This window comes from Pseudomonas sp. G5001 (genome assembly GCF_013385475.1).
In the GTDB taxonomy this organism is placed as follows: Bacteria; Pseudomonadota; Gammaproteobacteria; order Pseudomonadales; family Pseudomonadaceae; genus Aquipseudomonas.
Map to the genome: position 1 here is coordinate 1 of NZ_JACAPZ010000039.1, position 55,185 is coordinate 55,185.

At 61.9% G+C, this 55,185-nt stretch carries 46 protein-coding genes and 2 pseudogenes; 22 read left to right on the plus strand and 26 right to left on the minus strand.

The window, feature by feature from the left end; translation table 11 throughout:
• Positions 1–597: 597 nt before the first annotated feature.
• From HX805_RS27170 to HX805_RS27180, 3 genes are all read right to left on the minus strand, one after another.
• Positions 598–1,497, minus strand: a complete 900-nt coding sequence (locus HX805_RS27170; protein WP_177009129.1) for a hydroxymethylglutaryl-CoA lyase — start codon at positions 1,495–1,497, stop codon at positions 598–600.
• Positions 1,498–1,509: 12 nt separating this feature from the next.
• A complete protein-coding gene (locus tag HX805_RS27175) occupies positions 1,510–1,908 on the minus strand; it encodes a MerR family DNA-binding transcriptional regulator (RefSeq protein WP_102369517.1) in 399 nt (132 codons plus the stop codon).
• A 67-nt stretch (positions 1,909–1,975) separates the two neighbouring features.
• Positions 1,976–2,905, minus strand: a complete 930-nt coding sequence (locus tag HX805_RS27180) for a LysR family transcriptional regulator (RefSeq protein WP_003211805.1) — start codon at positions 2,903–2,905, stop codon at positions 1,976–1,978.
• A gap of 150 nt (positions 2,906–3,055) precedes the next feature.
• On the opposite strand from HX805_RS27180, the gene HX805_RS27185 reads away from it, so the two are divergent.
• Positions 3,056–4,285 (plus strand): acyl-CoA dehydrogenase, encoded by a 1,230-nt coding sequence (locus HX805_RS27185; RefSeq protein ID WP_177080525.1) that lies wholly within the window; start codon positions 3,056–3,058, stop codon positions 4,283–4,285.
• A 139-nt stretch (positions 4,286–4,424) separates the two neighbouring features.
• Here HX805_RS27185 and HX805_RS27190 read toward each other — a convergent pair whose 3' ends face one another.
• Both HX805_RS27190 and xthA read right to left on the minus strand, forming a co-directional pair.
• Positions 4,425–5,765 carry a substrate-binding domain-containing protein gene (locus HX805_RS27190; protein ID WP_177080524.1) on the minus strand — a complete coding sequence of 447 codons (1,341 nt, stop codon included), beginning with the start codon at positions 5,763–5,765 and terminating at the stop codon, positions 4,425–4,427.
• 201 nt (positions 5,766–5,966) lie between these two features.
• Entirely contained in the window at positions 5,967–6,779 is an 813-nt protein-coding gene (xthA, locus tag HX805_RS27195) for an exodeoxyribonuclease III (RefSeq protein ID WP_003211800.1), read from the minus strand.
• Positions 6,780–6,981: 202 nt separating this feature from the next.
• On the opposite strand from xthA, the gene HX805_RS27200 reads away from it, so the two are divergent.
• The 7 genes from HX805_RS27200 (at position 6,982) to HX805_RS27230 (ending at position 18,016) form a co-directional block, all read left to right on the plus strand.
• Positions 6,982–7,632, plus strand: a complete 651-nt coding sequence (locus tag HX805_RS27200; protein WP_177117465.1) for an N-acetyltransferase — start codon at positions 6,982–6,984, stop codon at positions 7,630–7,632.
• Between the two features lie 64 nt (positions 7,633–7,696).
• On the plus strand, positions 7,697–9,424 hold the full coding sequence (locus tag HX805_RS27205) for an autotransporter assembly complex family protein (protein ID WP_102605509.1): 1,728 nt from the start codon (positions 7,697–7,699) through the stop codon (positions 9,422–9,424).
• Positions 9,424–13,107 carry a translocation/assembly module TamB domain-containing protein gene (locus HX805_RS27210; protein WP_177080522.1) on the plus strand — a complete coding sequence of 1,228 codons (3,684 nt, stop codon included), beginning with the start codon at positions 9,424–9,426 and terminating at the stop codon, positions 13,105–13,107. The genes HX805_RS27205 and HX805_RS27210 overlap by 1 nt, the downstream gene beginning before the upstream one ends.
• 145 nt (positions 13,108–13,252) lie before the next feature.
• The gene (locus HX805_RS27215; protein WP_003211792.1) at positions 13,253–13,726 is read left to right on the plus strand and encodes a MarR family winged helix-turn-helix transcriptional regulator; all 474 of its coding nucleotides are present in this window, start codon (positions 13,253–13,255) and stop codon (positions 13,724–13,726) included.
• A complete protein-coding gene (locus tag HX805_RS27220; protein WP_102605511.1) occupies positions 13,723–15,186 on the plus strand; it encodes an efflux transporter outer membrane subunit in 1,464 nt (487 codons plus the stop codon). Before HX805_RS27215 ends, HX805_RS27220 begins: the two co-directional genes overlap by 4 nt.
• 15 nt (positions 15,187–15,201) lie before the next feature.
• Complete coding sequence (locus HX805_RS27225; RefSeq protein ID WP_003211788.1) at positions 15,202–16,419, plus strand: efflux RND transporter periplasmic adaptor subunit; 1,218 nt, start codon at positions 15,202–15,204, stop codon at positions 16,417–16,419.
• A 64-nt stretch (positions 16,420–16,483) separates the two neighbouring features.
• Complete coding sequence (locus HX805_RS27230) at positions 16,484–18,016, plus strand: DHA2 family efflux MFS transporter permease subunit (RefSeq protein ID WP_003211786.1); 1,533 nt, start codon at positions 16,484–16,486, stop codon at positions 18,014–18,016.
• 133 nt (positions 18,017–18,149) lie between these two features.
• Here HX805_RS27230 and lpxH read toward each other — a convergent pair whose 3' ends face one another.
• Complete coding sequence (lpxH, locus tag HX805_RS27235) at positions 18,150–18,899, minus strand: UDP-2,3-diacylglucosamine diphosphatase (RefSeq protein WP_177028448.1); 750 nt, start codon at positions 18,897–18,899, stop codon at positions 18,150–18,152.
• Complete coding sequence (locus HX805_RS27240) at positions 18,896–19,399, minus strand: peptidylprolyl isomerase (protein ID WP_003211783.1); 504 nt, start codon at positions 19,397–19,399, stop codon at positions 18,896–18,898. Before HX805_RS27240 ends, lpxH begins: the two co-directional genes overlap by 4 nt.
• 246 nt (positions 19,400–19,645) lie before the next feature.
• Here HX805_RS27240 and HX805_RS27245 point away from each other — a divergent pair, with 246 nt between their 5' ends.
• Together HX805_RS27245 and cysS are read left to right on the plus strand one after the other, a co-directional pair.
• A complete protein-coding gene (locus tag HX805_RS27245; protein ID WP_177117466.1) occupies positions 19,646–21,346 on the plus strand; it encodes a glutamine--tRNA ligase/YqeY domain fusion protein in 1,701 nt (566 codons plus the stop codon).
• Between the two features lie 20 nt (positions 21,347–21,366).
• The gene (gene cysS, locus HX805_RS27250) at positions 21,367–22,755 is read left to right on the plus strand and encodes a cysteine--tRNA ligase (RefSeq protein WP_177117467.1); all 1,389 of its coding nucleotides are present in this window, start codon (positions 21,367–21,369) and stop codon (positions 22,753–22,755) included.
• A gap of 256 nt (positions 22,756–23,011) precedes the next feature.
• Here the strand turns inward: cysS and HX805_RS27255 are convergent, their stop codons facing one another.
• A complete protein-coding gene (locus HX805_RS27255) occupies positions 23,012–23,563 on the minus strand; it encodes a dihydrofolate reductase family protein (protein ID WP_177117468.1) in 552 nt (183 codons plus the stop codon).
• Positions 23,564–23,723: 160 nt separating this feature from the next.
• On the opposite strand from HX805_RS27255, the gene lepB reads away from it, so the two are divergent.
• Positions 23,724–24,392 carry a signal peptidase I gene (gene lepB, locus HX805_RS27260; protein WP_008432435.1) on the plus strand — a complete coding sequence of 223 codons (669 nt, stop codon included), beginning with the start codon at positions 23,724–23,726 and terminating at the stop codon, positions 24,390–24,392.
• Positions 24,393–24,400: 8 nt separating this feature from the next.
• On the opposite strand, the gene HX805_RS27265 is transcribed toward lepB, so the two are convergent.
• The 10 genes from HX805_RS27265 to HX805_RS27310 all read right to left on the minus strand — a co-directional run bounded on the left by HX805_RS27265 (position 24,401) and on the right by HX805_RS27310 (position 34,063).
• Positions 24,401–24,988, minus strand: a complete 588-nt coding sequence (locus tag HX805_RS27265) for a TetR/AcrR family transcriptional regulator (RefSeq protein WP_177117469.1) — start codon at positions 24,986–24,988, stop codon at positions 24,401–24,403.
• Positions 24,989–25,019: 31 nt separating this feature from the next.
• Entirely contained in the window at positions 25,020–25,772 is a 753-nt protein-coding gene (locus HX805_RS27270) for a 3-oxoacyl-ACP reductase family protein (protein ID WP_008432437.1), read from the minus strand.
• Between the two features lie 134 nt (positions 25,773–25,906).
• Positions 25,907–26,836 (minus strand): sel1 repeat family protein, encoded by a 930-nt coding sequence (locus tag HX805_RS27275; protein ID WP_177117470.1) that lies wholly within the window; start codon positions 26,834–26,836, stop codon positions 25,907–25,909.
• Positions 26,837–26,951: 115 nt separating this feature from the next.
• Positions 26,952–27,887 (minus strand): alpha/beta hydrolase, encoded by a 936-nt coding sequence (locus tag HX805_RS27280; protein WP_177028454.1) that lies wholly within the window; start codon positions 27,885–27,887, stop codon positions 26,952–26,954.
• A 106-nt stretch (positions 27,888–27,993) separates the two neighbouring features.
• Positions 27,994–28,362: a Na+/H+ antiporter subunit G gene (locus HX805_RS27285; protein ID WP_003211753.1), complete on the minus strand. Its 369-nt coding sequence runs from the start codon at positions 28,360–28,362 to the stop codon at positions 27,994–27,996.
• Positions 28,359–28,637 carry a K+/H+ antiporter subunit F gene (locus HX805_RS27290; RefSeq protein ID WP_003211751.1) on the minus strand — a complete coding sequence of 93 codons (279 nt, stop codon included), beginning with the start codon at positions 28,635–28,637 and terminating at the stop codon, positions 28,359–28,361. The genes HX805_RS27285 and HX805_RS27290 overlap by 4 nt, the downstream gene beginning before the upstream one ends.
• On the minus strand, positions 28,634–29,122 hold the full coding sequence (locus tag HX805_RS27295) for a Na+/H+ antiporter subunit E (RefSeq protein WP_003211750.1): 489 nt from the start codon (positions 29,120–29,122) through the stop codon (positions 28,634–28,636). Before HX805_RS27295 ends, HX805_RS27290 begins: the two co-directional genes overlap by 4 nt.
• Positions 29,119–30,801, minus strand: a complete 1,683-nt coding sequence (locus HX805_RS27300; RefSeq protein ID WP_003211748.1) for a monovalent cation/H+ antiporter subunit D — start codon at positions 30,799–30,801, stop codon at positions 29,119–29,121. Before HX805_RS27300 ends, HX805_RS27295 begins: the two co-directional genes overlap by 4 nt.
• Positions 30,798–31,142, minus strand: coding sequence for a Na+/H+ antiporter subunit C (locus tag HX805_RS27305; protein ID WP_003192163.1), 345 nt, complete (start codon positions 31,140–31,142; stop codon positions 30,798–30,800). The genes HX805_RS27300 and HX805_RS27305 overlap by 4 nt, the downstream gene beginning before the upstream one ends.
• On the minus strand, positions 31,142–34,063 hold the full coding sequence (locus tag HX805_RS27310) for a monovalent cation/H+ antiporter subunit A (protein ID WP_003211746.1): 2,922 nt from the start codon (positions 34,061–34,063) through the stop codon (positions 31,142–31,144). The genes HX805_RS27305 and HX805_RS27310 overlap by 1 nt, the downstream gene beginning before the upstream one ends.
• Before the next feature lie 186 nt (positions 34,064–34,249).
• Here HX805_RS27310 and HX805_RS27315 point away from each other — a divergent pair.
• A pseudogene (locus HX805_RS27315) lies at positions 34,250–35,820 on the plus strand (ATP-binding cassette domain-containing protein).
• 6 nt (positions 35,821–35,826) lie between these two features.
• On the opposite strand, the gene HX805_RS27320 reads toward HX805_RS27315, so the two are convergent.
• A complete protein-coding gene (locus HX805_RS27320) occupies positions 35,827–36,747 on the minus strand; it encodes a DMT family transporter (RefSeq protein WP_177117471.1) in 921 nt (306 codons plus the stop codon).
• Positions 36,748–36,839: 92 nt separating this feature from the next.
• Between HX805_RS27320 and HX805_RS27325 the strand changes: the two genes are divergently transcribed.
• The 7 genes and pseudogenes from HX805_RS27325 (at position 36,840) to HX805_RS27355 (ending at position 43,341) form a co-directional block, all read left to right on the plus strand.
• On the plus strand, positions 36,840–37,403 hold the full coding sequence (locus HX805_RS27325) for a helix-turn-helix domain-containing protein (protein WP_003211741.1): 564 nt from the start codon (positions 36,840–36,842) through the stop codon (positions 37,401–37,403).
• A gap of 152 nt (positions 37,404–37,555) precedes the next feature.
• Positions 37,556–37,921 carry a hypothetical protein gene (locus HX805_RS27330; RefSeq protein ID WP_134326982.1) on the plus strand — a complete coding sequence of 122 codons (366 nt, stop codon included), beginning with the start codon at positions 37,556–37,558 and terminating at the stop codon, positions 37,919–37,921.
• A 237-nt stretch (positions 37,922–38,158) separates the two neighbouring features.
• On the plus strand, positions 38,159–39,355 hold the full coding sequence (locus tag HX805_RS27335; protein WP_177041926.1) for an SfnB family sulfur acquisition oxidoreductase: 1,197 nt from the start codon (positions 38,159–38,161) through the stop codon (positions 39,353–39,355).
• 12 nt (positions 39,356–39,367) lie between these two features.
• Complete coding sequence (locus HX805_RS27340; protein ID WP_003211737.1) at positions 39,368–39,709, plus strand: hypothetical protein; 342 nt, start codon at positions 39,368–39,370, stop codon at positions 39,707–39,709.
• Positions 39,709–41,124, plus strand: a complete 1,416-nt coding sequence (locus HX805_RS27345; RefSeq protein ID WP_003211735.1) for an LLM class flavin-dependent oxidoreductase — start codon at positions 39,709–39,711, stop codon at positions 41,122–41,124. The genes HX805_RS27340 and HX805_RS27345 overlap by 1 nt, the downstream gene beginning before the upstream one ends.
• Positions 41,125–41,248: 124 nt before the next feature.
• A pseudogene (locus HX805_RS27350) lies at positions 41,249–41,830 on the plus strand (AMP-binding protein); the annotation flags it as partial.
• 92 nt (positions 41,831–41,922) lie between these two features.
• Positions 41,923–43,341, plus strand: coding sequence for an FAD/NAD(P)-binding protein (locus tag HX805_RS27355; protein ID WP_177117472.1), 1,419 nt, complete (start codon positions 41,923–41,925; stop codon positions 43,339–43,341).
• A gap of 42 nt (positions 43,342–43,383) precedes the next feature.
• Here the strand turns inward: HX805_RS27355 and HX805_RS27360 are convergent, their stop codons facing one another.
• From HX805_RS27360 to HX805_RS27375, 4 genes are read right to left on the minus strand one after another with little or no spacing between them, the layout of a single operon-like run.
• Positions 43,384–44,649, minus strand: coding sequence for an efflux RND transporter periplasmic adaptor subunit (locus HX805_RS27360; RefSeq protein ID WP_177117473.1), 1,266 nt, complete (start codon positions 44,647–44,649; stop codon positions 43,384–43,386).
• Positions 44,639–46,120 (minus strand): TolC family protein, encoded by a 1,482-nt coding sequence (locus HX805_RS27365; RefSeq protein ID WP_008432459.1) that lies wholly within the window; start codon positions 46,118–46,120, stop codon positions 44,639–44,641. Before HX805_RS27365 ends, HX805_RS27360 begins: the two co-directional genes overlap by 11 nt.
• Entirely contained in the window at positions 46,113–47,312 is a 1,200-nt protein-coding gene (locus tag HX805_RS27370) for an ABC transporter permease (RefSeq protein ID WP_003211725.1), read from the minus strand. Before HX805_RS27370 ends, HX805_RS27365 begins: the two co-directional genes overlap by 8 nt.
• Complete coding sequence (locus HX805_RS27375; protein ID WP_023658970.1) at positions 47,309–48,016, minus strand: ABC transporter ATP-binding protein; 708 nt, start codon at positions 48,014–48,016, stop codon at positions 47,309–47,311. The genes HX805_RS27370 and HX805_RS27375 overlap by 4 nt, the downstream gene beginning before the upstream one ends.
• 363 nt (positions 48,017–48,379) lie before the next feature.
• Here HX805_RS27375 and HX805_RS27380 point away from each other — a divergent pair, with 363 nt between their 5' ends.
• A complete protein-coding gene (locus HX805_RS27380) occupies positions 48,380–49,132 on the plus strand; it encodes a TetR/AcrR family transcriptional regulator (protein WP_003211721.1) in 753 nt (250 codons plus the stop codon).
• Between the two features lie 230 nt (positions 49,133–49,362).
• Here the strand turns inward: HX805_RS27380 and HX805_RS27385 are convergent, their stop codons facing one another.
• Positions 49,363–50,208 (minus strand): alpha/beta fold hydrolase, encoded by an 846-nt coding sequence (locus HX805_RS27385; protein WP_177117474.1) that lies wholly within the window; start codon positions 50,206–50,208, stop codon positions 49,363–49,365.
• A gap of 105 nt (positions 50,209–50,313) precedes the next feature.
• Between HX805_RS27385 and HX805_RS27390 the strand changes: the two genes are divergently transcribed.
• Complete coding sequence (locus tag HX805_RS27390) at positions 50,314–51,177, plus strand: LysR family transcriptional regulator (protein WP_087694807.1); 864 nt, start codon at positions 50,314–50,316, stop codon at positions 51,175–51,177.
• Here the strand turns inward: HX805_RS27390 and HX805_RS27395 are convergent, their stop codons facing one another.
• Positions 51,178–52,239 carry an FUSC family protein gene (locus HX805_RS27395; protein WP_003211716.1) on the minus strand — a complete coding sequence of 354 codons (1,062 nt, stop codon included), beginning with the start codon at positions 52,237–52,239 and terminating at the stop codon, positions 51,178–51,180.
• 154 nt (positions 52,240–52,393) lie between these two features.
• Positions 52,394–54,019 carry an NADP-dependent glyceraldehyde-3-phosphate dehydrogenase gene (locus tag HX805_RS27400; RefSeq protein WP_102369501.1) on the minus strand — a complete coding sequence of 542 codons (1,626 nt, stop codon included), beginning with the start codon at positions 54,017–54,019 and terminating at the stop codon, positions 52,394–52,396.
• A 159-nt stretch (positions 54,020–54,178) separates the two neighbouring features.
• Between HX805_RS27400 and HX805_RS27405 the strand changes: the two genes are divergently transcribed.
• The gene (locus HX805_RS27405) at positions 54,179–55,039 is read left to right on the plus strand and encodes a Dyp-type peroxidase (RefSeq protein WP_177054849.1); all 861 of its coding nucleotides are present in this window, start codon (positions 54,179–54,181) and stop codon (positions 55,037–55,039) included.
• The last annotated feature ends 146 nt before the right edge of the window (positions 55,040–55,185 follow it).

Genomic DNA, 55,185 nt, shown 5'->3' on the forward strand with positions numbered 1-55,185 from the left:
GGAACCAATCTCAGCCATCACCCAAAAAACGGATATACACGCAAATCACCTTCCCCGAGAAAGCACAAAGGGGACCCGAAGGTCCCCTTTAATTTGTCGTTGCGTGCTCTTTTTTTATTATTGAGGGGCGGTCTATTGTTGTTTTTGGCAACCGTGGCCCTTTACCGCTGTTTTTGGCGACCCCCATCCGGGGTCAAGAGCAAACGTATTTTTTTGAGCGCTGATCTGCTTCTTCGCACGCGATCCAACCAGTGGGTAGCTACCTTGAGGTAGTTTTTTGTTCTTCTCTATCCGGTTGCGGGTTTCGGCAAGCCGTACCCTGCGAAGCACATCTTCTCCAAAAAAATCTGTTAGCTGCGTCTCTGCCGTGTTGTTTTTGTTATGTCAGAGTCGTTACGTCTTATTTTTATTAGGTTTGGTGCTTTTTATTCTTGTTATGCAATAGAGATAGCAGAAGCCGTGCCAACTTTATAAAGTCCTTTAAAATCAATGGCTTGATTTTTGGGCGAGAAATTTCCTTCAGGAAATGCGACAAAATATGTTCCCGTGTTACCCGATGTGTAGCCGCGAGGTAACACATCGTCACAAGCGCACTACTCAACCGGCACTGCGAGCCTTCGCCACGCGCGAACCGGTGGGGCGGCCGAGTACCGTACAAATCTGCTGACCCGCCAGAATCAGCTTGTCCATGTCGATACCCGTCTCGATGCCCAAGCCATTGAGCAGGTACAACACATCTTCAGTGGCAACGTTACCGCTGGCCCCCTTGGCATAGGGGCACCCGCCGAGGCCCGCAATAGAGCTGTCGAACACCTGGATACCTTCCTCAAGGCTGGCGTAGATATTGGCGATGGCCTGGCCATAGGTGTCATGGAAGTGCCCGGCCAGCTTGTCCCGTGGCACCTGCGCGCCGACCACCTCGAACATCCGGCGTGTTGCGCCTGCAGTGCCGGTGCCAATCGTGTCGCCCAGGGACACCTCATAGCAGCCCATGGCGAACAGCTCGCGAGCGACTGCCGCGACCTGTTCCGGCGCGACCTGACCTTCATAAGGGCAACCCAACACACACGACACATAACCCCGCACACTCACACCATGCTGCCTGGCCGCGGCCATGATCGGCACGAAGCGTTCCAGGCTTTCGCTGACGGAGCAGTTGATATTGCGCTGGGAAAACGCCTCGGAAGCCGCCGCAAATACGGCCACTTCTTTAACGCCCGCCGCCAGTGCATCTTCAAAACCCCGCAGGTTTGGCGCCAGCGCGCCATAGGTCACGCCCGGCTTGCGCTGGATCTGCGCAAACACCTCGGCCGACCCGGCCATCTGCGGTACCCATTTGGGCGACACAAAACTGCCGACTTCGATGTAACCCAGGCCGGCGGCACTCAGGGCGTCCACCAATTGCACCTTGTCGGCGACGCTGATGGGTTGCGCTTCATTCTGCAGGCCGTCGCGGGGGCCCACTTCCACCAGGCGCACATGAGAGGGGAGGGACATGGCAGCTACCTTTTATGAATGGCCAACCTGGCCCTGAATGGTCTGTTCCAGCGCCTGGATGCAACGCTCTTCGGCGGTGTCCAGTTCGAGCTTCATCTGTTCGATGTCGAGCAACTGTTGTTCCAGCTGCTCGCGGCGCTCGGCGATTTTCGCCAGCATGCTGTGCAGCTGTTTCTGGTTGCCGCTGGTAGGGTCGTAGAGTTCGATCAGTTCCCGGCACTCGGCCAGGGAAAAACCGATGCGCTTGCCCCGCAGGATCAGCTTCAGGCTGACCTTGTCGCGGGGCGAATAAATGCGCTCCTGGCCCCGGCGTTCCGGGGACAGCAGGCCTTGTTCTTCATAGAAGCGAATGGCGCGGGTGGTGATGTCGAGCTCGCGGGCGAGGTCGGAGATGCTGTAGGTCGTGCTCATGAGGGCGCTCAAGGAGTGTCTTGAGCGTTAAGCTAATGGCTGGTTGACGTTAACGTCAAGCTCGCTCCTACAGTTTGTCCAGCTTCTTCTCATGGGCCGTCACCTGCTGGCACAACTCGATCATCTGCTCGCGCATCCAGCGGTTGGCCGGATCCTGGTCGGTGCTTTCATGCCAGTACAGATGGGTTTCCACCATCGGCACATCATTCACCGGCAGGTTGAACCAGTGCAGTTCATGGCGCCGTGCGAAGCGCTCCGGCACGGTCATTACCATGTCGGTTTGCTGCAGCACCTGCGAGGCCATCAGGTAGTGCTGGGAGCGCAGGGCGATCTTGCGTTGCAGGCCCATCTTGCCCAGCGCCAGGTCGACATGGCCCAGGCCGTTGCGCCGGCTGGAGATATGAATGTGGGTCAGCGACAGGTAGTCATCCAGCGTCAGTTTGTCCTTGCCCGCCATCGGATGGCCCTTGCGCATGGCGCACACGTAGCGGTCTTCCATCAGCTTGACGTGGCGCACTTGCGGGTCGGTGTTGAGCGGCGCATCCACGGCGAAGTCCAGGCGACCGGCCGCCAGTTCCTTGGTGGTTTCCCGGCGCTTGGACAGGAAGCTCTCGATTACCACCGTCGGTGCCAGGCGGCGCAGGCGCTGGAACAGCGGCGGCAGAATCACCGCTTCGGTGAGGTCGGTCATGCTGATGCGGTAGGTCTTGGCCGCCTGTTGCGGGTTGAAGATCCGGCTTTCCTGTACCGACACCCGCAGCAGCGACAGCGCGTTACGCACCGGGCCAATGATGTTCTGGGCCATGGGCGTGGGCACCATGCCTTGGGCTGTGCGCACGAACAGCGGGTCGTTGAAGGTCTCCCGCAGGCGGGCCAGAGCGTTCGACACCGCAGGTTGAGTAATCCCGACAATCTGCCCGGCGCGGGTCAGGTTGGCTTCGGTGTAGATCGCGTCAAAGACGATGAAGAGGTTGAGGTCGACCTTGCTCAGATTCATTTCGCTGCGCTCTTATTGTTAGGTGTCCATACGCCGATCATATATCGGTGATGAATGTTAATACACGCCGAGAATAGGCTAGGTAAATTATCAACGCTGTTCTAGCATCGATTCATGACCTCAACAACCTCCATTGAGAAGGTGCTGCCCATGGATTTCGCCTATTCGCCCAAGGTTCAGGAACTGCGTGAACGCGTCACCGCGTTCATGGATGCCTACGTCTACCCGGCCGAGCCTGTGTTCGAACGCCAGGTTGCCGAAGGTGACCGCTGGCAGCCCACCGCCATCATGGAAGAGTTGAAGCTCAAGGCTAAAGCCGAAGGCCTGTGGAACCTGTTCCTGCCGGAATCCGAATTGGGCGCCGGCCTCACCAACCTGGAATACGCACCCCTGGCCGAAATCATGGGCCGCTCCTTGCTGGGGCCGGAGCCGTTCAACTGCTCGGCACCGGATACCGGCAACATGGAAGTGCTGGTGCGCTACGCCAACGAAGAGCAAAAACAGCGCTGGCTCGAACCGCTGCTGCGCGGCGAAATCCGCTCGGCATTTGCCATGACCGAGCCGGACGTGGCTTCCTCCGACGCCACCAACATGGCCGCCCGTGCAGAACGCGACGGCGACGAGTGGGTGATCAATGGTAAAAAATGGTGGACCTCCGGCGCCTGTGACCCGCGCTGCAAGATCCTGATCTTCATGGGCCTGAGCAACCCGGATGCGCCGCGTCACCAGCAGCACTCGATGATCCTGGTACCGGTGGATGCGCCCGGTGTGAAGATCGTGCGCCCGCTGCCGGTGTTCGGCTACGACGACGCACCCCATGGCCACGCCGAAGTGCTGTTTGATAACGTCCGCGTGCCGTACGAAAACGTCCTGCTGGGCGAAGGCCGGGGCTTTGAAATTGCCCAGGGGCGCCTTGGTCCGGGCCGTATTCACCACTGCATGCGTTCCATCGGCATGGCCGAGCGCGCGCTGGAACTGATGTGCAAGCGTTCCGTCAGCCGTACCGCCTTCGGCAAGCCGCTGGCCCGCCTGGGTGGCAATATCGACAAGATCGCCGACTCGCGGATGGAAATCGACATGGCGCGCCTGCTGACCCTCAAAGCTGCCTACATGATGGACACCGTGGGCAACAAGGTCGCGAAAAGCGAAATCGCCCAGATCAAGGTGGTGGCGCCGAACGTGGCGTTGAGGGTGATCGATCGCGCCATCCAGATCCACGGTGGCGCCGGCGTATCCAATGACTTCCCGCTGGCCTACATGTACGCCATGCAGCGCACCCTGCGCCTGGCCGATGGCCCGGACGAAGTGCACCGCGCAGCAATCGGCAAATTCGAGATCGGCAAGTATGTGCCGCGGGAAATGATGCGCAGCGGGCAGTAAAACCGAGGTGTCTTCATCGCAGGCAAGCCAGCTCCCACAGGGGAATGCAGCCAACTGTGGGAGCCGGGCTTGCCGCGATGAGGCCAGTTGATCGTTTCCACGCTCTGCGTGGGAATGCTGCCCCGGACGCTCCGCGTCCTCAATACACCCAAACCTCTACCCGCCGATTCTTGATCCGTCCCTCATCTGCCGTATTTGCCGCCACCGGCATCTCGGCACCGAACCCCTGAATGTCCCTCAGCACCACGCCGCTTTTAACCAGTTCCCGGCGCACCGCCATCGCCCGCAACTTCGACAATAGCGCCGCCCGCTGCGCATCACTCTTGGCATCCCCAAACCCCACCAGCGTCACCTGCTTGTCCAGCTTGCCGTGGCTCTTTATATAAGCCACTACCCGCATCAGGTCCTGGCGCGCCTTGTTGTCTAGGCTGGCACTGCCTTCCTCAAACCGGAAATTCACCGTCAGGCGCTGCGCTTGTCGGGCAATCGCCTGGTAATCCCCGGGCATCGGCGCCCGTGGCTCCACCGCCATGGCCTGCACCTGCTGTGCGATAAAACCGTTGGCGGCGACGATCGCCTGGCCCTTGCTGCTTTGTGCAAAGTCCACCAGGGCCTTGGCCCAGGGGTTTTGTGCAACAGGTGGCAGGTAGAAGAACAACCGGCGTGACAGTGGGTAGTCCTCGGTGGCGATCAAACTGTTCAGCGGCAACATCGGCTGCGAGTCGCCATCGACGATGGCCACCGCCTTGGCCTGGCGTACATAGGGCAATCCGATAAAACCGATGCCCTGGGGGTCATGGCTGACAGCATCCGACAACTGCTCGCTGGATTCGAAGCGCTTGGCGCCGCCATCCAACGACTTGCCGCGCCGGCTGAGCACCAGTTCCTTGAAGGTGTCATAGGTGCCGGATTGATCATCCCGCGCGTACAGGTGAATCTGGCCACCGATGCCGCCCAGTTGTTCCCAGGTCGAGACTTCGCCGCTGAAGATCTGCGCCAGTTGCGCGGTGTTCAGCGTCCCCAACGGGTTGCGTGGGTTGAGGATGATCGCCAGCCCGTCAATGGCGATGACCTGTTCGGCGTCGGGGCTTTTCAGGTCGCCGAGGGCTTCGAGGTCCACCAGTTCGCTGTCCTTGATCGGCCGGGAAGACGCCGCGAGGTCGGCGCTGGCGTTTTTCAGGGCTGCGAACCCGGTGCTGGAACCATGGGCCGCCACTTCCACCGTCACCTTCTGGCCCTGGCGAGTCTTGCCGACGATGTGCTGTTCGTTGGCCTGGTCAGATGGCTCGCTGTGCACCGCTTGCAGCCCCTGTTGCTCCATCAGCCCCTTGACCAGCGCCGGGCCAAGTGCCGCGCCGATGGTGTTGGAACCCTGGATGCGCAAGGCCGGGCCATGTTCGGGGAAGGGCAGAGGGGTGGAAAAAGCGGCGAGGGGAAATGCGCTGAGCAGGGCCAGCAGGGATAGAACGCGCAGCATCATGCCGGCACCTTCTCAAGCCAAAGGGAGTGCCGCGAGATTAAGTCAGAGAGGTTTCAGCAATATGACCGGCATCACGCCGTCAAAAAGTGTGGGAGCGGGCTTGCTCGCGAATACGGTGTGTCAGTCGACGTATCCGGTGACTGACACACCGTATTCGCGAGCAAGCCCGCTCCCACATTTAACGGCGCTGCTGTTAAGAAATCAGCTCAATTCCAGCCAGATCGGTGCATGATCGGAGGGTTTTTCCATGCCGCGCAGGTCATAGTCCACACCGGCATCCTTCACCCGGGGCAGCAAGCCCTGGGAAGCCAGGATCACGTCGATCCGCAGCCCGCGCTTTGGCTCGTCTTCAAAACCACGGCTGCGGTAATCGAACCAGCTGAAGCGGTCTGCCACATCCGGGTTGAGGTGGCGGAAGCTGTCCACCAGGCCCCAGTTCTTCAGGCGGGCCATCCACTCGCGTTCTTCCGGCAGGAAGCTGCACTTGCCGGTCTTCAGCCAGCGCTTGGCGTTGTCGGCACCGATGCCGATGTCGCAGTCTTCCGGGGAAATATTCACATCCCCCATCACCACCACGGCCTGGTCATTGCTGAACTGCGACTCCAGGAGGGTTTGCAGGTCCTCGTAGAAGCGCTGCTTGGCCGGGAACTTGGTGGGGTGGTCGCGGCTTTCGCCCTGTGGGAAATAGCCGTTCATGATGGTAATCGGGTTGCCGTTGGCGTCGGCGAAGGTGCCCCAGATAAACCGGCGCTGGGCGTCTTCTTCGTCACTGGCAAAGCCTTTGTGCAGCGCCAGCGGTTCCTGGCGCGAGAGCAGGGCAACACCGTAGTGGCCTTTCTGCCCGTGGTAATACACGTGATAGCCGAGGGCCTTGATCTCATCCAGCGGGAACTGGTCGTCGTGGACCTTGGTTTCCTGCAGGCCGATCACGTCCGGCTGGTGTTTCTCGATCAGTGCCGCCAGCTGATGAGGGCGGGCGCGCAGCCCGTTGATATTGAAAGACACGATTTTCATGGTCGGCGGTCCAGTCTGGCAAAAGGGCGATGCTAGCCGACAATGTAGGACGGGAGCCAGCCTTGTAGCAGCTGCCGAGGCACAAGGCTGCTTGGGCTACGAAGCGGCGTCCGGTGGCTACACTGAACGAAACAGTGCCGCAGACGTTCGTAATAACAAGAGCGCGACCTTTTGAGTCAGCGCCCAGGGGAGATTCACTGTTATGCCTGACACCTCGACTGCCATCGCCCAGATCCACATGCTCGACAGCGGCTATTCCCGCGAAGCCCGTTCGCTGTTGTACCAGGCCTATCGCCATGAGCCGACGTTCGCCTACATCTTCGAAGCCGAACGTCCCGGCTACGAACAGCGGGTGCGCGCCACGGTGCGTGAACTGGTCAAGCAGCACTTCTTCCAGAAACTCCCGGCGATTGGCCTGTTGGTCAACGACCGGCTGATCGGCATCGCCCTGATCGCGCCACCGACCCGCCGCCTGGGCATCACCGAAAGCTGGGCCTGGCAGTTGCGCATGTGGCTGAGTACCGGTGTGCGCGGTACCCGGCGTTATCTGGAATACCATCAGGCAGTGCTGGCGTGCCTGCCCTCGGATTCGGTGCATGTGCTGCCGTTGCTGGGGATTCACCCGCAATTCCAGGGCAAGCACTACGGTGAGCAACTGCTGGAAGCGGTGCACAACTGGTGCGCCGAAGAGCCGCATTCCTCGGGCGTGGTGCTGGACACGGGGAATTCTCGCTATCTGGAATTCTATAAGCGCCAGGGCTATGAAGAGATCGGCGAGGTCGCTGTAGGACCGGTACTGGAACACGTGTTCTTTCACGCAAATCCGCAGGTGTTACAGGCTGCAACGGTTTAAGACAGAATTATTCAGACAAATCCGGGTTCTAACTCGCTCCCAAGCTCGTGTAGCATCCCGGCCTATGAAGTTTCCAGGAAGATTTACCAGCGGCTTGATTCTGCTGTTCACGAGCTGCAGCGCCTTGGCGCAAAGCGAATTGGATGTGCGCATCAAGCCTTCAAACGACGCGTTGAAAGCCAACATCGAAGGCTATATCGGCGGGGTCGGCGATCGTGACGAAGAAGCCCTGCTGCGGTTCAGCCGTGGCGCCGAGGAGCAAGCCCGCAAGGCCGCCCAGGCGCTGGGCTACTACCAACCGCAGATTGCCAGCGATGTGAAGGGCGGCAAGAACCCGCGCCTGATCCTCACCATCGACCCCGGCGAACCGGTGCATTTGCGCAATGTGACCATTCGGGTCGACGGCCAGGCCGCCGACCTCAAGGCCTTTCGCGTGCCCGCCAGCGACCAACTCAAATCCGGCGCCGTGCTCAACCACGGCAACTACGAAGACGCCAAGCGCGTCATCCAGAACCAGGCGTCACGCTACGGCTTTTTCAGCGGGCGCTTTACCAGCCAGAAACTCTCGGTCGACCCCAAGGCGGGGGTGGCCGATATCGAACTCATTTACGACAGTGGCCCACGCTACACCTTGGGCAAGGTCAGCTTTGCCGGCGACACGCCGTTTGATGAAGACCTGCTGCAACGCATGGTGCCGTTCAAGAGCGGCGCGCCTTACGACTCCGAACTGATCGCCGAACTCAACCAGAACCTGCAATCCAGCGGCTTTTTCGAAGGCGTGCGCGTGGACGCCGCCCCGGCGGCCTCGACCAATGACGTGATCCCGGTGGCCGTGCAACTGGAAACCCGCAAGCCGCGCACCATGGGCCTGGGCCTCGGTTACTCGACCGATGTCGGCCCGCGGGGCAAGGCCAACTGGACGCGCCACTGGGTCAACCCCCAGGGCCACAGTTATGGCTGGGAAGCCGAGCTTTCCGCGCCTCGGCAGAACGTCGGGTTGTGGTACGACATTCCCATGGACCCGCCACTGACCGACAAATTGCGCTTTGCCGGCGGCTACCAGAATGAAGAAATCGCCAACACCGACACCCTGAGTAAACTGCTCACCCTCGGCCCCGAGTGGCACAGCAAGTTGCCCAGCGGCTGGACGCGGGTGATCTCGCTCAAATGGCAGCGCGAAGAATATCGCCTGGGCAACGACTCGGGCCTGAGTACGCTGCTGATGCCCGGCATCAGTTATTCCTACCTGCGCAGCGACAACCGCATCGACCCGCACAACGGCTATCGCCTGCTGTTCGACGCCAAGGTCGCCAAGGAAGGCCTGGGTTCCGACACCAACCTGCTTTACGGCACGGCGACCATCAAGGGCTTGACCACCCTGTGGGACAACCACCGCTTCCTGGCCCGGGCGCAGTTTGGTGGCAGTGCCACCAACGGCTACAAATCCGTGCCACCGTCGTTGCGCTTTTTTGCCGGTGGCGACCAGAGCGTGCGGGGTTACGAGTACCAGACCCTGTCCCCGGAAAATGATCGCGGCGACCGCATCGGCGGCCGCTACATGGTGGCCCTGAGCGCCGAGTACCAATATTCCATCGCCGAAAAATGGCGGATCGCGACCTTTATCGACCAAGGCAACTCGTTCAACACCCTGGAAATGCCAAGCCTGAAAACCGGCGTGGGTGTGGGTGTGCGCTGGGTGTCGCCGGTTGGCCCGATCCGCCTCGACCTGGCCCATGCCCTCGAAGATCCGGGCGGCATTCGTTTGCACTTTTCCATGGGGCCTGAGCTGTGATGCGTGGTTTGAAAATAGCGGGGCTGGCCATTCTGGCGGTCCTCGCGGTGATAGTGCTGGCACTGTGGACGGTGCTGGGTACCCAAGCCGGCAGCCGGTGGGTGCTGGGCCAGGTGCCGGGTTTGACCGTGGAGAATTTCCAGGGTCGCCTGGCCGGGCAGTGGAGTGCCGACCATCTGTTATGGCAGCAGGACAGCAGCCGCGTGGAGCTTCAGTCGCCAAAGTTCGACTGGTCGCCGGCCTGTTTGATGCGCATGACCTTGTGCATCAACCAACTGGATGTGGAGCAGGTGAGCCTGCAATTTCCACCCGGCACCGAAGAAAGCAGCGGCCCGATTACCCTGCCGGACCTGAAACTGCCGGTCGCCCTTCAGTTGGGTGACATCCGCGTTGGCAGCCTGCTGTTCAATGGCAGCGAAGAGCTCCAGGGCCTGCAGCTGGCGGCGCACTGGACTGCCGCCGGGATGCAGATCGATTCGGTGCACCTGCAACGGGACGGTTTGGTCCTTGACCTGTCCGGCCTGCTGCAACCCACCGGCAATTGGCCGCTGGCCGCCAGCGGCAACCTGAGCCTGCCTTACGCGCCGGGCGGTGCGCCCTGGACGCTGGCGCTCAAGGTCGATGGCGATTTGCTCAAGACCCTCAAGCTCGACGCCGACAGCAGCGGCTACCTGCCGGCCAAGCTCAGCGGCGAATTGCAACCGCTGGTGGAAAACCTGCCGGCGCAGTTGCACATCACCGCCGACGGCTTCAAACCCAGCGCCGATTTGCCCGATACCCTGCAACTCAATCAGCTGGACCTGACCGCCAAGGGCGACCTGAGCAACGGTTACCAGTTGCTGGGCAAAGCCGTACTGCCCGCGGAAAAAGGCCCGGTGGACCTGCTGCTGCAAGGCAAGGTCGACGCCAAGGGCGCGCAGATCGCCGGGCTGGATTTGAATGCCGGTGACAAACAAAGCCTCAAGCTCAGTGCCAATCTGGACTGGCAGCAAGGCTTCAGCGCCGACGCGAAAATCGACTGGCTGGATTTCCCGTGGCATCGCCTGTACCCCGTGATCGACGAACCCCAGGTGGCCTTGCGTACCTTCAATGGTGAAGTTTCCTACAAGGACGGCAACTATCTGGGCAACTTCAAGGCCGACCTCGACGGCCCTGCGGGCAAGTTCAGCCTGGCCAGCCCGTTCAGTGGCGACCTCAAGCAAGTGTTCCTCCCCGAGTTGAAACTCGCGGCTGGTCAGGGCAAGGCCGAAGGCCACCTGAACCTGCAATTTGCCGATGGCATCGCCTGGGACACGGCGCTGGACCTGTCGGCGATCAACCCGGCGTATTGGGTCGCGGAGTTGCCCGGCACCCTCGCGGGCCCGTTGCGCAGCAAGGGCGAAATGAAGAACGAGCAACTCAAGCTCAATGCCGACCTCGACCTCAAGGGCCGTCTGCGTGGCCAACCTGCCGTGCTCCAGGCCAAGGCCGAAGGCGCAGGCGAGCAATGGACCCTCGGCACCCTGGACATTCGCCTCGGCGACAACCGCATCTATGGCAGCGGCAGCCTGCAACAGCGCCTTGCCGGGCAGATCGACATCAAGCTGACGCGCCTCGCCCAGCTCTGGCCGCAACTGCGCGGGCAGATGAATGGTCGCCTCGACGTCGCCGGCACCCTGAAAGCGCCGCAAGGCAAGCTCAACCTGGTTGGCCAGCAACTGGCGTTTGAAGATAACCGCCTGCAAAACCTGACCCTGGACGCGAACCTGGATAATGCCCAGCGCGCCAAAGTCGACCTGAAAGGCAGTGGCATCCAGGCCGGTGACACCCAGCTCGGCACCTTCAGTGCCAGCGCCCAGGGCGATATCAAAAGCCAGAAAGTCCAGCTCGACCTGGCCGGCCCGTTGCTCAAGCTGGCCTTGGCCCTGGACGGCAATCTCGACAAAGGCAACTGGCGCGGGCGCTTGGCCAGCGGTGATGTGCAAGCCGGTGGCCAGGACTGGAAGCTGCAAGCACCGGCGAAAATCGAACGCCTGGCCGACGGCAAGCTGACCTTTGCTGCCCATTGCTGGGTCTCCGGCCCGGCGAGCCTGTGCGGCGAAGACCAGCGCCTGATGCCCGAGCCGAAGCTGCGTTACCACCTCAAGCAGTTCCCGATCGACAGCCTGGCGCAGTGGTTGCCCAAGGATTTCGCCTGGCAGGGCAAGCTCAATGCCGACGTGCAGCTCGACCTGCCGGCCAGCGGCCCCAAAGGCGTGGTCTCGGTGGACGCCAGCGGCGGTACCCTGCGGGTCAAGGACAAGGACCAGTGGCTGGATTTCCCCTACGACACGCTGAAGCTGGAAACCACCCTCAACCCCACGCGCATCGACACCCAGCTCAATTTCCGTGGCGGCAAGCTCGGCGAATTGCTGTTGCAGGCGCAGCTCAATCCGCTGGCGAAGAATAAACCGATCACCGGCAACTTCACCCTGACCGGCCTCGACCTTGCGGTCGCCCGGCCGTTTGTGCCGATGGTCGAAAAGCTCAACGGCAAGCTCAACGGTAACGGGCGAATCGGCGGCAGCCTGCTGGCGCCTCAGGTCAACGGCAGCGTCAACCTGGTGGGAGGCGAAATCTCCGGCCCGGAACTGCCCACCAGCATTGAAGGCCTGAATATCCAGGCGTTGATTGCCGGCGAAAGCGTGCAGCTCAATGGCGGCTGGCGCAGCGGCAAGGCCGGGCAGGGCACTATCAAGGGGCAGATCGACTGGGGCCAGGCCCTGGCGGTGGATATCGCGCTGCAAGGCACGCAGCTGCCGGTCACCGTGGAGCCCTACGCGGCCCTGGAGGTGGCGCCCGACCTGAAGATCAGCATGAAGAACGACAAGCTGGCGATCTCCGGCAAGGTGCAGATTCCCAAGGGCGAGATCACCGTGCGGGAATTGCCGCCATCGACGGTCAAGGTCTCGGATGACACGGTGATCGTCGGCAGCCAGACCGAAGAAGGCAAGCCGCCGATGGCCATGGCGATGGACATCGATGTGGAGGTAGGCAAGGACAAGCTGAGCTTCGCCGGGTTTGGCCTCACCGCCAACCTGCAAGGCCATGTGCACATCGGCGACAACATGGACACCCGTGGTGAACTGTGGCTCAACGACGGCCGCTACCGTGCCTACGGCCAACGCCTGACTGTGCGCCGCGCGCGATTGCTGTTTGCCGGGCCGATCGACCAGCCGTTCCTGGATATTGAGGCTGTGCGGATCACCACCGAGCCGTCCCGGACCGTCACCGCCGGTATTCGTCTGAGCGGCAGTGCCGAGCAGCCGACTACGCAAATTTTCTCGGAGCCGGCCATGGCCCAAGAGGATGCATTGTCGTACCTGGTGTTGGGGCGTTCGCGCACCACCAACGGTGAGGACAACAACATGCTGGCCGAAGCGGCGCTGGGTCTTGGGTTGATGGGCAGTGCCGGGGTCACGTCGGACATCGCCAAGAACCTGGGCATCCAGGACTTTGAACTGGACACCCAGGGCAGTGGCAACAACACCGCCGTGGTGGCCAGCGGCAAGATCTCCGAGAAGCTCAGCCTGCGTTATGGCGTGGGGGTGTTCGAGCCGGCCAACACCATCGCCTTGCGCTATTTGCTGAGCAAGAAGGTGTACCTGGAAGTGGCCAGCGGTGTGGCCAGCTCCCTGGATATTTTCTACAAGCGCGATTTCTGATCCGTCCACGGTAATGGTGGGAGCCTGGCTCCCACCATTTATCCGCTAATTAGCAAGCAACCTAACTATTCGTTTGACATTCGCTGCCTAGGCAGTAACATCGTGTCACACATTCACTGCTTAGGCAGTTAATAGGCTGGTCACGATGAAGCACTTCACCCCCGAAAACTTCCACAACTGCCACCTCGGCCTGCTGCTGGGCCGGGCTGCGCTGCTCAAAGACAAGATCATCGACACCCACATGGAACCCCACGGCATCACGGCCGCGCAGTTCAAGGTGTTGATCATCATGGCCCAGTACGGCGTCGACACCCCGGCCGAGCTGTGCCGCAACCTGTCGTTGGACAGCGGCTCCATGACCCGCATGCTCGACCGCCTGGAACAGAAGGACCTGCTGGCGCGCAAGCGTTCCGAGCAGGACCGGCGCCAGGTGCAGTTGGTGTTGACCGCCGAAGGCCAGCGCGTGGCCGACATGCTGCCGCACATCGGTGCCCAGGCCCTGAACCAGTTGGCGGGCGCCCTGGAGCCGGGTGAATTGCAAACCCTGGAAAAAATCCTGAAGAAAATTCTGATAGCTGCGGGTGACCCCATCACCATTCAGCGGGTAGGTAGTGCATGAACAATCGCTCCTTGCGTGCCGGCCTCAGCCTTGTGCTGGTGGCCATGACTATGGCCGGTTGTGCCAATTTCAGCGGCTTGAACACAGAAGGCAAACGCCTCGAAGCCAATAACCTGCAAACCGGCAAATCCCTCAGCGGCGTGACCCTGTCCACCGCTGCCTGGCCCACCGCCGACTGGTGGAAAGGCCTTGGCGATCCACAGCTCGACGGCCTGATCCAGGAAGCCCTGCAGAACAGCCCCGACATGCAAGTGGCCAGCGCCCGCGCCCACCAGGCCGAAGCCGCCGCCTATGCTGCCGACGCCGAGCGCATGCCAACCCTGGATGCCAGCGCCGGTGTCAGCCGTTCGCGCCTGGCCAAGGACCAGGACCCGTTGGGCCAGGGCGATGCCTACGCCACCGTGCGTAACATCGGTGCCAGCTTCAATTACAATTTCGACCTGTGGGGTGGCCAGCGCGCCGCCTGGGAAGCCGCACTGGGCCAGGCCCGCGCGGCCGAAGTCGACCAACAGGCCGCGCGCCTGACCCTGGCGGCCAACGTCGCCAAGGCCTACAGCGACCTGGGCCAGGCCCATATCGTGCGTGACCTGGCCAATGATGACCTCAAGCGCACCCGGCAGATGCTCGACCTGGGCCAGCGTCGCCTGAACTCCGGGATCGACAGCCAGTACCAGTACCAGCAAACCGAAAGCCTGGAAGCCAGCTCGCAGTCGCAACTGATCGATGCGGAAAAACAACTGCAGAGCGCCAAGATCGCCCTCGCGGTGTTGCTCGGCAAAGGCCCGGACCGTGGCAGCGAACTGGTACGCCCCAACGTGCTCAAGCCGAGCGCGGTTGCGGTGCCTTCGGTGTTGCCTGCCGAGCTGGTGGGCCGTCGCCCGGACCTGATCGCCGCACGCTGGCGGGTGGAGGCGGCGAGCAAGAACATCGCGGCCAGCAAGACCCGTTTCTACCCCAACCTCAACCTGAGCGCGAGCGCCGGGGCCGAGTCGTTGCTGGGGGATGCGATGTTTGGTTCGGCCAGCCGCTTCTTCAGCATTGCGCCGACCGTCTCGCTGCCGATCTTCGACGGCGGCCGCCTGCGCGCCGACCTCGACGCTCGCGACGCCGACTACGACCTGGCCGTGGCCCAGTACAACAAAACCCTGGTGCAAGCCTTGGGCGATATCGGCAACACACTCTCGCAATTGCGCGAGACCGGCCGGCAGATCCAGGCCCAGCAACACGCCGCTGACATTGCCCAGCAGTCCTACGACACCGGCGTCCAGCGTTACAGCTCAGGTATCGGCAATTATCTGGACGTGCTCAGCATCGAACAGCAACTGCTCCAGGCCCAGCGTCAGTTGGCCACCCTGAATGCCGAGCAAATCGATCTTTCGATTCAACTGATGCAGGCCCTGGGCGGCGGTTTCCACGCCGATAACGTGGCCTCGACCACCCCAGCCACGCGCACTGAATAATTCAAGGTACTTGTCATGGCCACTGCCGAAACCAGCAACAACGCTCCTGAAACAAACAAGGCTGAACAACCCAACACCAGCAATCCGCGCAAACGCAAAGTCATGCTGTTTGTGCTGGCGCTGATCGTCATCCTCGGCGCCTTGGGCGTGTGGGGTTGGTACGAATTGTATGGTCGCTTCAGCGAAAGCACCGACGACGCCTACGTCAACGGCAACGTGGTGGAAATCACCCCGCTGGTGACCGGCACCGTGGTGAGCATCGGCGCTGACGACGGCGACCTGGTGCATGAAGGCCAGGTGCTGATCAACTTCGACCCCAACGACGCGGCCGTCGGCCTGCAAAGTGCCCAGGCCAACCTGGCCCGCACCGTGCGCCAGGTGCGTGGTTTGTACAGCAACGTCGATGGCATGAAAGCCCAGGTGCTGGCGCAACAAGCCAACGTGCAAAAGGCCCAGGACAACTACAACCGACGCAAGAACCTCGCTGCCGGCGGGGCGATTTCCCAGGAAGAACTGTCCCACGCCCGTGACGACCTGACCTCGGCGCAAAACGCCCTGGCCAACGTGCAGCAACAGTTCAAGACCAGCAGCGCCCTGGTGGATGACACGGTGATTTCGTCCCACCCGGACGTGCAGGCTGCCGCCGCACAGTTGCGCCAGGCTTACCTGACCAACGCCCGCAGCACCCTGATCGCACCGGTGACCGGCTATGTGGCCAAGCGTACCGTGCAATTGGGCCAACGGGTCCAGCCGGGTACTGCACTGATGGCCGTGATCCCGCTGGATCAACTGTGGATCGACGCCAACTTCAAGGAAACCCAGCTGCGCAATATGCGTATCGGCCAGCCGGTGGATATCGAATCCGATATCTACGGCAGCGACGTGAAATTCAGCGGCACCGTCGACAGCCTCGGCGCGGGCACGGGCAGCGCGTTTGCCTTGCTGCCGGCGCAGAACGCCACCGGTAACTGGATCAAGATCGTGCAACGGGTGCCAGTGCGTATCCATGTGAACGCCGATGAGTTGGCCAAGCACCCGCTGCGGGTGGGCCTGTCCACCGTGGTCGACGTCGACCTGCACGACCAGAGCGGCCCGGTACTGGCCCAGCAGGCGCCGCAGAAGGCGTCGTTCACCACCAACGTTTACGACCGCCAGTTGGCCGAAGCCGACGCGATGATCACCCAATTGATCCATGACAACAGCGTCGCCGCTCCCAAGGCTGCCCAGCGCTGATTCGCCAATCCATCAGCTGCGGCCCCGGCGGCCGTAGCGCCAATCATGTTGCACAGGATTCGCGATGAGTAACGCTAACGCCTCCTTCACGCCGCCCAGCTTGCTGATGGCCACCATCGGCCTGTCCCTGGCGACCTTCATGCAGGTGCTCGACACCACCATCGCCAACGTGGCGCTGCCGACGATTTCCGGCAACCTCGGCGTGAGTTCGGAGCAGGGCACCTGGGTCATCACCTCGTTTGCCGTTAGCAACGCCATCGCGCTGCCGCTGACCGGCTGGCTGAGCCGTCGCTTCGGCGAGGTGAAGCTGTTTCTGTGGGCCACCATCCTGTTTGTGCTGGCCTCGTTTCTCTGCGGTATTTCCACCTCGATGCCCGAGCTGATCGGCTTTCGGGTATTGCAAGGCCTGGTTGCCGGCCCGTTGTACCCGATGACCCAGACGCTGCTCATCGCGGTCTATCCCCCCGCCAGGCGTGGCATGGCCCTGGCGTTGCTGGCGATGGTCACGGTGGTGGCGCCGATTGCCGGGCCGATCCTCGGCGGCTGGATTACCGACAGCTACAGCTGGCCGTGGATCTTCTTTATCAACGTACCCATCGGCATCTTTGCCGTGATGGTGGTGCGCTCGCAACTGAAGAAACGCCCGGTGGTCACCAGCTACCAGCCGATGGACTACGTCGGCTTGCTCAGCCTGATCGTCGGCGTCGGCGCCTTGCAGATCATCCTCGACAAGGGCAACGACCTGGACTGGTTCGAGTCGAACTTCATCATCATCGGCGCGGTGATCTCGGCTGTCGCCCTGGCGGTGTTCGTGATCTGGGAAATGACCGACGAGCACCCGGTGGTCAACCTGCGGCTGTTCGCCTATCGCAACTTTCGCATCGGCACGATTGTGTTGGTACTCGGGTACGCGGGTTTCTTCGGGATCAACCTGATCCTGCCGCAATGGCTGCAAACCCAGATGGGCTACACCGCCACCTGGGCGGGCCTGGCGGTGGCGCCGATCGGGATTCTGCCGGTGTTGATGTCGCCGTTCGTGGGCAAATATGCGCACAAGTTCGACCTGCGCCTGCTGGCCGGGCTGGCGTTCCTGGCGATTGGCTTGAGTTGCTTCATGCGCGCCGGGTTTACCAATGAAGTGGACTTCACGCACATCGCCCTGGTGCAGTTGTTCATGGGGATCGGCGTAGCGCTGTTCTTCATGCCGACCTTGAGCATCCTGATGTCCGACCTGCCGCCGGCGCAAATCGCCGACGGCGCTGGCCTGGCGACCTTCCTGCGGACCTTGGGCGGCAGCTTTGCGGCCTCGTTGACCACCTGGATCTGGATTCGCCGGGCGGACCAGCACCATGCCTACATGAGCGAAAACATGACCACCTACGACTCGGCCACCCGGGACGCCTTGCAGGCGCTCGGCGGGGCAGGGCACAAGGCGTATGCGCAGTTGGACCAGATACTGACGAGCCAGGCGTACATGATGTCCACCGTGGATTACTTCACGTTGCTGGGGTGGATGTTCATGGCGTTGATCGTGATTGTATGGCTGGCGAAACCGCCGTTTGCAGCGAAGGCGGGGCCGGAGGCTTCTGGCCACTGATCGAAAGACCGAACTCGGTCAATGTGGGAGCTGGCTTGCCTGCGATGCAGGCACCTCGGTACATCAGATGCATCGAGGTGATGCTATCGCAGGCAAGCCAGCTCCCACATTTGATGGGTGTTGTGTCTGAGGATCAGGCGCCAGGCAAGGCCAACTGCGGATTGACGAAGTCAAACGCCGCCAGTTGAAACCCTTGCTCATCCACCTGCAATGCCCACCCTTGCTTGTCCCAATCCCCCAGCACAATGCGCTTGGCCGCTTGCTCGCCAATCTGCAACTTGTGAATCGCCGGGCGGTGGGTGTGGCCATGCACCAACGTACGCACGCCGAACTGCTGCATCACCCTCGGCACTTCCTCGGGCGTTACATCGACAATGTCGTTGGTCTTCATTCGCGTCTGCGCGCGGCTTTCACTGCGCAGCTTGCGCGCCAGCTTGTGCCGCGTGCGCAAGGGCAGGTGGCGCAGGATGAACAGCGTGATGGGGTTACGCAGGATGCGCCGCAGCTTCATATAGCCAAGGTCGCGGGTACACAGGCTGTCGCCGTGCATCAACAGCACGGGCTCGCCTGCGAGTTGCACCACACTCGGGTCCTTGAGCAAGGTTGCGCCTGCGGCTTTGCAGAACGCCTTGCCGATCAGGAAATCCCGGTTGCCATGCATGATGAAAATCTGGGTGCCGCTGTCGCTCAGCTCGCGCAGGGCCAGGCAAATCGAACGCTGGAAGGGCGTCATCCCATCGTCGCCAATCCAGGCTTCAAAGAAGTCCCCCAGAATGTACAACGCCTGGGCGGAACGGGCGCGGCCGTGCAGTAAATCCAGAAACGCCCGGGTTATGTCCGGGCGCTCCTCTTCCAGATGCAAATCTGAAATCAGCAATATCACTCAACGATCTCGGCTTTCTCGACGATAACGTCTTCTACCGGAACGTCCTGGTGACCTGCCTTGCCGGTGGTTTGCACACCCTTGATCTTGTCGACAACGTCCTGGCCTTCGGTGACTTTACCGAATACCGCGTAGCCCCAGCCCTGCACGTTCTTGCCGCTGTGGTTCAGGAAGGTGTTGTCGGCGACGTTGATGAAGAACTGCGCGGAGGCCGAATGCGGCTCCATGGTACGGGCCATGGCGACGGTGTACTTGTCGTTGGAAAGGCCGTTGTCCGCTTCGTTCTGGATGCTTGGACGCTTGTCTTTCTTTTCTTTCATGCCAGGCTCGAAACCGCCGCCCTGGACCATGAAGTTGCCGATGACACGGTGGAAAACAGTGTTTTCGTAGTGGCCGGCTTTAACGTACTCGATGAAGTTGGCGACGGTGATCGGCGCTTTCTCGGCGTTCAGCTCGATGACGATGTCACCGTGGTTGGTGGTCAGTTTGACTTGAGTCATGTTCACTACTCTTTCAAGGAATTCGTGGGTTTGGGCGTTTTGCGCCTTACCTGCTTGGCAAAAACGGCAGCCAAGGCGCGCAGTTTAGCGTGACCTGCGGGAATTTCGAGGTGGTTTTTTACCGCCCATGCAATAAATGCAGCAGTTTTTGGCCACGCTCTGTCAGGGCCTTGACAGCATCGGCTATGATAAGCCCTTTGTTTGTCGGCCTCACCCGGCCAAGTACTTCGTCTGTTCAAGGATCCTATGAGCAAGCCCACTGTCGACCCTACCTCGAATTCCAAGGCCGGACCTGCCGTCCCGGTCAATTTCCTGCGCCCGATCATCCAGGCGGACCTGGATTCGGGCAAGCACACGCAGATCGTCACCCGCTTCCCGCCTGAGCCCAACGGTTACCTGCACATCGGCCACGCCAAGTCGATCTGTGTGAACTTCGGCCTGGCCCAGGAGTTCGGTGGCGTCACGCACCTGCGTTTCGACGACACCAACCCGGCCAAGGAAGACCAGGAATACATCGACGCCATCGAGAGCGACATCAAGTGGCTGGGCTTCGAATGGTCCGGTGAAGTGCGCTATGCCTCCAAGTATTTCGACCAGTTGTTCGACTGGGCCGTCGAGTTGATCAAGGCCGGCAAGGCCTACGTAGACGACCTGACCCCGGAGCAAGCCAAGGAATACCGTGGCACCCTGACCGAGCCGGGCAAGAACAGCCCGTTCCGCGACCGTTCGGTGGAAGAGAACCTGGACTGGTTCAACCGCATGCGCGCCGGTGAGTTCCCGGACGGCGCCCGTGTACTGCGTGCCAAGATCGACATGGCCTCGCCGAACATGAACCTGCGCGACCCGATCATGTACCGCATCCGCCACGCCCATCACCACCAGACCGGTGACAAGTGGTGCATCTACCCGAACTACGACTTCACCCACGGTCAGTCGGACGCCATCGAAGGCATCACCCACTCCATCTGCACCCTGGAGTTCGAAAGCCACCGTCCTCTGTACGAATGGTTCCTCGACAGCCTGCCGGTACCGGCGCACCCGCGTCAGTACGAGTTCAGCCGCCTGAACCTGAACTACACCATCACCAGCAAGCGCAAGCTCAAGCAACTGGTCGATGAAAAGCACGTGTTTGGCTGGGACGACCCGCGCATGTCGACGCTGTCGGGCTTCCGCCGCCGTGGATACACCCCGGCATCGATCCGCAATTTCTGCGAGATGGTCGGCACCAACCGCTCCGACGGCGTGGTCGACTACGGCATGCTCGAATTCAGCATCCGTCAGGACCTCGACGCGAACGCCCCGCGCGCCATGTGCGTGCTGCGTCCGTTGAAGGTGGTGATCACCAACTACCCGGAAGGCCAGGTCGAAAACCTCGAACTGCCACGTCATCCGCAGAAAGAAGAACTCGGCGTGCGCAAGCTGCCGTTCGCCCGTGAAATCTACATCGACCGCGATGACTTCATGGAAGAGCCGCCAAAAGGCTACAAGCGCCTGGAGCCGAACGGCGAAGTGCGCCTGCGCGGCAGCTACGTGATCCGTGCCGACGAAGCGATCAAGGACGCCGATGGCAACATCGTCGAACTGCGTTGCTCCTACGACCCGGACACCCTGGGCAAGAACCCGGAAGGCCGCAAGGTCAAAGGTGTGGTGCACTGGGTGCCGGCGGCGGCCAGCGTCGAGTGCGAAGTGCGCCTGTACGATCGCCTGTTCCGCTCGCCGAATCCCGAGAAGGCCGAAGACAGTGCCAGTTTCCTGGACAACATCAACCCTGACTCGCTGCAAGTTCTCACGGGTTGTCGTGCCGAGCCATCGCTTGGCAACGCACAGCCGGAAGACCGTTTCCAGTTCGAGCGCGAAGGTTACTTCTGCGCGGATATCAAGGACTCGAAACCCGGTGCTCCGGTATTCAACCGTACCGTGACCTTGCGTGATTCGTGGGGCCAGTGATTCTGTTTTAAGGAACTGTCGTGCTAACGATTTACAACACACTCAGCAAGACCAAAGAAGTCTTCAAGCCGCTGGATGGCAACAAGGTGCGCATGTACGTGTGCGGCATGACCGTGTACGACTACTGCCACATCGGCCACGGCCGCAGCATGGTTGCCTTCGACCTGGTGACCCGCTGGTTGCGTTTCAGCGGTTATGACCTGACGTATGTGCGCAACATCACCGACATCGACGACAAGATCATCAATCGCGCCAACGAAAACGGCGAGTCGTTCGACGCGCTGACCGAGCGCATGATTGCTGCGATGCACGAGGACGAGGCACGCCTCAACATCCTCAAGCCGGACATGGAACCGCGCGCCACGGACCATATCCCGGGCATGCACGCGATGATCCAGACCCTGATCGACAAGGGTTACGCCTACGCCCCGGGCAATGGCGACGTGTACTACCGCGTCGCCAAGTTCATGGGCTACGGCAAGCTGTCGCGCAAGAAAATCGAAGACCTGCGCATCGGTGCGCGGATCGAAGTCGACGAAGCCAAGCAAGACCCGCTGGACTTCGTGCTGTGGAAAGGCACCAAGCCCGGCGAGCCGAGCTGGGAGTCGCCATGGGGCGCCGGGCGCCCGGGCTGGCACATCGAATGCTCAGTGATGTCCACCTGCTGCCTGGGCGAGACCTTCGACATTCATGGCGGCGGCAGCGACCTTGAGTTTCCGCACCACGAAAACGAAATCGCCCAAAGCGAAGCGGCCACCGGCAAGACCTACGCCAACGCGTGGATGCACTGCGGCATGATTCGCATCAATGGCGAGAAGATGTCCAAGTCCTTGAACAACTTCTTCACCATTCGCGACGTGCTGGAAAAGTACCATCCGGAAGTGGTGCGCTACCTGTTGGTGTCGAGCCATTACCGCAGCGCGATCAACTATTCGGAAGACAACCTCAAGGACGCCAAGGGCGCCCTGGAGCGTTTCTACCACGCGTTGAAAGGCCTGCCCTCCGTGGCGCCTGCGGGCGGCGAAGCGTTTGTCGCGCGGTTCACCGAAGTGATGAACGACGACTTCGGTACGCCTGAAGCCTGCGCGGTGCTGTTTGAAATGGTGCGCGAGATCAACCGCCTGCGCGAGAACGATCTCGACGCAGCGGCGGGGCTTGCCGCACGTTTGAAAGAGCTGGCGAGCGTGCTGGGCGTATTGCAGATGGAAGCCGATGACTTCCTGCAGGCGGGCGCTGAAGGGCGTGTGGATGCCGCTGAAATTGATGCGCTGATCCAGGCACGTTTGACTGCCCGGGCCAACAAGGACTGGGCGGAGTCTGACCGTATCCGTGACCAACTGACCGCGATGGGTGTGGTGTTGGAAGACGGGAAGGGCGGGACGACGTGGCGGTTGGCTGATCAGGCTTGATTGGTGATTGCTGAATGAAAAACGCCCCGACTGGTTCGGGGCGTTTTTTTTGGCCTGTCTATCCGTTATTCGGGTATTGGCGGCTATGGCGACCGCGCTTGCAGCGGACCACGGGCCGGACGCCTGTGCGGGGACATAGTTGACACATTCAAGGACAGATCAGGCCGGTTCAAGATCAAGCGCATAGCTGCTTAATGTGGGAGCTGGCTTGCCTGCGATACAGACACCTCGATTCAACCCAATCGCTCATTGAGCATCAGCGCTTGCCACCGACCCCATACCGGCTTTGAACAAACCCGTTATCCGACGCATACGTGCCGATATGCCGTAGCTCATGCTCGCCACCCAACTGGCTGAACAAGGGGATCCCCTGGCCCAGCACAACCGGAATACGCGTGATGATCATCTCGTCGATCAAACCCGCCTCAAGAAACGCCTGAATCGTCTGGCCTCCGTCGATATACAGGTGTTTCATCCCGCGCTCGGCCAACGCTGCCACGAGGCTGGTGACATCCTGGCTCACCACCTCAACCTTGCCCTTCAAAGCTGCAGGTAGCTCAACCGATTGGTGAGAGAGTGCTATGACCGGCGTGCCCTCATAGGGCCACTCCGGAAAGGACAACACTTTTTCCAGGGTCTTGCGGCCCATCACCAGCGCATCCACGGTGGCGATGAAGTGTTCATAGGTCACGCCGTTCAATTCGGCCCCTTCGTACTCAGGGCGATGGAGCCACTCGATATCACCATCTGGCCTGGCAATAAAGCCGTCGACGCTGGCTGCGATAAAGACCGAACATTTGCTATCCATGGGGCGTGAAACTCCTTTTCTGTGTGCTTGAAAATATCGACTGTCATGGGTCGGCAACGCTAATGTTAATTTAATCTTCCGATGCAATAAGCGAGCATTGCCAAAAATCACCGTGGGTACCCGGCGCAGGCCGGTGTGCCTTTTCGTATTGCGAGGATCTATGCGCCGTTGGTTAATCCGCTACCGTTACGCGATCATTTTCTGGCTGTGCTTCGGGGTTTTCCGCACCTCCTTGGCTGACTGGAATCCCATCCCGTCCGGTTCCATGCGCCCGACGTTGCTTGAGGGCGATGTGGTGCTGGTCAATCGCGTTGCGTACGACCTCAAATTGCCCCTCACTGATATTTCCCTGGCGAGACTGGATAACCCCCAGCGCGGAGATGTCGTCACGTTCTCCTCGCCCAAGGACGGCACGCGCCTGATCAAACGCATTGTCGGTATCCCCGGCGATACCCTGGAAATGCGCGACGAGGTGTTGTGGGTCAACGGTACGCCGGCCACCTACAGTAATGGGCAGGACATCAGCGAGCCCATCGCGCCTGGCCAAACAGTTCCGGGTATCAAGGTGACGGAGCGTGCGAACAGCAGCCAGCGCACGGTGCAGTTCATGCCGACAGTACGGGCGCTGCGCGATTTCGGCCCGGTGGTGGTGCCTGCCGACAGTTACTTCATGCTGGGCGACAATCGCGATAACAGCGATGACTCCCGCTATATCGGGTTTGTGCCGCGTCGGCTGTTGATCGGGCACGCCCACCATATCCTGGCGTCAGCGCAGATCCTGGACCACTGGATGCCACGATTGGGTCGATTTGGCGCGCCGATACTCTAGTGGGCTGATCACGCTTTTGCGCTGAGCGCCCGCAGTGCAAACCCCGCAATGCGCTCCAGTTGCTCAGTGGTGGCGCCGCCCTTGCTGGCGACTTTCATGCCGCTGAGGGTGGCCATCAGAAAATCACACGCGCCCGAGCGATCGGTGCCGACGGTCAATTCGCCTTGTTCCTGCGCACGCTCCAGCGTCTGTTCGAATGCGTTGCGCAAGCGTTCGGCGCTGTGGGCGGTGAGTTGATTGATCTCATCATCTTCCAGGCCGAACTCGCAGATGGCATTGACGCCCATGCAACCCGCCGTCCCTTCCCGCAGGGCGCGGGTGGCGAAGGATTGCAGGGTGTCGTGCAGTGCCTGCAGCGGGGTCGGGCCCTGGTTCAGGCGCTCGATCAAGTCGTCGACGCCGGTGCGCTGATACTCGGCCATCGCCAGCAGGTACAACTGACGTTTGTCGCCAAAGGTGTTGTACATGCTCTGGCGGCTCAGTCCCATGGCCTGCATCAGTTCTTCAGTCGAGGCCGCGGCAAAACCCTTGTCGCAGAAAACCCGGATGGCCTCGCGCAGCACCTGGTCGCGGTCGAATGCTCTGGGTCTTGCCATGGTTACCTCGGGGGAAATTGCAGGTGAAGGCTCAGGCCAGGTAGCCGCCATCGATGGTCATGCTTGTGCCGGTGACAAATGCCGCTTCTTCGGACGCGAGATAAGCAACCATGCCGGCAACATCGTCGGCGGTACCTACGCGGCCCAAGGGGATCAGGCTTTTGATCATGTCCGCATGGGGCCCGTCTGCCGGGTTCATGTCGGTGCTGGTGGGGCCCGGCTGCACGTTGTTGACGGTGATGCCGCGCGGGGCGAAATCAATCGCCAGGCCGCGGATCATACCGGCGATCGCCGACTTCGTCATGCTATAGACGCTGGAGCCCGGGAAGCCCGAACGTTGGGCGACCACGCTGCCGACGGTGATTATTCGGTCACCCGTGTGCATCACCGCCGAGCTGGCCTTGGCCGCCGCAAACGTGGCCCGCACATTGACCGCAAACATTCGGTCGAAGTCTTCCAGGCTGAAGGTGTCGACGGTGCCCATCAGCAGGATCCCGGCGTTGTTGACCAGGATATTCAAGGCGCCGAAATGCTCGACAGTGGCCGCGACCGCCCGTTCTATTGCCGCCACATCGGCGCTGTCGGCCTGAATCGCCAAGGCTTTTCCGCCCTTGCTTTCGATCAGGCCAACCAGCGCTTGCGCCTTGTCGGCAGAGGAGGAATAGGTAAACGCGACCGCTGCACCTTCAGCTGCAAGCCGGCGGACAATCGCTTCGCCGATACCGCGGGAACCGCCGGTGACCAGGGCGACTTTGTGGTTGAAGCGAGGGGTGTGAGCTGTCATGGGGGAGGCCTGAGGTTTAGTGGATTAAATAATCCACTAAACCGTACCAGCCTGGAAATACTTAGCCAAGCTGTTTTTGGATTAATTAATCTTTAACTGCCGGATGTGCTCTCGAATCCTTCATCAGACGCCGGTCATTTCAGGTCGCTGTAGGTCAACCTGAACTCCGACAGCGCCGGGTGCTCGGTTTTCCACTGGCGGCCATACGCCTTGGCTGTTTCCATTTCTTCGGCAGTCAGCGCGCTGGCCAGTTGTTGCAGGTAGCCTGCGGCATCGGCGTGCCGTGGGTTTTGCCGGGTACTGTCCATGACCAGCCAGTAGAGCCCATAGGCGTGGATTTTGTTCTCGGGGTAGTGATAGCGGTTGGTGCCACTTTCATCGATATCGAACCCGCCGAGCGCACCGGCATAGGTCATGACGCCATCAAGGTCATTCAGCGCCAGCCGTTTTTCCAGGTGTATGCGCTGGTAGGAGAGGTTGCGGTAGTAGGTCTGCATGTTGGCCAGCCACTTCATCGCTGGCGGGAAGCCCTTGAAGGCCGCATACCTGAGCATGGAGTCGCGGTTGTCACTGGCCTCCGGGTTTTTGTCGTACAACAGCGCCGCAATGTAATAGGCCTCGGCGCAGCCGGCATCACCTGCCTTTCTCAGCCACGAGCGATCTTTGGTCAGTTCATACAGCTGCAGCATCGCTGCGCCGTCGCCAGCATCGGCACCTGCCTGGGCGAGGGCCTTGGCCTTGGCCAGGTTGGTTTCGCCACCCAGGCGCATCAGGGCGTACACATGATCCTGGGCGGCGGCCAGGCGGTACCACGCCTGGGCCGCGGGGTCGACACTGCCGACCCGGCGCCGGATGGCTTCGCCCAGGGCGTATTGGGACGGCGCATCGCCGGCCGAGGCGGAGATGGTCAGGTGGATTTCGCACTCTTCGAATTCACCGAGTTGATACAACTCGAGGCCCCGCTGCTTGGCTGCCTGTTGCTGGCTCGTCAAATGTGAAATCAGCGCATTCAGCGAGTTGAGCAAATCAAACAGCGTGGTCAGTGCATCGGAATGGGTATACATGATCATTACCTGTATCGGGATACGTTGTCCGATAAAGGTAGGTGGGGCGGTGGGGTCCCAGGTGACAGATAGTTATCGGCAGGAGCGCTGCCTTTCCCGCGCTCTGGGCAACCCCTCAAGCGCTACGGCTGCCACGTATTGCCTGGTCCAGAAACAACGCCGCATTCGCCACGGCCTGCATGCCTTCGGGCAAGATTGCCGCAAACAAATGCCAGACATGAAACATCCCGGGCCAAACCTCCAGCGACACGCGTACCCGGTTTTCCCCCAGGTGGGTGGCCAGGCGCATGGCGTCGCTGAGCATGACTTCGTTTTCGCCGATCTGCACCAGAATGGGCGGCAATCCCCGGACGTCCGCGAACACCGGCGACGCATCGGGATCATTCGGCAGCGCGCCATTGAGAAACGCTTTTGCAAGCAGCGTCAGCCCCAGGCGGGAGGCTTGCGGGTCGAGGCCGTCACGGTTGTCGATGGAGGCGCCGGTGTGTTCCAGGTTGGCCCACGGCGACAAGGCGGCGCCCCCGGCGGGCAGTGGCAGGCCTGCGTTGCGGGCCTTGACCATCACCGACACCACCATTGCGCCGCCGGCCGAATCGCCCGAGAACACGATGGACCTGGGGTCATTGCCCTGGTCGAGTAGCCAGCGATAAGCCTGCAACGTGTCATCAATAGGTACGGGGAACGGATGCTCGGGCGCCAGGCGGTAGTCGGGCAGGTAGACTTTTGCACCCAGCAGTTTTGCGAAGTGGCCAGCAAGGCCCAGGTAGCCCCGCGGGCTGCCGCCGACATAACCACCGCCGTGGATGTAAAGCAGCACCTGGTCACCCTCAAACCCATCAGGCACGACCATCATGCCCGGTACGCCACCCATATCGACGTCACAAAAGCTGACACCGGCGGGAATCGGATGGGAACAAAGCACCTGCTCATAAGCCTTGCGCTGCTCATTGAGGGTGAGGGTGGTTTCCTGGCCCGTGAGAAATGGGCCGAAGTCAGCGGCGCAGGCAACCCACGCGTCGAGATGGGCCTGGACAAGGGGAGTGAATGCCATGGGGGAGAACCTCATAAAGTGATCCCGATACCGGGATTAGCGATTGAGGTTCTATTTTATGGATTCTATTGGAGAACGAATTTCACCACTGCGGCGCCTGCCGGGATCAGCTGCCGCTGTCAGTGCGACGGCTGCTGACTTCAGCCGGCACATCATCCCCGGCCATGCGCTTGCGGAACAACGCGGTGCGTGCCAGCAATAACGTGGTCACCGGCACCGTGATCGATAGCAGAATCGGGATCAACCAACCGTGCAACACCGGCCCGGACTTGAGCACCGAAAAGTAGATGATCGAGGCCAGCGCCACACACCAGGCGCCCAAGGTCGAGGCCAACGCCGGCGGGTGCATGCGCTGGAAAAAGTCCTTCATTCGCAACAACCCAATCGCCCCAATCAGCGCAAACAGGCTGCTAAGCACCAACAATACCGCGACGATCACTTCAACCCACAGCGGCAACACATCGACATTGATCATTCGATCACCTCCCCGCGCAGCAGGAATTTCGCCAGGGCAAACGACCCCACAAAGCCAAACAGCGCAATCAACAGCGCCGCTTCAAAATAGGTGTCACTGGCATACCGAATACCCAGCACCAGCATCATCAGCATGGCCAGGATGTACAGGTAATCCAGCGCCAGCACCCGGTCCTGGGCCGACGGGCCTTTGAACAGGCGCACCAGGGTCAGCACCATGGCCAGGGAGAACAGGAACAGGCTGAACAGGATCGCATTGGAGAGCAGGGCGCTCATTCGAAGATCTCCATCAGGGGCCGTTCGTAGGCGTGTTTGAAGTGCTCGATAAACTGCGCTTCGTCATCCAGGTCGAACACGTGGATCAGCAGGACGCTGCGGTCCAGGGCCAGTTCCGACCATACGGTGCCCGGCGTCACGCTGGTGATCATCGCCAGCACGGCCAGGCCGTTGGCATCCCGCAGGTCCAGGGGGATCTTGATAAAGCGCGAACGCGGTGGGCGAGAGCCGCAGGTCAGGATGCCCCAGGCCACGGCGAGGTTGGAGATGATCACGTCACGCCCCACCAGGAAGAACAAACGGATGATCACCCCCGGGCGGCGGATGCGGATCGGCAGCGGGCGCAACGGCGCCATCATCAGCGGTGCCGCAAAGCCGAGGATCGCCCCCAGCAGCAGGTTGCCGGGGCTGACGGACAGGTTCAGCACCAGCCACAACAACCACAATGCCAATGACAGCCACGGGGCAGGGAACAGGCGCTTCATGGCTGCACCTCCAGGGCGGCGGCCTTGGCTTCAGGGCTCGGCACCGGACGCGTCGCCATGACCGCCATCACATAGTGTTCCGGGTTGTTCAGGCTCTCGGCGGCCGCCTGGGTATAGCGCATCAGCGGCTCGGCCTTGAACGTCAGGGCGATGCTCAGGCCCAGCAGGAAGAAAATCGGCACGCATTCGAAGCGGCGCAGCAGCGGCGATGGACGTTCTTCCGGGGTCCAGAAGCGCTGGATGCCGAGGCGGGCGAAGGCGATCAGCGAAGCCAGGCCGGAGAAGATCAGCAGTGCCACCAGGCCCCAGGCGGCCGGACGCACCGGTTCGTCGATGGCATTGCCCAGGCCCATCGGGTTGATCAAGGCGCTGAGCAGGCTGAGCTTGCCGATAAACCCGGACAGCGGCGGCATGCCGATGATCAGCAGGGCGCAGGCGATAAAGCTCAGGCCGAGGAACGCCACCGTCCAGGGAATCACCTGGCCGACCACGGCTTTCTGTTCATCGTCGAGGTTGGTGCCGGGCGGTGGATGCAGGGATTCCATGGCCTTGGGCAGGGCTTCGATTTCATCGTCCAGGGGCATGTCGTTGGCCGAGCGCGAACGCTCGATCAGCTCGGCCAGCAGGAACAGCGCACTCAGCGCCAGGGTGGAGCTGACCAGATAAAACAGCGCCCCGGCGGTCAGGCTTGGCTGGGCAAACCCCACCGCCGACAGCAGGATCCCGGCGGACACCAGAATGCTCAGGCTGGCCATGCGTTCCAGGCGTTGCGCGGCAATCATCGCCAGCGCCGCGCAGACGATGGTCGCCATGCCGCCGTAGATCAGCCAGTCGCCACCGAACAGCGCCGAGGCGCCCGCCTGGCCGGAGAACAGCAGGTTCCACAGACGCAGCACGGTGTACACCCCAACCTTGGTCATGATCGCAAACATCGCCGCCACTGGCGCACTGGCCGAGGAGTAGGCAGGCGCCAGCCAGAAGTTCAGCGGCCACATTCCGGCCTTGGCCAGGAAGGCGACGGCGAGGATGCCCGCACCGGCATGCAGCAGGCCGCGATCGGCTTCCGGCACCAGGGGGATTTTCAGTGCCAGGTCGGCAAAGTTCAGGGTACCGGTGACGCCATAGATCAGCGCCGCGCCAATCAGGAACAAGGTCGAGGCCAGCAGGTTGATCGAGATGTAATGCAGCCCCGCCGACACCCGCGCCCGGCCGGAACCGTGGAGCATCAGGCCGTAGGACGCCGCCAGCAGCACTTCGAAAAACACGAACAGGTTGAACAGGTCGGCGGTCAGAAAGGCGCCATACAGGCCCATCAGCTGAATCTGGAACAGCGCATGGAAACTGGTGCCGGCCCGATCCCAACGGGCCATGGCGAACAGCAGGGCGCTGACGCCAATGATCCCGGTGAGCACCAGCATCATCGCCGAGAGTTGGTCTACCACCAGCACGATGCCGAACGGCACCTGCCAGTTGCCCGGCAGGTACACACCGATGGAGCCGGGGCCGCCTTTCTGGGTCCAGTACAGCAACAGCACGGCGATGCCCAGGCCCACCATGCTGGAGAACAGGTTGATCCGCGCCTTGAGCGGGCGGTGCTTCTCGCCGAGCATCAGCATCAGCGCGGCGGTCAGCAACGGCAGCAGGATCGGCGCGATGATCAGTTGATTCATCCAGGTCATTCCTTGGGCTCCCGGCCGTCCACATGGTCAGTGCCGGTCAGGCCCCGGGATGCCAGCAGCACCACCAGGAACAGTGCGGTCATGGCGAAGCTGATCACGATTGCCGTCAGCACCAGGGCCTGGGGCAGCGGATCGGTGTAGTTGAGCAAGTCTTGCGGCACGCCATCCTTGATGATCGGCTCCTTGCCGATAAACAGGCTGCCCATGCTGAAGATGAACAGGTTGACCCCGTAGGAGAGCAGGCACAGGCCCATCACCACCTGGAACGTCCGTGGCCGCAGGATCAGCCAGACGCCGGAGGCCGCCAGGACCCCAATGGCAATTGCGATGACTTCTTCCATCAGGCGGCTCCTCCTGGGCTGGCAACGGCTTTCGCCTGGTTACTGGGTTTATGGGCGCGCACCGATTGGTGGCCGAGGGCGGTGAGCATCAGCAAGGTCGAGCCGACCACCATGGCGTACACACCGACGTCGAAGAACAGCGCGCTGGCGACGTGGATGTCCCCCAGCACCGGCAGGCTAAAGTGCCAGGTGTGCGTGGTGAGGAACGGGTAGCCGGCGAGCAGTGCGCCCAGCCCGGTCAGGGTTGCCGACAACAAGCCAAAACCCATCCAGCGCATCGGCCGCAGGCTCATCTGCGCCTCGACCCACTGGGTACCGGCGACCATGTATTGCAGGATGAACGCGACGGACATCACCAGGCCGGCGACAAACCCGCCGCCCGGTTGGTTGTGCCCACGCATGAACAGGTAGAACGAGACAACTAGGGCAATCGGCAGCAGCAGGCGCACCAGCACCGCCGGCACCATCATGAAGCCCAGGGCGGTGTCGCTGGCCTGGCGCGGGTTGATCAGGTCGGTGGCCACGTCGGGTGCCAGTTGGCGCTGTTGCGCGGGCAGTTCCATGCTTTCCTTCGACGGGCGGAAGCGGCGCAGCAGGGCGTAGACGGTCAGCGCCACGGCGCCGAGCACGGTGATTTCTCCCAGGGTGTCGAAGCCCCGGAAGTCCACCAGCATCACGTTCACCACATTGCTGCCACCGCCTTCTGGCAGGGCACGGCTGAGGTAGAAGGAGGAGATGTCGTTGGGCGTCTGGCGGGTCAGCATCGCGTAGGAGAGCAGCGCCATGCCGCCACCGACCACGGTGGACAGCAGGAAGTCCCGCAGGCGGCGGATGCGTGCCTTGCGCAGCGAGCTGGGCAGTGGGGAAACTTCTTCGATCCGCCGTGGCAGCCAGCGCAGGCCCAGCAGGATCAGCACGGTGGTGACCACTTCCACCACCAGTTGCGTCAGCGCCAGGTCTGGCGCCGAGAACCAGACGAAGGTCACGCAGGTCACCATCCCGCACACGCTGACCATGGTCAGGGCTGCCAGCCGGTGGTACTTGGCTTGCCAGGCGGCGCCCAGGGCGCAGGCGATTGCCAGCAGCCACAGGGTGACGAACACGATGGAGCCCGGGATCTTCGGCCGGTCGCCCCAACTGATGCCGCTGTAGAGCATCGGGATCAACCCGGCGATCACCGCCGCCAGCACCAGCAGGAACAGCTGGGTTTGCAGGCGTTTGGTGCTGATGCGTTTTTCGATCTTGCGCACCCCGCGCATCATCACCACCAGGCAGCGCTCGAAGCCGCGCTTGCCATTGAAGTAGCTGATGATCGGCGGGTATTTGAAGCGGCCCAACTTGAGTTGCTTGCGCAGCAGCAGATAGAGCACCACGCCGCCGGACATGGCCACCAGGCTCATGATCATCGGCGCGTTCCAGCCGTGCCAGATGGCGAGGCTGTATTCCGGCAGTTCGCCGCCGACCACCGGCAGGGCCGCTGCGGCGAGGATCGAACCGACCACCTGGGCCGGGAAAATCCCCACCAGCAGGCAGGTAAACACCAGCAACTCCACCGGCGCACGCATCCAGCGTGGCGGCTCGTGCGGGGTGTGGGGCAGGTTGGTGGCCTTGGGGCCGAAGAACACATCCACGGTAAAGCGCAGGGCATAGGCCACGCTGAAGGTACCGGCGATGGTGGCGATGACCGGCAGGGCGATTTCCACCCAGGCGGTGGCGGAGATGAACACGGTCTCGGCGAAGAACATTTCCTTGGACAGGAAACCGTTGAGCAGCGGCACGCCGGCCATGGACGCACTGGCGACCATCGCCAGGGTGGCGGTAAACGGAATCAGCTTGAACAGGCCGCTGAGCTTGCGGATGTCACGGGTGCCGCTTTCGTGGTCGATGATCCCCGCCGCCATGAACAGCGACGCCTTGAAAGTGGCGTGGTTAAGGATATGGAATACGGCGGCGACAGCGGCCAGCGGGCTGTTGAGGCCCAGCAGCAAGGTGATCAGCCCGAGGTGGCTGATGGTGGAGTAGGCCAGCAGGCCCTTGAGGTCGTTCTGGAACATGGCGCAATAAGCGCCGAGCAGCAGGGTAATGGCGCCGGCACCGCCGACAATCCAGAACCACTCTTCGCTGCCGGACAGCGACGGCCACAGGCGGGCCAGCAGGAACACGCCGGCCTTCACCATCGTTGCCGAGTGCAGGTAGGCCGACACCGGCGTCGGTGCAGCCATGGCGTGGGGCAGCCAGAAGTGGAAGGGGAATTGCGCGCTTTTGCTCAGGGCGCCGATCAGCACCAGGGCAAGCATGATCGGGTACAACGAATGGGCACGGATCTGATCACCGGCAGCCAGGACCTGGTCCAGGTCGTAGCTGCCGACGATATGCCCGAGCAGCATCACCCCCGCCAGCAGGCACAAGCCGCCTGCGCCGGTGACCATCAGCGCCATATAGGCGCCACGCCGGGCATCGGCGCGGTGGTGCCAGTAGCCGATCAGCAGGAACGAGAACAGGCTGGTGAGCTCCCAGAAAAACACGATCTGGATCAGGTTGCCGGAGATCACCAGGCCGAGCATCGCACCCATGAAGGCCAGGAAAAACGCGAAGAAGCGCGGCACCGGGTCTTCCGGCGACATGTAATACCGGGCGTACAGCGACACCAGGGTCCCGATGCCCAGCACCAGCATCGAGAACAACCAGGCAAAACCGTCCATGCGCAATACGAAGTTCAGCCCGAGGCTGGGCAACCACATGAATTCTTCACGTATCACGCCACCATGGGCGATCTGGGGGTACAGCAGGGCGACTTGAACCGTCCCGACCAGGGCCACAAGGCCGGCCAGCAGGGACTCTGTGTTGCGTGCGTTGTGCGGCAGCAAGGCCGCCAGACAGCTGCCGATAAAAGGCAGAAGCAGTAGAACTATCAGGGACATAGGCTTCTAATCTGCGGGAGTTTGGGATGCATCATACGTGCCGGAATCTTGATCACCAAACGGCAAGATGTGGCAGGATCCTACAAGGTAGGCTGAAAAAGGCTGTTTGGCATTGTTTCAGTGCCCGTATCCAGGACAGGTATGCTGTTCAAAGGTTTTTTTCAGCCTATTGCATAAGGACGTGTGATGACCCAGCGATTGCTCCACCTTGACCATGTCGCCTGCAGCCTGCCGGATGGACGCAGCCTGTTCGACAACCTGAACCATGCCTTCAGCGCCCGGGCGACCGGCCTCGTGGGGGCCAACGGGACTGGCAAGTCCTTGTTGGGCGCAATGCTCGCGGGCACCCTGCAGCCCACCCGCGGGCATGTGCGCCGTGAGGGAAGTGTGTACGCGGTGACGCAACTGCTGGAGCCCGAACACTATCCCAGCGTGGCGGCGTTGGCGGGTGTCGACCAAGTGCTGGCGGCGTTGGCGCGCATCGCCGAGGGCAGCGTGGACGAACACGACCATGCACTGGCCGTTGATCAATGGGATTGCGCGCCTCGACTGGCGGCGGCCCTGGAGCAAATCGGCCTGGGGCACTTGACTGCCGACTCGCCAACCGCGGCCCTCAGTGGCGGCGAACGCCAGCGCGTCGCTTTGCTGGGCGCCTGGTTGTCGAGGGCAGACTGGTTGATCCTCGATGAGCCCAGCAACCACCTGGACATTGATCAGCAGCACAAGCTTGCCCAGCAGATTGATCGGTGGCCCGGCGGCCTGGTGCTGATCAGCCATGATCGCGGGCTGCTGGAGCACATGGACGAGATTGTCGAACTGTCGCCCAAGGGCTTGGCGGTGTACGGCGGTAATTACAGCCACTATGCGGCGACACGGGAGCAGGAGCAGCAGGCGTTCCAGTCGGCGTTGCAGGGGGAGCGCGCGCACGCCAAACGTGAGCAGCGTGAAGCGGTCATCCAGATGGAGCGTCAGCAGCGCCGCAATGCCCGGGGCGACCGCCAGGCCCGGGATGGCAACCAGACCAAACTGATCACCAACGCCCAGAAAGAGCGCAGTGAAAACAGCCAGGGCAAGTTGCGCCTCAACCAGCAGCTGGCGCGTGAGCAGCAACAGCAACGGATCGCCGAGGCGCGTGCGCGGTGTGCGCCCGAGATCCAGCGCATGATGCTGTCGCCGGAAAGCGTGGTGCCCCAGGGCAAGCTGGTGCTGCAGTTGAACGACGTGGTGTTGCCGTTTGGCAGCCCGGCGCCGATCAATCTGACCCTGACCGGCCCGATGCGCATGGCAATCGTGGGGGCCAATGGCAGCGGCAAGTCGAGCCTGTTGCGGGTGATCGCAGGCCAGCTGTCGGTGGCCTCCGGCGGGCTGGTGCGCAGTTCGGCTGGCTGGATCAACACGCCGGGCTGGAGCACCCCGAGCGCACGGCGGTGCAATGGCTTTACGAAAGTAATCCGCTACTGGCGCAAAGCGAAGCGCGTACCCGGCTGGCGCAAATGGGCATCGATGCCGACCGGGCGGTCCTCGATACGCGCCAACTGAGCGGCGGCGAGCGTCTGAAAATTGCCCTGGCCGCACAGCTCTACGCCGAGCATCCGCCGCAATTGTTGTTGCTGGACGAACCCGACAACCATCTGGACTTGCCCAGCCGGATTGCCCTGGAGCAAATGCTCAATCAGTACCAGGGCGCGCTGATCGTGGTGTCCCATGACGAGGCGTTCCTGCAGGCCATCAACCTGGACGGTGAGTTGCGCCTCTGAGGCCGCTTAACCCTGGTTTTCATGTTCCAGTTCGGCCTGGGGCTCGGCGAGCCGCTGCCGGCGGGTTTTCATCTCACTGACAATCACCGCCGCCACGATCAACGCCGCGCCCACCATGGCAATCGGCGGGAAGCGCTCCCCGGCAATCCGCCCGACTACGCCGGCCCACACCGGCTCCCCGGCATAAATCAGCGTGGCGCGAGTCGGCGAGACGCTTTTCTGCGCCCAGTTCATCGCCACCTGAATCACCGCGCTGGTCAGCCCCAGGCCCACCGCGCTGAACAGCAGCAACCAGGAAAACCCCGGCAGTGCCTCGCCCATCGGCACCACCATCAGGAACGACAGCACCGACGCCGTGGCCAGTTGCACCACCGTTACCCGGCGTACATCCACCTGCCCGGCAAAGGCGCTGATCAGGATGATCTCGGCGGCAATTGCTACCGCACCGATCAACGTGGCGATTTCACCGGGGCTGAAATTCAATGATGCCCCGGCCGGGCCGGTCAGCAGCATCAGCCCGGTAAACGCGAGCATGATGCCGATGCTCGGCATCAACCCCGGCCGCCGTCCCAATACCAGCCATTGCAGCAGCGGCACGAATGGCACATACAGCGCAGTAATAAATGCCGACTGGCTGCTCAGGATCGTCTGCAAGCCAATGGTCTGCAAACCGTAGCCGAACATGATCGCCACACCGATAAAGCAGCCAGCCTTCAATTCAAACAGCGTCAGGCTCCGCAGGCTGCGGAATGAGAACGCCCCGACGATGAGCGCCGCTGCAGCAAAACGCAGGCCGACGAAAAACATCGGGCCGCTGACCGCCATGGCGTGCTGCACCAGCAAAAAGGTGCCGCCCCAAAACATGGTGATCACCACCAATACACATTCGGCTTTGCTGAAACGGGAAAACAACGGGGAGGTGGTCATGGCGGCTCGGTCTTGCACAGGAAGGGCGCGGACCGCACAATGCGCCGCAAGCTGGGCAGTATACTGCGCAACCCCACCCTGTGAGCAATATAGTGCACAAAGAAAATCCGCAACGGGCCTCGGTCCTGCAACACGTCAGCCAGAACGTTCGGCGCCTGCGCCATGCGGCTGAGTTGAGCCAGACGGCGCTGTCCGAAAAATCCGGCGTCAGCCGGCGCATGCTGGTGGCAATCGAGGCGGGGGAGAAAAACGTCAGCCTGTCGACCCTCGACCGGGTGGCCGAAGCCCTGGACGTGGCCTTCAGCGACTTGATCCAGGCCCCGGATGCCGCTGATCACAGCCGTATCAACGAACTGGCCTGGGCCGGTGACATCCCCGGCAGCAAAGCCGTGCTGCTGGCCAAGGCCACCGCGCGTCGCGAGGTGGAACTATGGGAGATGCGCCTGGAGCCCGGCGATCGCTACATGCCTGAACCGGACCCCGAGGGTTGGAGCGTGCAGTTGTTTGTGTTCGAAGGCACCCTGACGCTGGTGCTGGGGGATGAGGAAAAAAACGTCGCCACCGGTGAGTTCCTGATGTTCGCCAGCCGCTACCTTCACGCCTATCGCAATGACGGCGACGTGGCGGTGCGGTTTGTGCGCAACGTGGTGATTTAAGACTCTTGGCTTTGAGTGTTGTCAACTGTCAGATTTCACAGCTTACATCAGCGTTGGGTTGAATCTAGTGTGGGAGTTACTGCTCAGAGAACTGGCTCAATCGGAGCGCGGGCGGAAGGGGCAGTTGGCTTCACTAAATGGAGAGCACACTGATGACAGCGCAAGACTCAAAGCACATCAAGAGTAGTGACTTGCTTCCCCGTCCACGCATTAATCCCTCTCACGGGAACCATGTGAATTATCCCGAGATGCAGGGTGGGCAAGCCTCGATCATTATTCCCGCGTATCCGGGACTGGCTATCGGGCAAACAATCAGGTGGACGGTCAGGGGGAACGGCTTGCTGTTTGGTCACATCGAGGTAAAGTCGCTGGAGCACCAATACAAAGATGTTGTGAACGGTATTGTCTTCCGCCGTGAGGTGGTGGAGGCAAAATATGGCGTGCGTCAAGATGGACATGACGAGCGCCTTTCTGACCATAGTTTTTATATCGTGGACGACCGTCCTGCCGATGCCTGAGTGGCAGTGAGTTGGCTTTCAATACCGAAGTCAGTGTCGCCGGTATTGAAAGCCACCACGGGGCCTTGCTCCCGGATGATCAACTGTTGGCAGCGCAACAGTGGTTGGACACTTTGCTGTTTTGAACTGCCAACGACTTCCCTGATATACCGGCAACCTGCTGATTTCATTGCGCATCGCATTCGGGCACGACTCCTGCAATCACTCCAGTATCTCTCTGGCGCCTGGAGTCGGCCCATGTCAGCCCAACCCCTACAACCTGCCCACATCATCCGTTCGGACGCCGAGGCCATTGCGGTTGCCACCGAGTTGGCCAAGCGTTTTGCCGTGGACGCCGGCGTGCGCGACCGCGAGCGACGCCTGCCGGTGGCCGAGCTGGACGAATTCTCCGCCAGTGGCCTGTGGGGCATCACCATTCCCAAGGCCTACGGCGGCGCGGAAGTGTCCTATGTGACGGTGGCCGAGGTGATCAAGCTGATCTCCGCCGCCGACCCGTCCCTGGGGCAGATTCCGCAGAACCACCTGGGCGTCGTCGACATCCTCCTGCAAACCGCCAGCGAGGAGCAAAAGCAGCACTACTTCGCCAAGGTCCTGCAGGGCTATCGGTTTGGCAATGCCTTCTCCGAAGCCAAGAGCAAGAACGCCGGCACGTTTGACACACAAGTGCGCTTCGACGGCGACAGTGCGTACATCAACGGCGAGAAGTTCTACTGCACCGGCGCACTGTTCGCCCATATCGTGCCGACGGTGGGCGTCAACGAAAAGGACCAGGCGTTCATCGCCTTTGTCGAACGGGACGCGCCGGGCCTGCAAGTGATCGACAGCTGGGACGGCTTCGGCCAGCGCACCACCGCCAGCGGCGGCGTGACCCTCGACGGTGTGAAGGTGCCGCTGAGTGCGGTGATCCCCGCCCACCAGGCCTTCGACCAGCCCACCGCCAACGGCCCGATTTCGCAGATCATCCAGGCGGCCGTCGACACCGGCATCGCCCTCGGGGCCCTGGAACAAGCCAAGATTCATGCACGCCAGGCCCGGCCCTGGATCGACAGCCAGCAGGATCACGGCTGGCAAGACCCGTTCACCATCGCCGCCATCGGCGACCTGGAATGGCGGGTCCACGGCACCGAAGCGATCCTCGCCAAGGCAGGCATTGCCGTCGACCAGGCCCTGGCCAACCCCAACGAAGACACCGTGGCCAATGCCTCGTTGGTCGTCGCCCAGGCCAAAGTGCTGTCGGCGGAAACCGCCTTGCTCGCCAGCAGCAAACTCTTCGAACTGGCCGGCACCCGCTCGGTGTCCGGCAAGCACAACCTCGACCGCTTCTGGCGCAACGCACGTACCCACACCCTGCACGACCCGGCCCGCTGGAAATACCACCTGATCGGCAACTTCGTGCTCAACGGCGTCAAGCCCGCACGCCATGCCTGGAACTGAGGAGCTGCATCCATGACCGCACTGAATCAGGCGCGCCAACTGCTGGAAAGCACCCGGCGCTTTGTCGAGAAAAGTGATGACCCCTACGTGATCAGCCGCTTTGGCGATTTGCAGATTCGCGTGGAGGTAGCGGCTGCTTTGTTTGAACGTGCCGAAACCCACCCAGGCCCGGTGGCCCTCACAGAAGCCCAGATAGCGGCTGCCGAGGCCCTCATCGCTGTCAGCAACGCCGAATTCGAACTCACCGGCCAGCGTACTGCGCTGCCGCCGACCCTTGATGATCCCCTGCGCTGGAAATACCAGATTGTCGGCAACTACCACCTCAACGGTGTCGCCCCCCGGAGTAACGTTTAATGCCTCGTGAAATCCGTTTGAATGCTTTCGACATGAACTGTGTCGGCCACCAGTCGCCGGGCCTGTGGGCCCACCCGCGTGACCGCTCATGGCAGTACAAGGACCTGGAATACTGGACCGACCTGGCAAAAATTCTCGAGCGCGGCAAGTTCGACGGCCTGTTCATCGCCGACGTGCTGGGCATCTACGACGTCTATAACGGCAACGGTGACGCAGCGATTCGCCAGGCGACCCAGGTGCCGGTCAACGACCCGCTGTCGCTGATCGCACCCATGGCGCTGGTCACCGAACACCTGGGTTTTGGCCTCACCGCTTCACTGTCCTTCGAACACCCGTACCCGTTCGCCCGGCGCCTTTCCACCCTCGACCACCTGACCAAGGGCCGCGTCGGCTGGAACATCGTCACCTCGTACCTGGAAAGCGGCGCGAAGAACCTCGGCCAGAAAGCCCAGACCGAACACGATGCGCGCTACGACTACGCCGAGGAATACCTGGAGGTTTGCTACAAGCTCTGGGAAGGCAGCTGGGAAGAGGGCGCGGTGTTACGCGACCGCGAACGGCGGATCTTCAGCGACCCGAGCAAGATCCACGAGATCCGCCACGTCGGCAAACACTTCCAGGTGCCCGGCATTCACCTGTGCGAACCGTCGCCACAACGCACGCCGGTGCTGTACCAGGCCGGGGCGTCGAGCCGTGGCAAACAGTTCGCCGCCGAACAGGCCGAATGCGTGTTCGTTGCCGCACCGTCGAAAGTGCTGCTGAAGAAAACCGTTGCCGATATCCGCCGCCGTGCGGCCGAGGCGGGGCGTGACCCGAAGAAAATCCTGATCTTCAACTTGCAGACGGTGATCGTTGGCGAGACCGATGCCAAGGCCAAGGCCAAGTTCGACGAATACAAATCCTATGTCAGCTACGAAGGCGCGATGGCCCTGATCTCCGGCTGGACCGGCATCGACTTCAGCCAGTTCAAGCCCGATGAACCCCTCAAGCATGTGCATACCAACGCCATTCAATCGGCGGTGGAAGCCTTCTCCACTGCCGACCCGAACAAGGTCTGGACCCCGAATGAACTGGCAGACTGGGTCGGCATCGGCGGCTTCGGCCCGTTGTTCGTCGGCGGCCCGGAAACCGTGGCCGATCTGTTGCAGGAATGGGTTGAAGAGACCGATGTGGACGGCTTCAACCTGGCCTATGCACTGACCCACGAGACTTTTATCGACGCGGTCGAGTTGCTGGTGCCGGAGTTGCAGAAGCGCGGCGTGTACAAGACCGAATATGCCCAGGGCACCCTGCGGGAGAAATTGTTTGGGGACGGCGCGCGGTTGGCGGACAACCATCCGGGGGCCAGCTATCGTGATTTGTCGGGTGTACATAAAACAAATGTGGGAGCGGGCTTGCTCGCGAATGCGGACTGACATTCAGCATTGATGTTGCCTGACGCACCGTTTTCGCGAGCGAGTCGAGCCGTCCCACCGCCGCCCACATAAATCCGGCCAGCGGACCACCGCATGCTTGTTTCACCAATAGGAGCATCACCCTATGAGCGTGCATGAACTTGAACTTGCGCTGGATGTGGAATGGCCCGCCGAACGGGTCACGGTGTTGCCCGAGGCGTTGGCGCAGTTGCGCCATTGGGCACAAGTGACCCCGTTGCACAGCGCCCTGCGCCACAAACGTGACGGCCAGTGGTATGCCTGGCGCTGGATCGATGCCTTGCGGGATGTCGAGCGCCTGGCTGATGGCTTGCGTCAGCAGGGCTTTACCGAGCAGTCGCGGCTGGCCCTCAGCGGTGCCTTCGAACCCGGCCTATTGCTGCTGGCCCTGGCCGCCCAGGTGATCGGTGGCCAGATCCTGACCCTGGCGGATGACCTCGAGCCCGCTGCCCTGCAGCAACAAGTGTGGCGCATCCGGCCTACCCACGCGTATGTCCCTGGGCTCCAGACGTTGGCGATGGTGCGACGGATCGACCCTGTGGACACCTCACAACGGCTCTGTCGCTGGTGGCAGCCTTCGGGCAAGACCGAATTGTGGAGCGGGGAAAGCACCCACTGGCAAGGCGGCCTGGCGACGGTGCTGGAGCAATGGCTGATTAGCGGCCAGAGCCTGGGCTTCCCGCAGTCGGGCTGAACTAGGCGTCCCGGGTCGATGTGCTGGATACTGCACGGGGCGATTTTTACCACAACCATTCAGGCAGACAGTAAGGGCGCAATTTCATGAGTGAAACCGAACGCGGACAGGCGACGAGCGCCATTCGCAACGCCGATGTGCTGATTGTCGGCGGCGGCCTGAGCGGGACGATGCTGGCGGTGCAGTTGCTGCGCCTGCCGGGCACGCGGCAGATCCTGGTGATCGAGCCGCGCCAGGAACTGGGGCGCGGCGAGGCCTACAGTGCGGTAGAGCTTGGGCACACCTTGAACGGCAACGCCGCGCGCATGAGCGTCGACCCGGACAACGCCGATGACCTGACCCAGTGGCTGACCGCCTACATCGCCGGCGGCGGCTGGCCCGAGTCGGACCAGCAGCACGTGCCCATCAGCGAACTGTTTCCGCCCCGCGGGATTTTTGGCCTGTACGCGCAGCAGCGGCTGGCCGAGGCCAAGGCGATTTCCGCGTCGACCGTCGAGCACATTCGCGCCGAGGTGACAGACCTTGAGGTGGATGAACACGCCACACGGCTGACCTTGAACGACGGCCAGCAACTGCGCGGTGCCTGTGCGGTATTGGCCACCGGCATGTTCCCGGCGGCACGCACGCCACAGACCGAATCCAGCGGCTTGAATGCCGCTGCCGTCGACCCGTGGGATGTATCGGCCATGACCCAACTGGACCCGCAATCCACCGTACTGATCATCGGTTCCGGGCTGACCATGGTGGACGCCGTGGTGTCCCTGGAACAGGCCGGCCATCGCGGGCCCATCGAGATTTTTTCGCGCCACGGCCTGTTGCCCCATGTCCGTCGGCAGCCGCCGGCCTGGGTCGACTTCCTGGGAGAAGACCACAGCCTGCGCAGCCCCCGGCAATTGCTGCGGGAGGTGCGGCGCCAATGCCGGCTCGCGCTGGAGCAGGGGATTGACTGGCAAGCGCCGCTGGACACCGTGCGTGCCAACATCGGGCGGTTGTGGAGCCAGGCCAGCGAGGGCGAGAAACGTCAGTTCGTGCGGCATGTGCGGCCCTGGTGGGAAAGCCACCACCACCGTTCGCCGCCGTTAAGTGCCGAGTTGGTGGCGCGGTTGCATGGGGAAGGGCGGCTGCGGATCCGGGCGGCTTCGTACAAGGGGCTGGTGCCTTCGCAAGGTGAGGTGACGATCCGCCTGCGTCATCGTGGAGAGCAGGATGTGGTGCAGGTGTCGGGGGCAGCGCTGATCAACTCCAGCGGGATTGAATATGACTGGCGGCGCGTGGCCCGGCCGTTGCCCCGGCAGTTGCTCAAGCGCGGGCTGATTCAGCCCGGGCCGTTGGCGTTGGGGATTGCGGCGGATGTGTCGGGGGCGGTGCTGGATGCCCACGGGAATGTCAGCCGGCGGCTGTTTGCCATGGGCCCGCCGTTGCGCGGGATGTGGTGGGAAAGTACCGCAGTGACGGATGTCGCGATTCAGGCCAAGGCGCTGGCCGCGAGGTTGGCACACCTCTGAATCTAATGTGGGAGCTGGCTTGCCAGCGCCTACAGGTCGGGTTCATGGCCCGACCTTCACAAACCCCGGCTTCAACCCAAACACTTCAACCCCCTGGGCCGTCGACTGCCCGGTGGTCACCGTCACCCGCTCCACCGGCTTATCCATCGCGGCCCGATATTCCACCGTCATCGCACCGTCCCCGCGACTGATCGCCTGGGCCGGTACGACAATCGCCTGGTCATTGTTGTAGGTCACAATGGTCAACCGCGCACTCATCCCCAACCTTACCCGTTGCAACTGTTGCGGGGTCAGCTTGGGAATCGACAGGGTCACCGGAAACTGCGCGCTACCCTGGCTGTCGCTGGCAATCGCCAAGCCACTGACCACGCTGACCGATCCCGTCAGCCGTTCCCCATCAAACCCGTCGCCCATCACCTCCACCGCCTGCCCTTGGTGCAACTGGTTGATGTCCAGCTCCGACACCTTGGCGACGATTTTCAGTTTCTCGATATTCGCCAGTCCAAACAGCACCTGGCCCTGGCTGACCTTGCTCCCGGCCTGCACCGGCGCGTTATTGCCCCCGCCGCCCTGGGTCGATGAATTACTGCCCGGCGCCGGCACCACAATGCCGGAGAACGGGGCCTTGACTTCCTTGCCATCTAGCAGGGTGCGCAGGGCTTCATATTTCACGGTGGCGTTGGTCAGCTCCATATCGGCGATCTGCCGGTATTCGCCCTTGCCTTGTTCAACGGCCTGTTGCAGCTCAGCGCGGGCGGCCGTCAGGTCGAGTTGTTGCTGGGTGGCCTGTTGTTTCAGGTCGTCGAGTTCGTTGCGCGGGATGATGCCGCGCTTGAACAGGTTTTCGCTTTCGGTGAGTTTGCGCTGGGTGTTGCTGGCGGTCATTTCGGCAGTGCGCAGGGTGCGGCGGGCGCGCCCGACTTGCTGGCCACTGTCCCAGTCCTGCATTTCCTGCACCGTGCGCCGGGCCTTGAGCTGGGCGGAGAGGGCGTCGCGCAGTTGCACTTCGAGGGTGGCCGGGTCCATGCGCAGCAGCACCTGGCCGGCCTCGACCCGCTGGCCCTGTTCCACCAGGTTGGCCTGCACATTACCGTCGAACGGCGCGGTGAGGGTGATGGTGGTGTCAGGCTCGATCTTGCCCACCAGGCCGATCTGATGCACCAGCGGGTCGACCTTCACCGCCAGCCACTGCTCGGCGTTGCCGGGCTGGTTGGCGGCCGGGCTTTGACGGCTGAGCAGCGTGATGCCGACGCCGGCCACCAGCACAATCAACACGGCGCCCAACAGGCGCTTCTTATTAGTAGTCATTGAGGGCGATTTCCCAACTTTCCAGCGTCATGCCCAGGGTCAGGTCGAGCTGAGTCTGGGCGTTCAAATAGGCAATCAGCGCATTGAGCCGCGAGTTCTCGGCGTTGCGCAGGTCGGTTTCGAAACTCAATACCTGGAAGTTCGTGGAGCGCCCGGCGCTGAGTTTTTCCCGTTCGATTTCGATCTTGCGCTTGGACAACTCTACCGCCCGCTGGGAAATTTCATACTGGCGCCAGCGAGTGCCCAGGTCGCGCACCACATCGTTGACGTCGCGCTCCAGTTGCTGGCGGGCGTCGGCAATGATGATCTCCTGGTTTTCCACATCGACCCGCGCGTGCACCTCGGCCTGGCGAGTGCTGATGTCGCCGATGGGAATCTGCACCTGCACGCCCGCGTAGCTGTCCCAGCGCCGATTGCTGTTGTAGCCGTTATCGTCATTGGTGGCGGCCCGAATCTGGTTGGCACCGGCCACCAGGTCCACTTGCCAGCGGCCGGAGTCCTTGGCGATCACCAGGTTGAGGTCGGCCTGCTGGCTGCCGAGCAGGGTGGCGAGGTATTCCGGCTGCTGGTTCTGCGCCAGCACGAAAGCCTGGCGTTTATCGATGTCCATGGGCCTGGCTTCAAGGGCCTCGGTGGCGCGGATCGGTGTCGACAGGTCGAGGGCCAGCAGGCGCAGCAGGGCCAGGCGGCTGGTGTCCAGTTGGTTCTGGGCTTCTTCCACCCCCAGTTGCTGGGTGGCGATATCGGCTTCGGTCTGCACAATCTCGAACTCGGCCATGCGCCCGGCACTGATCAGTGCCTTGTTCACTTCAAGCAAAGTGCCGGAGCGCTTGAGGGCGTCCTGCACGATGCTCAGTTGTTCCTGGGCCCGCAGCAACTCGCGGTAGGTGGCGATGATGTTGCTGATGGTTTGCGCCACGTTGGCCTTGAGGTTCAGGCGGTTGGCCTGTTCCGACAGGCGTGACAGGCGCAGCGGGGCGGTGGTGGCGTCCCAGCCGGCACCGCGCATCAGCGGTTGGATCAGTGACAGGTCGAGGCCGTCGCTGCGGTAGCGTCCGGCGCGATCGGCGTTGTTCAGTTGTTGGGTCCAGTTCATGCTCAGGCGCGTGCCGTACTCACCGAGCAAGGTGGCATTAGGCGCGAGGTTAGCGTTGCGGGAGCTGTCTTCAGTGCCTTTAGTCGTGCGGTAGTAGCTGTTCAGGGTCAGCTTGGGGTTGAACGTGTCTTCAGCTACCCGCAGGTCGAATTTCTGCGCCACCCGTTGCAGGTACGCGCTGCGAATCGCCGGGTTGTTGCGCAGGCCCAGGTACACCGCATCCCCCAGGGTCAGGGTGGTGGACTGGGCATTCAGCGACACGCTGCGTTCATAGCCACTGCGGGTGGTACTGGGTGCGGAGGGGCGAATCACCACGTCGGCGGCCACGCTGTGCAGGCTTACCAAGGCGGTCAACAACAGCAGGCGTTTATTCATCGCGCAGGGCCTCCACCGGCTGCAGCCGCGAGGCCGACACCGCCGGATAGATCCCGAAAAACAACCCTACCAGCAACGTGCTGCCGACCCCGAGCGGCAGCGCGGCCACCGCCAGGGAAAACTGCCAGCCGGACAGCCTGGCATACAGGTACGCGGCGGTCATGCCCAGTACCGCGCCGCATACCGCACCCACGGCGGTCAGGGTCACGGCTTCCAGCAGGAACAGGTTGCGAATGTCGCGCTGGCGCGCCCCGAGGGCCATGCGAATCCCGATTTCCCGGCGCCGTTCCGAGACGTTCATCAGCATCACGTTCATCACGCCGACGCCGCCGCCCACCAGGGAGATCGCGCCCAGGGCCAGCAGCAGGTAGGCGAAAGTCCGGCTTTGGCGGGTCATGCCATCGATCATTTGCTGGGGTACCTGAATGTCGACATCGTGGTCGGTGAGCTGGGCTCGCAGTGCCACGGCTGAGTCCTGGGCGAGGCGTTCCATATCCTGGCCGGGGGTGGCACGGATGATCACGTTGCCGATTTGCGGGCTGGCGTAGATCCGGCGCATGCCCGGGGCGGGGACGAACAGCGATTCGTTGGCCTGTACGGGAATCAGCATTGCCCGGGGCTGGCTGTGCAGAATGCCCACGATCAGGAACAGGTAATCGTTGATACGTACCCGGTCGCCCAGTTGCAGCGGGTCGCCGGGCACGCTCAAGGCCTGGACGACCTGGTCACCGACGACCGCATAGGTTTCCCCAGCATCGAAACTCGACAGGAAGCGCCCGTCGCGCACCGACAGGCGCATGGCATCCTTGAGGTCCGGCGTACTGCCGACGAGGCTTGCGTTCCAGGTACGGCCATGGAACACCACTGGCCCGCTGAACAGCGAGACCGCACCGATATGGGCAATGCCGGGAACGCTGCGGCGCACGGCTTCCAGGTCCAGGCTGGCGGGCATTTGCGCAGTGCTGGCACCCCTGGGCGGGAATTGCGCCACCAGGGTGTCGGTGCCCATGTCCTTGAAAATCATCGCCGCGTCTTCGGCGGCGTTGTGCCCGATATTGATCAGCGCCACCACCGACGAACTGCCGATGACGATGCCCAGCAAGGCCAGGATCGAGCGCTTGCCCAGGGTGCGCAGGCTGACAAACGCCTCGTGCAGCAATTGGCTCAGGCTTTGTTCGACCCGCAGGCTCATAGGCGCCCGGCCTCTTGCACCACGCCATTGCGCACCAGGATCTTGCGATTCAGGCGTTCGGCAATGTGCGGGTCGTGGGTGACGATGATCAGCGTCACCTGCTGCTCGCGGTTGAGCGCCAGCAACAGGTCCATGATCTCCTGGGCGGTGGTGCTGTCGAGGTTGCCGGTGGGTTCGTCGGCGAGGATCACCGACGGGTTGCCGACCAATGCCCGGGCGATGGCGACCCGTTGGCGCTGGCCGCCGGAAAGGTCGGCCGGGCGATGGTGGGCGCGCTCGGCCAGGCCCACCTGGTCGAGCATGCGCAGGGCCTGTTCCACCGAGTCGTGGCGTGACACGCCGCGGTAGCTCAGGGGCAGGGCGACGTTGTCCAGGGCACTGAGGCGTGGCAGCAGGTTGAAACTCTGGAAGACGAAACCGATCTGCTGATTGCGGATCGCCGCCAATTGATCGGGGCTGGCGCTGAAGATGTCATGGCCGGCAAAGCGGTACTGGCCGCAGTCGGGCAAATCCAGCAGGCCGAGAATATTGAGCAGGGTACTTTTGCCGGAGCCGGAGGCGCCGAGGATGCCGCAGCTGTCACCGGTTTCGATGGCCAGGCATACATCATTGAGAATCGACAGGTGTTGACCGGCCAGCTGATAGCTTTTGCCGATGCCTTGCAAGGAGATAAAGCCTGGGTGCGCGGGGGTATCTGTCATCATGACTACGCCTGCAGCCTCGACAGCGCCGTGCTTCCCCCGAAAATCCTTGTAACAAGTTCAGGAGCTGCCTGGTACACGTCACGGACTGGTTTTATTTCTTGTTTTTAAAATATTGTTTGAATACTAACCGCGATCCAGCCGTTCCGCCAGCCATGGATATAGAGCGGTTTTACCCTTTGAAACGATTCTTCAAAGGGACGTTTCCGGCGCTGAAAAAATCCATCAGCTACCCTCAATGAGCCCGTTGCTGTTGGCTTTGAATAGTATGGCGCTGTGTCACTACTTGCTTTCAGGCAGCGGCCCCGGTATAAAAAATCAAATTAATTTTTAAAACAATATTTCCGCAGTGGAACCCCAATCCCTATGGTCGCGAAGAAACTCAGCGCTCCAAACGTTACCAAGACCCGATTGCTGGATGCGACAGAGGCTCTTTTCATCAAATACGGCTATGACGCTGTTTTGTTGCGGCAGATAACCGAGAGGGCCCAGGTCAATCTCGCTGCGGTGAATTACCACTTCGGGGACAAGGACTCCCTGATGAAAACCCTGCTGATGCAGCGCCTGGAGCCGCTCAACGAGCAGCGCCTGGAGTTGCTCGCCCGGTGCGAAGCCGAATCCGACGGACCGCTGGATTGCGACACCTTGCTCGGGGTGCTGTTCGCCCCGGCCATGGGCCTGGAACGCAGCGACCCGGCCAGCGGGGAAGGGCGTTCATTCATCCGGTTCCTGGGGCGGGTGTACAGCGACACGTCGCCGTTTATCCAGGAATACCTCAAGGTGCATTACCAGCCGGTGTTCCAGCGCTTCTTCGAAGCCTTCGCCCTGGCGCTTCCGGACTTGCCGCGCAACGAGCTGGGGGTGCGCCTGCAATTTGCCCTCAAGGCGATCTCCGGGGTGATGGCCGGTACCGAGCTGCGTTTGCTGATGAACTCCATGAGCCTGGGACGCCCGGCCACGGATGCCGAGGTCATGGCCAAGCTGATTACCCTGGTGTCGGCGGCGATTCGTGTGCCGCAGCAAAGTCCTGAAGCCGAAACGGCCCTGGCGCGGGTGCTCGATACCCAGCGCGCGATACGTGAGCAAGCGGCGTCGCCTGTCAACAAGGTGGCTCGTTGACCCATCAAGACCGGCTCGCAATGAGCCGGTTTGCTTCGACTCCTCTCTCCAGAAACCGTGTGCCCACTCAAATCCCGGGCAAAAAAAACCCGCTGGGGCGGCGGGTTTTTAACTACAACGTTTGTAACGGATGAGGCTTTACCCTACGTCTCTGGATGTGAATAAAACGTGAAAAATATGTAAGAGAAAGTGTGAAGTCTATTGGCTTGTGTAATCCCGACAAATGGCAGTCAGCGTTTACTGTGAACCTGGCCGATAAAGTCTACAAGGTACTCACTCACCCGTTCCGGCGCATCCTCCATCAGAAAGTGCCCGGCGTTTTGCACCACCTGCAGCACGGCCCCATGAATGTCGTTTCGCAGGCGATGTGCATAAGCCAGCGGCTGCCATTCATCTTCAGCGCCCCATAAAATCTGCACCGGCAAATCCATGCCCGGCAGGCGCTTCGCAAAATCGGCGGTATACCGCGAGTCGTAATGCGCCACCTGATGCTGGTAGAACGCTGGCTGACCGATCACGCCACTGATCGGCGCCAGGTATTCCTCCAGCAGCGCGCCCTGCATCACGCTCTTGTCGAACACCGCCATGGCCAGTTGTCGGATCATCAACGCGCGGTGTTCATCCGGTGCCATGCGTGCATGTTCGGCAAACCGCTGATGAATCCCGCGCCAAGTGGGCGATGGCCACGAGTCATAGCTGGGGGCGTCGGCGACCGTCAATGAGTGCACCCGCTGCGGGTGGTCAAGGGCAAACAGCAGCGCGTTGACGCCGCCGATGTCATGGCCCACCAGGTGCACACGCTCGAGCCCCCAGTGGTCCAGCAAATCGCCGATCAAGCGGCTTTGCACTGCCACCGAAGTATCCCCCTGGAGTGGACGCTCCGAAGCGCCGAAACCCAACAGGTCAAACAAATGGACCTGCATGCCGGCGGCAGTCAGACGCGGCACCACCTTGCGCCAGATGACGGAATGGGCGGGTGTGCCGTGCAGCAACAGCACCGGCAGCCCCTCGCCATGGCGGCCAGTGGCGATGCGCCAACCGTTGATCAGTGCGGTTTCGTTAAGCAGGGCAGTCATGACAGGTCCTCGCGGTTGATTAAGGCTTTACCCTAAAGCTCGGCTGGTCATGACGCCAATGACAACTTACTCTCTGCTAATCCTGTTTTTGTCATAGGTCTGATCATGAACCAGCGACTGCCCATCGATGTGCTGCGTGCCCTGCAAACTGTGGTCGAAACCGGCAGTGTCACCCGGGCGGCCGAGCGTTTGAACCTCAGCCAGTCGGCGGTCAGCTGGAAGATCAAGCGCCTGGAGAAACAACTCGAGCGGCCATTGATCCAGCGCGAGGGCCAGCGCCTGGTGGCCAGTGATGACGGCGCGCAGTTGCTCGTCCACGCCCGGCGCATCATCGAGGCCCACGACGCGGCGCTGGCGCATTTCAATCCGGTGCAGTTACAAGGCTCCATCCGCCTGGGCGCCACCGAACAGGTGCCGATGGCCGAGTTGTCGAACTTGCTCGGCCAGTTTTCCCGGCAACACCGCCAGCTGGATGTGCGAATTGTGGTGGAGCAGAGCCACGTGCTTCGCCAGGCCCTGGTGGACCGCGAGCTGGACCTGGCGCTGCACCAGGATTTTATCCCGCGTATCGAAGCGCGGGACCAATTGCTGTGGACCGAACAGGTGCACTGGTGCGCCCGGCCCGGCTGGCAGCCTGCGCCTGACGAATGCGTGCGGCTGATCACCTTCGGCCCCGGCTGTTTTTACCGGCAACTGGCCCAGGAACGCCTGAGCGCCTTGGGCATTCGCTGGCAGGTGGTGGTGGAATGCGGGTCGGTGGAGGGTGTGGTATCGGCCATCGCCGCCGGGTTGGGCATCGGCCTGCTCAGCAGTGACCATCTCGACAAGCGCGTGGAAGTGTATCGCCCCTTCGACCAGCGGATGCCGCTGCCCGAAGTGGCGAACGTGTTGCGCTTTGCCGAGGACAGCCCCGCGCCCCGGTTACAGGCGTTGCAGCAGCTGTTGATACAGGCGCTGCACCGGGGCTGATCAGATTTTCCAGTGGCTGGCGCTCTTGGCCAGGCGCTGGCGCATGGCGTCAATATTGGCTGCCAGTTGCAGGGTCAATAACCGGTAACCGTCCAACGCGTTGACCACCGGCACTTCAAAGGTCTGTTCGTGGGTCGGCGTGGTGCTCGGACGTTCCAGCCGGTCGGTGGCCCCGGATTGCAACGCCCGCGCCATCCCGATCAACTGCACCCGAATCTGCCGGTGCTCGGCTTTCAACGCCACCTGCATGCGCGCCAGGGCTTCCTTGTCCCGTGGGTCGGGGCGGGTGTTGCCGAGGATCTCCAGGGTGCTGATGCACATCCGCAAATGCCGCTGCAGGGTGTCCAGCTCGGTCATGGAAATCCGCACTTCCTTGGACACCGATGGCATCAGCGAGCGTAGTTGCAGCATCGCGGCGTTCAGGCGATTCAGCAGCTTGAGGTGTTCATCATCGGTGACCGATTGGCCGCTGATGATCCGGCTATAAATCGCCGCGCAATCGCGCAAGGCACTGGCCAGGTTGTAGCGCCAGGAATACACCGCATACAGCGGCAGGGCGAAGGAAAACGCCAGGGCCAGGACGATGCCGATCAGGATGTCGACCGTGCGCCACAACCCGTCCGATATCGGATTATCGCCATGGCCCGCAACGATAAATACGGTGATGGCCGACAGCAACGCGATGTATCCGCCCTTGCCGATGGCGTGATAGGAAAAGAACCCGCACACCACCGACATCAGCAAATAGGTCAAAAGTGGCTGCCCCAGATACGCCTGTTGCAGCACCAGCAGCAAACCGACGCTGGCGCCGATCAACGTGCCGTAGGCGCGCTCGACGGCTTTCTTGCCGATATTGCCGTGGTGCTGCAAACCGCCGATCACGATCAGCATCGTCACCGAGGCCCACTCACCATGGGGCAGGTTGATGCCGGTGGTGAGCAGGATCGTTGCGAGCAACCCAATGGAAACCCGCACCGCGTGGATCAACTTGGCGTGACGGTAGCGCCGGTACGGGTCCAGCAACGGACGCAGCAAGCGGCGGGCGAAGAGAGGGAGATTCATTGGTATCAGGGTAACCTCGTTGTTCAGGCTTCACTCAGTTCCAATGTGGGAGCGGGCTTGCTCGCGAAGGCGGCGTGTCAGTCAATACATCCGGCGACTGAACCACCGCTTTCGCGAGCAAGCCCGCTCCCACATTTTTAGATCGGTGTCGGGCTCAGAAAATATAGTCAGTGGTCAGAAAGCTCGACGTGCGTTCCTGCAGGATGTCACTGACCAGTTCCTTGTTGCTCGCCTGGAACTTGGTCGCCACCAGGGTACGGATCGAAAACACCCGCAACGCATCATGTACCGACAGCGTGCCCTCGGCCGAGTTCTTGCGCCCGTTGAACGGGAAACTGTCCGGCCCGCGCTGGCACTGGGCATTGATGTTGATCCGGCCCACCTGGTTGGCGAACGCGTCCACCAGGCGCCCGACTTCCCTCGGGCTGGTGCCGAAGATACTCAGTTGCTGGCCGAAGTCCGACTCCAGCACGTAGTCGATCACCGTCTCCAGGTCGCGGTAAGGCACGATCGGCACCACCGGACCGAACTGCTCCTCGTGGTACACGCGCATCTGCGGGTTCACCGGGTACAGCACCGCCGGGTAGAAAAACGAGCCACGGCTGGCGCCGCCATTCTCGTTCACCACCTTGGCGCCATGGGCCAGTGCGTCGGTCACCAGGCCGCCGAGGTAATCCACCTTGCCCTGCTCGGGCAGTGGCGTCAGCGACACACCGTCTTCCCACGGCATGCCAGGCTTGAGGGTCGCCAGCTTGCGGTTGAATTTCTCGATAAAGCTGTCGACCACATCCTCATGCACAAACAGGATCTTCAACGCGGTGCAACGCTGGCCGTTGAACGAGAGCGAACCGGTGACAGCTTCGTTGACCGCATTGTCCAGGTCGACCTGCGGCAGCACGATCCCGGGATTCTTTGCATCCAGGCCCAACGCCGCGCGTAGCCGGTGCGGTTTCGGGTGCAGTTTCTTCAAATCGCTGGCGGCCTTGTTGGTGCCGATAAACGCAAAGATATCGATCTTGCCGCTGGCCATCAGCGCGCTGACCGTCTCGCGACCGCTGCCGTAGATCACGTTGATCACGCCGGCCGGGAAGCTGTCGCGGAACGCCTCCAGCAACGGGCGAATCAGCAGCACGCCGAGCTTGGCGGGCTTGAACACCACGGTGTTGCCCATGATCAGCGCCGGGATCAGCGTGGTGAAGGTCTCGTTCAGCGGGTAGTTGTAGGGGCCCATGCACAGCGCCACGCCCAGTGGCACCCGGCGGATCTGCCCCAGGGTGTCCTGTTCCAGCTCGAAGCGGCTGGAGCGGCGGTCGAGTTCCTTGAGGGCGTTGATGGTGTCGGTGATGTAGTCGCAAGTGCGGTCGAACTCTTTCTGCGAGTCCTTGAGGTTCTTGCCAATCTCCCACATCAGCAGCTTGACCACTGCGTCACGCTGTTCGCGCATACGCCGCAAAAACGCTTCGACATGCTGGATGCGATCCACCACGCGCATGGTCGGCCACGCGCCCTGGCCACGGTCGTAGGCGGCCACGGCAGCGTCGAGGGCGGTCAAGGCGGTGTCGGCGTCCAGCAGCGGGGTGCTGCCGATGATCACCGGCGTGTCACCGTCGGTGCCGCGCAACTGCACCGGGCTGCGCACTTCGGCCAAGGGGCCGTTCCACACATGCAACTGGCCGCCGACCAGGTAATCACGTTGTTCGATGGGCGCCGCGAGCCGGAATTGCTCGGGAATCTCGGCGGCAGTGGGAAACAGCTGGGCGAGCAGGTTGTCGGTGGTCATGTCGCTACCCCTGGAATGGTTGCAAAACGTGACTAGAGATTCACCCATCAACGGCCCGTGTGGCAAGGGCTAGACGCATTAACCCGCGAACCTTGGAAAACCTTGAGCACAACCGTGAGCTCGCCGGGTAAACTGCGCGGCTTTCTTGAAGGAGTTCACATGAGTCAGTACCAGCCGGGCATTCTTGCCGCACCGGTGCCGTTGCAGGCACGCCATCTGTTTTTTGCCATTGAGTCGCTGGATGCCGTGCCTGCTGCACTGGATGCGCTGGTGCAGTTGGTGGACGCCAGTGCGGTGGTCGGTTTTGGTGAGCCGCTGGTCAATGCCCTTGGCGCCCGGATTGACGGGTTGCGGGCGTTCCCTCGTGTGAGCGGGCCGGGGGCGGAGAATCCGTCGACCCAGCAGGCGCTGTGGGTCTGGTTGCACGGTGTGGATCGCGGTGAGTTGCTGTTGCGCAGCCGGGCGTTCGAGAAGGCCCTGGCGCCGGGGTTTGGTCTGGTGCAGATGACCGAGGGGTTTCGCTACAAGACCGGGTTTGACCTGACCGACTATGAGGACGGCACTGAGAATCCGCATGATGATGCGGCGGTGGAGGCTGCGGTGGCGCAGGGTGGTGCGAGTTTTGCGGCGATCCAGCAGTGGCAGCATGATCTGGATGGGTTTGCGGCGTTGCCGGCTCTGGAGCGGGACCACATTATTGGTCGGCGCCATGGTGATAACGAGGAGCTGGAGGACGCGCCGGAGTCGGCGCACACCAAGCGTACGGCTCAGGAGAGTTTTACCCCGGAGGCGTTTGTGGTGCGGCGGTCGATGCCATGGGCCGAGAATGGTCAGGCGGGGTTGATGTTCCTGGCGTTTGGGCATTCGTTTGATGCGTTTGAAGCCCAACTGCGCCGCATGAGTGGGCTTGAGGATGGGATTGTTGATGGGTTGTATCGCATTAGCAAGCCGTTGACTGGGGGGTATTACTGGTGTCCGCCGGTGCGTGATGGGCGGGTGGATTTGAGCTTGGTGCGCTGAGGTTTTTGTTCGGGGTACATATCCATTATTTAGGTAACGGCCGCCTATGGTTCCGCTCTTACAGCGGGTCACTTTTGGCAAACGCCCGGAATGCCGGCCCAGCCAAAAGTAACCAAAAGGTCTCTGCCCCACCACTCGGTGCCTCG

Excerpts from the sequence above, each read along its gene's own strand:
- HX805_RS27170 (WP_177009129.1), bottom strand. The coding sequence starts at position 1,497 with ATGTCCCTCCCCTCTCATGTGCGCCTGGTGGAAGTGGGCCCCCGCGAC.
- HX805_RS27175 (WP_102369517.1), bottom strand. The coding sequence starts at position 1,908 with ATGAGCACGACCTACAGCATCTCCGACCTCGCCCGCGAGCTCGACATC.
- HX805_RS27180 (WP_003211805.1), bottom strand. The coding sequence starts at position 2,905 with ATGAATCTGAGCAAGGTCGACCTCAACCTCTTCATCGTCTTTGACGCG.
- HX805_RS27185 (WP_177080525.1), top strand. The coding sequence starts at position 3,056 with ATGGATTTCGCCTATTCGCCCAAGGTTCAGGAACTGCGTGAACGCGTC.
- HX805_RS27190 (WP_177080524.1), bottom strand. The coding sequence starts at position 5,765 with ATGATGCTGCGCGTTCTATCCCTGCTGGCCCTGCTCAGCGCATTTCCC.
- xthA (WP_003211800.1), bottom strand. The coding sequence starts at position 6,779 with ATGAAAATCGTGTCTTTCAATATCAACGGGCTGCGCGCCCGCCCTCAT.
- HX805_RS27200 (WP_177117465.1), top strand. The coding sequence starts at position 6,982 with ATGCCTGACACCTCGACTGCCATCGCCCAGATCCACATGCTCGACAGC.
- HX805_RS27205 (WP_102605509.1), top strand. The coding sequence starts at position 7,697 with ATGAAGTTTCCAGGAAGATTTACCAGCGGCTTGATTCTGCTGTTCACG.
- HX805_RS27210 (WP_177080522.1), top strand. The coding sequence starts at position 9,424 with ATGCGTGGTTTGAAAATAGCGGGGCTGGCCATTCTGGCGGTCCTCGCG.
- HX805_RS27215 (WP_003211792.1), top strand. The coding sequence starts at position 13,253 with ATGAAGCACTTCACCCCCGAAAACTTCCACAACTGCCACCTCGGCCTG.
- HX805_RS27220 (WP_102605511.1), top strand. The coding sequence starts at position 13,723 with ATGAACAATCGCTCCTTGCGTGCCGGCCTCAGCCTTGTGCTGGTGGCC.
- HX805_RS27225 (WP_003211788.1), top strand. The coding sequence starts at position 15,202 with ATGGCCACTGCCGAAACCAGCAACAACGCTCCTGAAACAAACAAGGCT.
- HX805_RS27230 (WP_003211786.1), top strand. The coding sequence starts at position 16,484 with ATGAGTAACGCTAACGCCTCCTTCACGCCGCCCAGCTTGCTGATGGCC.
- HX805_RS27240 (WP_003211783.1), bottom strand. The coding sequence starts at position 19,399 with ATGACTCAAGTCAAACTGACCACCAACCACGGTGACATCGTCATCGAG.
- HX805_RS27245 (WP_177117466.1), top strand. The coding sequence starts at position 19,646 with ATGAGCAAGCCCACTGTCGACCCTACCTCGAATTCCAAGGCCGGACCT.
- HX805_RS27255 (WP_177117468.1), bottom strand. The coding sequence starts at position 23,563 with ATGGATAGCAAATGTTCGGTCTTTATCGCAGCCAGCGTCGACGGCTTT.
- lepB (WP_008432435.1), top strand. The coding sequence starts at position 23,724 with ATGCGCCGTTGGTTAATCCGCTACCGTTACGCGATCATTTTCTGGCTG.
- HX805_RS27265 (WP_177117469.1), bottom strand. The coding sequence starts at position 24,988 with ATGGCAAGACCCAGAGCATTCGACCGCGACCAGGTGCTGCGCGAGGCC.
- HX805_RS27270 (WP_008432437.1), bottom strand. The coding sequence starts at position 25,772 with ATGACAGCTCACACCCCTCGCTTCAACCACAAAGTCGCCCTGGTCACC.
- HX805_RS27275 (WP_177117470.1), bottom strand. The coding sequence starts at position 26,836 with ATGTATACCCATTCCGATGCACTGACCACGCTGTTTGATTTGCTCAAC.
- HX805_RS27280 (WP_177028454.1), bottom strand. The coding sequence starts at position 27,887 with ATGGCATTCACTCCCCTTGTCCAGGCCCATCTCGACGCGTGGGTTGCC.
- HX805_RS27285 (WP_003211753.1), bottom strand. The coding sequence starts at position 28,362 with ATGATCAATGTCGATGTGTTGCCGCTGTGGGTTGAAGTGATCGTCGCG.
- HX805_RS27290 (WP_003211751.1), bottom strand. The coding sequence starts at position 28,637 with ATGAGCGCCCTGCTCTCCAATGCGATCCTGTTCAGCCTGTTCCTGTTC.
- HX805_RS27295 (WP_003211750.1), bottom strand. The coding sequence starts at position 29,122 with ATGAAGCGCCTGTTCCCTGCCCCGTGGCTGTCATTGGCATTGTGGTTG.
- HX805_RS27300 (WP_003211748.1), bottom strand. The coding sequence starts at position 30,801 with ATGACCTGGATGAATCAACTGATCATCGCGCCGATCCTGCTGCCGTTG.
- HX805_RS27305 (WP_003192163.1), bottom strand. The coding sequence starts at position 31,142 with ATGGAAGAAGTCATCGCAATTGCCATTGGGGTCCTGGCGGCCTCCGGC.
- HX805_RS27310 (WP_003211746.1), bottom strand. The coding sequence starts at position 34,063 with ATGTCCCTGATAGTTCTACTGCTTCTGCCTTTTATCGGCAGCTGTCTG.
- HX805_RS27320 (WP_177117471.1), bottom strand. The coding sequence starts at position 36,747 with ATGACCACCTCCCCGTTGTTTTCCCGTTTCAGCAAAGCCGAATGTGTA.
- HX805_RS27330 (WP_134326982.1), top strand. The coding sequence starts at position 37,556 with ATGACAGCGCAAGACTCAAAGCACATCAAGAGTAGTGACTTGCTTCCC.
- HX805_RS27335 (WP_177041926.1), top strand. The coding sequence starts at position 38,159 with ATGTCAGCCCAACCCCTACAACCTGCCCACATCATCCGTTCGGACGCC.
- HX805_RS27340 (WP_003211737.1), top strand. The coding sequence starts at position 39,368 with ATGACCGCACTGAATCAGGCGCGCCAACTGCTGGAAAGCACCCGGCGC.
- HX805_RS27345 (WP_003211735.1), top strand. The coding sequence starts at position 39,709 with ATGCCTCGTGAAATCCGTTTGAATGCTTTCGACATGAACTGTGTCGGC.
- HX805_RS27355 (WP_177117472.1), top strand. The coding sequence starts at position 41,923 with ATGAGTGAAACCGAACGCGGACAGGCGACGAGCGCCATTCGCAACGCC.
- HX805_RS27360 (WP_177117473.1), bottom strand. The coding sequence starts at position 44,649 with ATGACTACTAATAAGAAGCGCCTGTTGGGCGCCGTGTTGATTGTGCTG.
- HX805_RS27365 (WP_008432459.1), bottom strand. The coding sequence starts at position 46,120 with ATGAATAAACGCCTGCTGTTGTTGACCGCCTTGGTAAGCCTGCACAGC.
- HX805_RS27370 (WP_003211725.1), bottom strand. The coding sequence starts at position 47,312 with ATGAGCCTGCGGGTCGAACAAAGCCTGAGCCAATTGCTGCACGAGGCG.
- HX805_RS27375 (WP_023658970.1), bottom strand. The coding sequence starts at position 48,016 with ATGATGACAGATACCCCCGCGCACCCAGGCTTTATCTCCTTGCAAGGC.
- HX805_RS27380 (WP_003211721.1), top strand. The coding sequence starts at position 48,380 with ATGGTCGCGAAGAAACTCAGCGCTCCAAACGTTACCAAGACCCGATTG.
- HX805_RS27385 (WP_177117474.1), bottom strand. The coding sequence starts at position 50,208 with ATGACTGCCCTGCTTAACGAAACCGCACTGATCAACGGTTGGCGCATC.
- HX805_RS27390 (WP_087694807.1), top strand. The coding sequence starts at position 50,314 with ATGAACCAGCGACTGCCCATCGATGTGCTGCGTGCCCTGCAAACTGTG.
- HX805_RS27395 (WP_003211716.1), bottom strand. The coding sequence starts at position 52,239 with ATGAATCTCCCTCTCTTCGCCCGCCGCTTGCTGCGTCCGTTGCTGGAC.
- HX805_RS27400 (WP_102369501.1), bottom strand. The coding sequence starts at position 54,019 with ATGACCACCGACAACCTGCTCGCCCAGCTGTTTCCCACTGCCGCCGAG.
- HX805_RS27405 (WP_177054849.1), top strand. The coding sequence starts at position 54,179 with ATGAGTCAGTACCAGCCGGGCATTCTTGCCGCACCGGTGCCGTTGCAG.